At 74.6% G+C, this 56,479-nt stretch carries 45 protein-coding genes and 2 pseudogenes (2 of these 47 cut by a window edge); 20 read left to right on the top strand and 27 right to left on the bottom strand.

Going from position 1 to position 56,479, the window contains the following annotated elements; all coding sequences use genetic code 11:
* On the top strand, positions 1-695 hold the 3' portion of the coding sequence (locus ACRRSS_RS12030) for an RNA polymerase sigma factor (RefSeq protein WP_435971194.1). 76 nt of this gene lie to the left of the window's left edge; only the last 695 of its 771 coding nucleotides appear in the window; its start codon lies beyond the left edge, outside the window; its stop codon occupies positions 693-695.
* Positions 692-1,780 (top strand): CU044_5270 family protein, encoded by a 1,089-nt coding sequence (locus tag ACRRSS_RS12025; protein ID WP_435971193.1) that lies wholly within the window; start codon positions 692-694, stop codon positions 1,778-1,780. Before ACRRSS_RS12030 ends, ACRRSS_RS12025 begins: the two co-directional genes overlap by 4 nt.
* A gap of 58 nt (positions 1,781-1,838) precedes the next feature.
* Here the strand turns inward: ACRRSS_RS12025 and ACRRSS_RS12020 are convergent, their stop codons facing one another.
* Complete coding sequence (locus tag ACRRSS_RS12020; protein WP_435971192.1) at positions 1,839-3,809, bottom strand: acetoacetate--CoA ligase; 1,971 nt, start codon at positions 3,807-3,809, stop codon at positions 1,839-1,841.
* 216 nt (positions 3,810-4,025) lie between these two features.
* Here ACRRSS_RS12020 and ACRRSS_RS12015 point away from each other — a divergent pair, with 216 nt between their 5' ends.
* Positions 4,026-6,470, top strand: coding sequence for a glycoside hydrolase family 31 protein (locus ACRRSS_RS12015; RefSeq protein ID WP_435971191.1), 2,445 nt, complete (start codon positions 4,026-4,028; stop codon positions 6,468-6,470).
* A gap of 227 nt (positions 6,471-6,697) precedes the next feature.
* Here ACRRSS_RS12015 and ACRRSS_RS12010 read toward each other — a convergent pair whose 3' ends face one another.
* Positions 6,698-7,258 (bottom strand): NUDIX domain-containing protein, encoded by a 561-nt coding sequence (locus ACRRSS_RS12010; protein ID WP_435971190.1) that lies wholly within the window; start codon positions 7,256-7,258, stop codon positions 6,698-6,700.
* Between ACRRSS_RS12010 and ACRRSS_RS12005 the strand changes: the two genes are divergently transcribed.
* The 3 genes from ACRRSS_RS12005 to ACRRSS_RS11995 all read left to right on the top strand — a co-directional run bounded on the left by ACRRSS_RS12005 (position 7,257) and on the right by ACRRSS_RS11995 (position 9,900).
* A complete protein-coding gene (locus ACRRSS_RS12005; RefSeq protein ID WP_435971189.1) occupies positions 7,257-8,078 on the top strand; it encodes a M15 family metallopeptidase in 822 nt (273 codons plus the stop codon). The two genes, ACRRSS_RS12010 and ACRRSS_RS12005, sit on opposite strands and share 2 nt — an antisense overlap.
* A gap of 95 nt (positions 8,079-8,173) precedes the next feature.
* Positions 8,174-8,716: a Zn-ribbon domain-containing OB-fold protein gene (locus ACRRSS_RS12000; RefSeq protein WP_435971188.1), complete on the top strand. Its 543-nt coding sequence runs from the start codon at positions 8,174-8,176 to the stop codon at positions 8,714-8,716.
* Between the two features lie 26 nt (positions 8,717-8,742).
* On the top strand, positions 8,743-9,900 hold the full coding sequence (locus ACRRSS_RS11995; RefSeq protein WP_435975306.1) for a lipid-transfer protein: 1,158 nt from the start codon (positions 8,743-8,745) through the stop codon (positions 9,898-9,900).
* 51 nt (positions 9,901-9,951) lie between these two features.
* Here the strand turns inward: ACRRSS_RS11995 and ACRRSS_RS11990 are convergent, their stop codons facing one another.
* Genes ACRRSS_RS11990 through ACRRSS_RS11975 form a run of 4 tightly spaced genes read right to left on the bottom strand, consistent with a single transcriptional unit; the run spans position 9,952 to position 14,587 of the window.
* Positions 9,952-10,557: a GTP-binding protein gene (locus tag ACRRSS_RS11990; RefSeq protein WP_435971187.1), complete on the bottom strand. Its 606-nt coding sequence runs from the start codon at positions 10,555-10,557 to the stop codon at positions 9,952-9,954.
* A complete protein-coding gene (locus tag ACRRSS_RS11985; RefSeq protein ID WP_435971186.1) occupies positions 10,538-10,966 on the bottom strand; it encodes a DUF742 domain-containing protein in 429 nt (142 codons plus the stop codon). The genes ACRRSS_RS11990 and ACRRSS_RS11985 overlap by 20 nt, the downstream gene beginning before the upstream one ends.
* A 10-nt stretch (positions 10,967-10,976) precedes the next feature.
* On the bottom strand, positions 10,977-11,414 hold the full coding sequence (locus ACRRSS_RS11980; protein WP_351909582.1) for a roadblock/LC7 domain-containing protein: 438 nt from the start codon (positions 11,412-11,414) through the stop codon (positions 10,977-10,979).
* A complete protein-coding gene (locus tag ACRRSS_RS11975; RefSeq protein WP_435971185.1) occupies positions 11,411-14,587 on the bottom strand; it encodes a nitrate- and nitrite sensing domain-containing protein in 3,177 nt (1,058 codons plus the stop codon). Before ACRRSS_RS11975 ends, ACRRSS_RS11980 begins: the two co-directional genes overlap by 4 nt.
* Positions 14,588-14,993: 406 nt before the next feature.
* On the opposite strand from ACRRSS_RS11975, the gene ACRRSS_RS11970 reads away from it, so the two are divergent.
* Positions 14,994-15,362, top strand: coding sequence for a hypothetical protein (locus ACRRSS_RS11970; RefSeq protein WP_435971184.1), 369 nt, complete (start codon positions 14,994-14,996; stop codon positions 15,360-15,362).
* A gap of 93 nt (positions 15,363-15,455) precedes the next feature.
* On the opposite strand, the gene ACRRSS_RS11965 is transcribed toward ACRRSS_RS11970, so the two are convergent.
* From ACRRSS_RS11965 to ACRRSS_RS11945, 5 genes are all read right to left on the bottom strand, one after another.
* Positions 15,456-20,144, bottom strand: coding sequence for a hypothetical protein (locus tag ACRRSS_RS11965; RefSeq protein WP_435971183.1), 4,689 nt, complete (start codon positions 20,142-20,144; stop codon positions 15,456-15,458).
* A 73-nt stretch (positions 20,145-20,217) separates the two neighbouring features.
* Entirely contained in the window at positions 20,218-21,144 is a 927-nt protein-coding gene (locus ACRRSS_RS11960) for a hypothetical protein (RefSeq protein ID WP_435971182.1), read from the bottom strand.
* Complete coding sequence (locus ACRRSS_RS11955; protein ID WP_435971181.1) at positions 21,141-21,962, bottom strand: hypothetical protein; 822 nt, start codon at positions 21,960-21,962, stop codon at positions 21,141-21,143. The genes ACRRSS_RS11960 and ACRRSS_RS11955 overlap by 4 nt, the downstream gene beginning before the upstream one ends.
* Positions 21,959-23,503: a hypothetical protein gene (locus ACRRSS_RS11950; RefSeq protein ID WP_435971180.1), complete on the bottom strand. Its 1,545-nt coding sequence runs from the start codon at positions 23,501-23,503 to the stop codon at positions 21,959-21,961. The genes ACRRSS_RS11955 and ACRRSS_RS11950 overlap by 4 nt, the downstream gene beginning before the upstream one ends.
* 67 nt (positions 23,504-23,570) lie before the next feature.
* A complete protein-coding gene (locus ACRRSS_RS11945) occupies positions 23,571-24,275 on the bottom strand; it encodes a GntR family transcriptional regulator (protein WP_435971179.1) in 705 nt (234 codons plus the stop codon).
* 181 nt (positions 24,276-24,456) lie between these two features.
* Here ACRRSS_RS11945 and ACRRSS_RS11940 point away from each other — a divergent pair, with 181 nt between their 5' ends.
* From ACRRSS_RS11940 to ACRRSS_RS11930, 3 genes are read left to right on the top strand one after another with little or no spacing between them, the layout of a single operon-like run.
* Positions 24,457-25,227 (top strand): LamB/YcsF family protein, encoded by a 771-nt coding sequence (locus tag ACRRSS_RS11940; protein ID WP_435971178.1) that lies wholly within the window; start codon positions 24,457-24,459, stop codon positions 25,225-25,227.
* The gene (locus ACRRSS_RS11935; RefSeq protein ID WP_435971177.1) at positions 25,224-25,880 is read left to right on the top strand and encodes a 5-oxoprolinase subunit B family protein; all 657 of its coding nucleotides are present in this window, start codon (positions 25,224-25,226) and stop codon (positions 25,878-25,880) included. The genes ACRRSS_RS11940 and ACRRSS_RS11935 overlap by 4 nt, the downstream gene beginning before the upstream one ends.
* Complete coding sequence (locus ACRRSS_RS11930) at positions 25,877-26,746, top strand: biotin-dependent carboxyltransferase family protein (protein ID WP_435971176.1); 870 nt, start codon at positions 25,877-25,879, stop codon at positions 26,744-26,746. Before ACRRSS_RS11935 ends, ACRRSS_RS11930 begins: the two co-directional genes overlap by 4 nt.
* 63 nt (positions 26,747-26,809) lie before the next feature.
* On the opposite strand, the gene ACRRSS_RS11925 is transcribed toward ACRRSS_RS11930, so the two are convergent.
* The 6 genes from ACRRSS_RS11925 to ACRRSS_RS11900 all read right to left on the bottom strand — a co-directional run bounded on the left by ACRRSS_RS11925 (position 26,810) and on the right by ACRRSS_RS11900 (position 36,560).
* Positions 26,810-30,556: a hydantoinase B/oxoprolinase family protein gene (locus tag ACRRSS_RS11925; RefSeq protein WP_435971175.1), complete on the bottom strand. Its 3,747-nt coding sequence runs from the start codon at positions 30,554-30,556 to the stop codon at positions 26,810-26,812.
* Positions 30,553-31,575: an SGNH/GDSL hydrolase family protein gene (locus ACRRSS_RS11920; protein WP_435971174.1), complete on the bottom strand. Its 1,023-nt coding sequence runs from the start codon at positions 31,573-31,575 to the stop codon at positions 30,553-30,555. The genes ACRRSS_RS11925 and ACRRSS_RS11920 overlap by 4 nt, the downstream gene beginning before the upstream one ends.
* Entirely contained in the window at positions 31,572-32,714 is a 1,143-nt protein-coding gene (locus ACRRSS_RS11915) for a glycosyltransferase (protein WP_435971173.1), read from the bottom strand. Before ACRRSS_RS11915 ends, ACRRSS_RS11920 begins: the two co-directional genes overlap by 4 nt.
* A 77-nt stretch (positions 32,715-32,791) precedes the next feature.
* Complete coding sequence (locus tag ACRRSS_RS11910; RefSeq protein ID WP_435971172.1) at positions 32,792-33,913, bottom strand: glycosyltransferase family 4 protein; 1,122 nt, start codon at positions 33,911-33,913, stop codon at positions 32,792-32,794.
* Between the two features lie 582 nt (positions 33,914-34,495).
* Positions 34,496-35,911 (bottom strand): HEAT repeat domain-containing protein, encoded by a 1,416-nt coding sequence (locus ACRRSS_RS11905; protein ID WP_435971171.1) that lies wholly within the window; start codon positions 35,909-35,911, stop codon positions 34,496-34,498.
* 256 nt (positions 35,912-36,167) lie between these two features.
* Entirely contained in the window at positions 36,168-36,560 is a 393-nt protein-coding gene (locus ACRRSS_RS11900; RefSeq protein ID WP_435971170.1) for an ankyrin repeat domain-containing protein, read from the bottom strand.
* Positions 36,561-36,868: 308 nt separating this feature from the next.
* Here ACRRSS_RS11900 and ACRRSS_RS11895 point away from each other — a divergent pair, with 308 nt between their 5' ends.
* Both ACRRSS_RS11895 and ACRRSS_RS11890 read left to right on the top strand, forming a co-directional pair.
* Positions 36,869-37,063: a hypothetical protein gene (locus tag ACRRSS_RS11895; RefSeq protein ID WP_015032212.1), complete on the top strand. Its 195-nt coding sequence runs from the start codon at positions 36,869-36,871 to the stop codon at positions 37,061-37,063.
* A 37-nt stretch (positions 37,064-37,100) separates the two neighbouring features.
* Positions 37,101-38,738 carry a hypothetical protein gene (locus tag ACRRSS_RS11890; RefSeq protein ID WP_435971169.1) on the top strand — a complete coding sequence of 546 codons (1,638 nt, stop codon included), beginning with the start codon at positions 37,101-37,103 and terminating at the stop codon, positions 38,736-38,738.
* Between the two features lie 167 nt (positions 38,739-38,905).
* On the opposite strand, the gene ACRRSS_RS11885 is transcribed toward ACRRSS_RS11890, so the two are convergent.
* Complete coding sequence (locus ACRRSS_RS11885) at positions 38,906-40,405, bottom strand: PLP-dependent aminotransferase family protein (RefSeq protein ID WP_435971168.1); 1,500 nt, start codon at positions 40,403-40,405, stop codon at positions 38,906-38,908.
* 103 nt (positions 40,406-40,508) lie between these two features.
* Between ACRRSS_RS11885 and ACRRSS_RS11880 the strand changes: the two genes are divergently transcribed.
* The 4 genes from ACRRSS_RS11880 (at position 40,509) to ACRRSS_RS11865 (ending at position 44,006) form a co-directional block, all read left to right on the top strand.
* Positions 40,509-41,177 (top strand): YczE/YyaS/YitT family protein, encoded by a 669-nt coding sequence (locus tag ACRRSS_RS11880; RefSeq protein ID WP_435971167.1) that lies wholly within the window; start codon positions 40,509-40,511, stop codon positions 41,175-41,177.
* Positions 41,174-41,938 carry a glycerophosphodiester phosphodiesterase family protein gene (locus tag ACRRSS_RS11875; protein WP_435971166.1) on the top strand — a complete coding sequence of 255 codons (765 nt, stop codon included), beginning with the start codon at positions 41,174-41,176 and terminating at the stop codon, positions 41,936-41,938. The genes ACRRSS_RS11880 and ACRRSS_RS11875 overlap by 4 nt, the downstream gene beginning before the upstream one ends.
* A gap of 70 nt (positions 41,939-42,008) precedes the next feature.
* Positions 42,009-43,376 (top strand): MFS transporter, encoded by a 1,368-nt coding sequence (locus ACRRSS_RS11870; protein ID WP_435971165.1) that lies wholly within the window; start codon positions 42,009-42,011, stop codon positions 43,374-43,376.
* Between the two features lie 255 nt (positions 43,377-43,631).
* A complete protein-coding gene (locus ACRRSS_RS11865) occupies positions 43,632-44,006 on the top strand; it encodes an RNA polymerase-binding protein RbpA (protein ID WP_015032218.1) in 375 nt (124 codons plus the stop codon).
* 261 nt (positions 44,007-44,267) lie between these two features.
* Here ACRRSS_RS11865 and fxsA read toward each other — a convergent pair whose 3' ends face one another.
* The 4 genes from fxsA to ACRRSS_RS11845 form a co-directional block, all read right to left on the bottom strand.
* A complete protein-coding gene (gene fxsA / locus ACRRSS_RS11860; protein WP_435971164.1) occupies positions 44,268-44,861 on the bottom strand; it encodes an FxsA family membrane protein in 594 nt (197 codons plus the stop codon).
* 84 nt (positions 44,862-44,945) lie between these two features.
* On the bottom strand, positions 44,946-45,722 hold the full coding sequence (locus ACRRSS_RS11855) for a polyprenol monophosphomannose synthase (protein ID WP_435971163.1): 777 nt from the start codon (positions 45,720-45,722) through the stop codon (positions 44,946-44,948).
* A 556-nt stretch (positions 45,723-46,278) separates the two neighbouring features.
* The gene (locus tag ACRRSS_RS11850) at positions 46,279-47,922 is read right to left on the bottom strand and encodes an amidohydrolase (RefSeq protein ID WP_435971162.1); all 1,644 of its coding nucleotides are present in this window, start codon (positions 47,920-47,922) and stop codon (positions 46,279-46,281) included.
* Positions 47,923-48,001: 79 nt separating this feature from the next.
* Positions 48,002-48,442 (bottom strand): Lrp/AsnC family transcriptional regulator, encoded by a 441-nt coding sequence (locus ACRRSS_RS11845; RefSeq protein ID WP_024760806.1) that lies wholly within the window; start codon positions 48,440-48,442, stop codon positions 48,002-48,004.
* Between the two features lie 226 nt (positions 48,443-48,668).
* Here ACRRSS_RS11845 and ACRRSS_RS11840 point away from each other — a divergent pair, with 226 nt between their 5' ends.
* The gene (locus tag ACRRSS_RS11840) at positions 48,669-49,037 is read left to right on the top strand and encodes a hypothetical protein (RefSeq protein ID WP_435971161.1); all 369 of its coding nucleotides are present in this window, start codon (positions 48,669-48,671) and stop codon (positions 49,035-49,037) included.
* Between the two features lie 10 nt (positions 49,038-49,047).
* On the opposite strand, the pseudogene ACRRSS_RS11835 reads toward ACRRSS_RS11840, so the two are convergent.
* Positions 49,048-49,332: pseudogene (locus ACRRSS_RS11835) on the bottom strand (phosphotransferase family protein); the annotation flags it as partial.
* A 95-nt stretch (positions 49,333-49,427) separates the two neighbouring features.
* Positions 49,428-50,312: pseudogene (locus tag ACRRSS_RS11830) on the bottom strand (hypothetical protein); the annotation flags it as partial.
* A 231-nt stretch (positions 50,313-50,543) separates the two neighbouring features.
* Here ACRRSS_RS11830 and ACRRSS_RS11825 point away from each other — a divergent pair.
* Complete coding sequence (locus ACRRSS_RS11825; protein ID WP_435971160.1) at positions 50,544-50,945, top strand: hypothetical protein; 402 nt, start codon at positions 50,544-50,546, stop codon at positions 50,943-50,945.
* Here ACRRSS_RS11825 and ACRRSS_RS11820 read toward each other — a convergent pair.
* The 3 genes from ACRRSS_RS11820 to ACRRSS_RS11810 form a co-directional block, all read right to left on the bottom strand.
* Positions 50,908-52,086, bottom strand: a complete 1,179-nt coding sequence (locus ACRRSS_RS11820) for an acyl-CoA dehydrogenase family protein (protein WP_435971159.1) — start codon at positions 52,084-52,086, stop codon at positions 50,908-50,910. The genes ACRRSS_RS11825 and ACRRSS_RS11820 overlap by 38 nt on opposite strands.
* 178 nt (positions 52,087-52,264) lie before the next feature.
* Entirely contained in the window at positions 52,265-52,420 is a 156-nt protein-coding gene (locus tag ACRRSS_RS11815; protein ID WP_435971158.1) for an SCO1431 family membrane protein, read from the bottom strand.
* Between the two features lie 74 nt (positions 52,421-52,494).
* Positions 52,495-53,907 (bottom strand): peptidase C39 family protein, encoded by a 1,413-nt coding sequence (locus tag ACRRSS_RS11810; protein WP_435971157.1) that lies wholly within the window; start codon positions 53,905-53,907, stop codon positions 52,495-52,497.
* A 347-nt stretch (positions 53,908-54,254) separates the two neighbouring features.
* On the opposite strand from ACRRSS_RS11810, the gene ACRRSS_RS11805 reads away from it, so the two are divergent.
* A complete protein-coding gene (locus ACRRSS_RS11805; RefSeq protein WP_435971156.1) occupies positions 54,255-54,884 on the top strand; it encodes a uridine kinase family protein in 630 nt (209 codons plus the stop codon).
* Positions 54,885-55,192: 308 nt separating this feature from the next.
* Positions 55,193-56,479 carry the 5' portion of an AAA family ATPase gene (locus tag ACRRSS_RS11800; RefSeq protein ID WP_435971155.1) on the top strand. Its footprint extends 636 nt past the window's final position, so only the first 1,287 of its 1,923 coding nucleotides appear in the window; it begins with the start codon at positions 55,193-55,195; the stop codon falls past the right edge of the window.

Raw genomic sequence — 56,479 nt, 5'->3', positions numbered from 1 at the left:
ACTACGCCTTCCGGGTGTGCGGGGACCGGACGGCGGCCGAGGACGTCGTCTCGGCCACGTTCCTGGAGTCCTGGCGCTGTCGCGGGAAGGTGCACGCCGAGGGCGGGAGTCTGCGCCCCTGGCTGCTCGGCATCGCGACCAACATCATGCGCGGGTCCGTCCGCGAGGCACGGCGGCGGGACGCGGCGCTGGCCCGGATGCCCGAGCGGGGCGTCCTGCCGGACTTCGCCGACGACGTCCTCGCCCGGATGACGGACGGCGAGCAGGTACGGGCCGCCCGCGCCGCGCTCGGCAAGCTCCGGCGGCGTGAGCGGGAGGTCTTCACGCTCGTGGTCTGGGCCGGCCTCGACTACGCCGCCGCCGGAGAGGCCCTGGGCATTCCGGTGGGGACCGTCCGGTCCCGGCTCTCGCGGTCACGTGACCGGCTCCGGAAGCTCGCCGACGCCGAACTGCGCGCGGCCCGGCGGCAGGAGCGTTCCGCCGCCGCGACGGTCCGCTCGGGCGGGCGGGTGGCCGGCGCGGCCGCTGCTCACGGGCCCGGGCCCTCACCCGTTCCGGAGTCCGGACCCGCGCCTGTGCCCGAGCCCGCGCGTGGGCCCGCTCCCCCGCACGGGTCAGGCTCCGGTGCCGTCTCCGTCCGCTCGACCGTCCGCCCGGCCCTCTCGCCCCGACCGACCCCGGAGAAGCAGGCATGAACACCTCCGTCCCCCGCCCTCCGCACTCCGACACGGACGCGCTCCTGCGCGCCGAGCTCACCGCGCTGCTGCCCCCGCCGCCGGTGCCCGAGCCGACACCGGACCGGAACGTGGCCCTGCGCCACGCCGTCCTGCGGAACGCCCTGGCCGCCGGAGACGGGGAGGGTGCTCACCCGGCCCCCGCCCGCCGGACGCGCCCGGGGCTCCGGCTCGGCCTCCTCATCGCGCCGGTGGCCGCCTGCGCGGTCGTGGCCGGTGTCGCCGTCCTCGCTCCCCCGGCGCCGCCGGCCGGGCCCCCCGGCGGTATGCAGGCCGGGCAGCCCGCCTCCCCCGACGCCGTACGCCTGCTGTCCGACGCGGCGCTCGCCGCCGCCGCCGCCCCCGCGCCGACCGTCCGGCCGGACGGGTACGTGTACGTCAGGAGCCTTGTCGCGCACGCGGGACACGACGCGGCCGGCGGTTCGACGACGCTGCCGCCCGCCCATCAGCGCGAGGTGTGGCTGTCGGCCGACGGCAGCCGGGCCGGTCTGCTGCGCGAGCCCGGCGCCGCCGACACGACGCTGGGCGCCCGGCCGCCGGTGTACGAGCTGGACCACCGAGGGGCCACGCCCCGGAGGACCACGGCCGGGGTGGCGCCCCCGTCCGTCACCCACCCGACCCACACCTACGTGGCGGGCCTGCCCACCGACCCTGAGGCGCTGCTGCGGCTGGTCCGCGAGCAGACCGGCGGGACCGCGGGCGATCCCGAGCAGCGGGCGTTCACCGCGATCGGCACGCTGCTCGCCGAGACCTGGGCTCCGCCGGAGGTCACCGCCGCGCTGTACGGGGCGGCGGCCCGGATCCCCGGTGTCACCGTGCTGCCGTACGCGAAGGACGCGGCGGGCCGTGAGGGCGTCGCCGTCGCCCGTACCTCCCGCGGCGAGCAGACGCAGTGGATCTTCGACCGCACGACGTCGGCGTTCCTCGGTGAGCGCACCGTCCTGACCGAGGCGACGCCGGCCGGACCGGCCGGCACCGTCCTCGGACTGTCGGCGGTGCTCGCCAAGGCGGCGGCCTCCGCGCCCGGAGAGCTGCCGGAGGGCTGACCGGAATCGACCGTGGCCCCCGATCCGGACGGATCGGGGGCCACGGTCGTATCGCCGTCTATCCCCGGCGGGCGGCGGCGAGCCTCTCGTAGAAGTGCAGCAGGCCGAGGTCGTCGACCGAGCCGGCGTTGACGGCCTTGGCCAGGGGCGTGCCCTGGAGGAGGCGCTTGACCGGGACCTCGATGCGCTTGCCGGTGAGGGTGTGCGGGACGCCCGGGACCTCGATGATCTCGTCGGGGACGTGGCGCGGGGAGAGCTCGGCGCGGATCGTCCGCTTGATGCGGCCGATCAGCTCGTCGTCGAGGGTCGCGCCCTCGACGAGGTGCACGAAGAGCGGCATCCAGTAGCCGCCGTCCGGCTCCTCCAGACCGATCACGAGGGATTCGCGGATCTCCGGGAGGCGTTCGACGGCCTCATAGATATCGGCGCTCCCCATCCGCACGCCCTGACGGTTCAGGGTGGAGTCGGAGCGGCCGTGGATGACGACCGAGCCGTGGTCCGTGATCGTGATCCAGTCGCCGTGGCGCCAGACGCCCGGGAACATCTCGAAGTAGCTGTCGCGGTAGCGGCTGCCGTCGGGGTCGTTCCAGAAGTGGATCGGCATGGACGGCATCGGGTTGGTGACGACCAGCTCGCCGACCTCGCCGATCACGGGCTTGCCGGAGGGGTCCCAGGCCTGGAGGTCCGTGCCGAGGCCCGCCGCCTGGAGCTCGCCGATGTGGACCGGGAGGGTCGGGACGGCGCCCGCGAAGCAGGAGCACACGTCGGTGCCGCCGCTGACGGAGGCGATCCAGAGGTTCTCGCGGACCTCGTCGTGGAGCCAGCGGAAGCCGTCCGGGGGCAGCGGGGAGCCGGTGGTGGCGACGCACTTCACGGCCGAGAGGTCGAAGTCGCGGCCGGGGTGCACATCCGCCTTCGCGCAGGCCATGACGTACGCGGCGGAGGTGCCGTACAGGGTGGCGCGGGTGCGTTCGGCGACGCGCCACTGGGCGGCGGTGTCGGGGTAGCCGGGGCTGCCGTCGTACAGGACGACGGTCGTGCCCGTGAGGAGGCCGGAGACGAGGAAGTTCCACATCATCCAGCCGGTGGAGGTGTACCAGAAGAACACGTCCTCGGGGCCGAGATCGCAGTGCAGGCCCAGCTGCTTGACGTGCTCGACCAGGATGCCGCCCTGGGACTGGACGATCGCCTTCGGCAGGCCGGTCGTGCCGGAGGAGTACAGGACCCACAGCGGGTGCGAGAACGGGACCTGCTCGTAGACCGGCTCCACGTCGGCGGCGACGAGGTCGGCCCAGGCGAGGGCGCCCTCGGGGGCCGGGGTGCCGAGCAGCGGGATGTGCACGACCGCGCGGAGGGTCGGAAGCTCGGCGCGCAGCTCGGCGACGGTGTCGCGGCGGTCGTGCTCCTTTCCTCCGTAGCGGTAGCCGTCGACGGTGAAGAGGACGACGGGCTCGACCTGCTGGAAGCGGTCGAGGACGCTGCGGGCGCCGAAGTCGGGGGCGCAGGAGGTCCACACGCCGCCGACGGCCGCGGTGGCCAGGAGGGCGACGACGGACTGCGGCACGTTCGGCAGGTAGCCGCTGACCCGGTCGCCTGGCCGTACGCCCAGGGCGCGGAGCTCGGCGGCGAGGGAGCCGACCTGGCGGCGGAGCTCGGCCCAGGTGACCGGCGCGGGGTCATGTGTCTCGTCCACATGGAGCAGGGCCGTGTCATGGGGGCGCTCGGCCGCGGCGCGCAGGGCGTGCTCGGCGTAGTTGAGGGTGGCTCCGGGGAACCAGTCGGCGCCGGGCATCGAGCGGTCGCCGAGGACGCGCTCGTACGGGGTGGAGAAGCGGATGCCGAACCACTCGACGACCGCCGTCCAGAAGGCTTCGAGTTCGTCGACCGACCAGCGGTGGAGCGCCTGGTACCCGCCGGTGGCCGGGGCTCCGTGGTGTTCGGCGGCCCAGCTCTGGAAGCGGGTGACGGCGGCCGTGGCGATGCGTTCCTCGTCCGGCTGCCAGAGCGGCTCGGTCTGCGCTGATGTCATGGGGTGCGGCTCCCTGGCTGTACGCGGGGTCGGCGTGTGTCCCGCGCACGTGCTGGGGTGTGCGCGCGACGCGGCTGACAGGACGATGCCATGTGATCGTCTTTCGCACCAGGGCTGCCCGCCCATGGTCCGGCAGTTGAATATGTGCTCCCACCACGGGTGAACGGCAGTTGAACGGAGCTTGTTCCGCCCCTGGTGGGTGGCAGGGTGAGCCGCATGGACGGTCGTGAACTGCTGCGTTCGATGAAGGTGTTCGGTTCGGTACGGGGATGGCGGACGGTGCGGTCGGCGTGGCGGCAGCACCGTACGGACGCGTGGGGACTGCCGCCGAGGGGGGCGGAGCGGGCCCGCGTGCCGGGACCCGCGACCGGGGCGGAGGCCGCGCCGGGTGGGGGGACCATCCGGTTCGCGCGCTCCTCGCTGCGGATCTCCGTGTCGGCGGGCGGCACCGTGTTCTGGGGATGGGACGGGGCCGAGCCGCTGCCGTCGTACGCGCTGGCCGGCGAGGCACCCGACCCGGATCCGCGGGCCTCACTGGAGCCGGACACGGACGGCGGCTGGCGGATCGTGTCGGAGCGGGTGACGGTCGCGGTCTCCCGGCACGGGGCCGTGGAGGTCCGGACCCCGGGCGGGGTGATGCTGCGCCGGGACATGCCGCCGCGGTGGTGGGAGCCGGCCGGTGGTGGGGCGGGTGCCGGTGAGCAGGGTGCCGGTGCCGTTGGGGCGGGTGCCGGTGCCGGTGCCGGTGAGCAGGGTGCCGGTGGGGCGGCTGTCGGGGAGGCGCGGTGGGTGCAGCGCAGTGAGGTGCCGGCGGACGCGCGGTTCTTCGGGCTCGGCGGGCGGTCGGCGGGGCCGCGCCTCCGGGACGGCTCGTACCGGCTGTGGAACACCGACCCCAAGGGCAGTTTCGGCCCCGGGGACGATCCGCTCTACCTGACCATGCCCGTCCAGTTCGTCGTCTCGGACGCCGGCACGCACCTGGCCTTCCACGACAACTCCTGGGACGGCCGGGTCACCCTGGCCGAGGGCGAGGAGGGCGCGGGGTCCGGGCACGACCGGCCGGGGACCAGCGAGGTCCGGATGGGCGGCGGGCCGCTGCGCTGCTGGGTGGTGGTCGGCACCCCCGCGCGCGTCCTGCACGGGTGGGCCGCGCTGACGGGCGCTCCGGCGCTGCCGCCGGACTGGGCGCTCGGGCCGCAGCACGCGCGCTGGGGGTTCGGGAGCGCGCGGGAGGTGCGGCGGATCGTGGCCGGGTACCGGGAGCGGGGGCTGCCGCTGTCCGCCGTCCACCTGGACATCGACCACTACGACGGGCACCGGGTGTTCACCGTCGACCGGGAGCGGTTCCCCGATCTGCCGGGTCTCGCGGAGGAGCTGCGGGAGCAGGGGGTGCGGCTGGTGTCGATCGTGGACCCGGCGGTGAAGGCCGAGCCCGGGAACGCCGTGTACGACAGCGGGCGGGCGGCGGGGGCCTTCGTGCGGGACGCGCGGGGCGAGGAGGTGCGCGGCGTGGTGTGGCCGGGCGATTGCGCCTACCCGGACTTCACCGATCCGGCGGTACGGGAGTGGTGGGGCGACCTGTACGAGGAGCGGCTCCGGCAGGGCTTCGCCGGGGTGTGGCACGACATGAACGAACCGGTGTCCTTCGCCCCCTTCGGTGACATGACCCTGCCGCGCTCGGCGCGGCACGCCCTGGACGGGCGGGGCGGCGACCACCGCGAGGCGCACAACGTGTACGGCCTGACGATGGCGCGGGCGGGGTACGAGGGGCTGCGCCGGCTGCGGCCCGACGAACGGCCCTTCCTGTTCTCGCGTTCGGGCTGGGCGGGCCTTCAGCGGTACGGGGGCACCTGGTCGGGCGACGTCTCGACGGGGTGGCCGGGGCTGCGGGCCTCGCTCGCCCTGGTCCTGGGGCTCGGCCTGTGCGGGGTGCCCTACTCGGGGCCGGACGTGGGCGGTTTCGACGGCAGCCCGACGCCGGAGCTGTTCCTGCGCTGGTACCAGCTGGGGGCGTGGCTGCCGCTGTTCCGTACCCACGCGGCGATCGGCGCGGGGCGGCGGGAACCGTGGGAGTTCGGTCCCGAGGTCCTGGAGCACGCGCGCGTGGCGCTGGCCGAACGGGAGCGGCTGCGGCCGTACTTCACGACCCTGGCCCGGATGGCCCGGATGACGGGGGCCCCGTACGTACGCCCGCTGTGGTGGGGGGCGCCCGAGGACCGGGTACTGCGCGACTGCGAGGACGCGTTCCTGCTCGGCGACGCCCTGCTCGTGGCGCCGGTCCTGACCCGGGGCGCCGACCGGCGGGCGGTGCGGCTGCCGCGCGGACGCTGGTACGACACGGCGACGGGGCAGGCGTACGAGGGTCCCGGCCAGGTGCTGCTCGACGCGCCGCTCTCCCGCGTGCCGGTCCTCGCGCGGGCCGGGGCGGTGATCCCGGTACGGGACAAGGAGGGCGGTCTCGCCCTTGAGGTGTGGGCGCCCGCGGCGGGGCGGACGGGCGGCGGGCTCGTCGTACGGGACACGGGGGACGGCTGGGAGCCGGCCGAGATCGAGCGGTACCAGTCGCGCCTCGTGGACGGCCGGGTGGTCGTGGAGCGGGTGACGGACGAGGGGGTGGAGGAGGCGGGGCTCCCTGTGCGAGTGCGGGGCGCCGGGGGGTGAGGCCGTACGGGGCGGGGGTGGGGCGCCCGGGGCGTGAAGCCGTACCGGGCAGAGGGTGGGCGGCGAGGCTCTACGGGGCCGAGGGGACGGCGAGGCTCTACGGGGCGGGGGGCGAGGCTCTACGGCGCCGGGGGGCGAGACTCTACGGCGCCGGGGTGGTCGTGGCCGGTGTCGCCGGGTGCTTCGGCGGCGTGCGGTCCCGGGGTCCCGCCCCGCGGTCCGGGGTCTCAGCCGTAGGTCCCCGCGAACCACTTCCGCACCGCCTCCGTGTGGAGCGGGAAGGCGAGGTCCTCGGGCGCGTGGAGCACGTGGTGGCCGCTCGTCTCGTTGGTCGGGGCCGAGGCCGGGAGTGCGGCGGCCGGGCGCGGCGGCAGGAGGCCGAAGAGGAGGAGATGGCCGGCCGGGGAGCTCAGCGCGTCGGCGAGGCGGACGTCCTCGGCGGAGGCCACGATGCCGGTCTCCTCGCGCAGTTCGCGGGCGACGGCGGCGCGCCAGTCCTCCCCGTGGTCGATGAAGCCGCCGGGCAGGGCGACCCCGCCCCGCGCGGGCTCGATGGTGCGGGTGATGACGACGAGACCCGTTCCCGCTCCGTCCGTGACGGGGAGGAGGGCGACGGCGACGGGCAGCGGGTTGCGGTAGGCGGTGTGACCGCAGGCCGGGCAGGTGCGGGGCCAGCCGGCGCCGGCCGGGTGGGCGGCGCCGCAGGAGGTGCAGTGGGAGTCCTTCACGGCCCGACCGTATGCGATCGGCCTTTCCCGGCGCTGCCGGAACTGGTAGACGGTGCACATGACAGGACTTGCTTCCGCTTTCCGTACGCTCGCCGTCGGGGCCGCCGCCGGGCTGCTCACCGTCACGGGCGCCGTCGCCGCGCCCGCTCCCCCGGCCTCGGCCGCGCCGGAGCCCAAGGCCCCACGGGAGTTCGTGGCCCTGAGCTCGGTGGACCGGACGATCCTCCAGGAGATGCGCTACACGACGCCGCACAACTTCGTGGGCGAGCCGGTGGACGGCTACCGGCAGCCGCTGTGCGCCCTGACCCGGCCGGCCGCCGAGGCCCTGCACCGCGCGCAGGTGCGTCTCCTCGCCCGGGGCTACACGCTGAAGGTGTACGACTGCTACCGGCCGCAGCGGGCCGTCGACCACTTCGTGCGGTGGGCGAAGGATCTGGGGGACGAGCGGATGAAGGGGGAGTTCTATCCGCTCGTCGACAAGTCGAGACTGTTCGCCGACGGTTACATCGCGGAGAAGTCCGGGCACAGCCGGGGCTCGACGGTGGATCTGACGATCGTGCGGCTGCCGGCCCGGCCCACGCGCGCGTACGTGCCGGGCGAGCGGCTGGTGGAGTGCTTCGGGGCGCGGGCTGAGCGGTTCCCCGACAACTCCGTGGACATGGGGACCGGGTACGACTGCTTCGACACGCTGTCGCACACCGACGACCCCCGGATCCAGGGGGTCCAGCGGGCCAACCGGCAGCTGCTCAAGGGGGCGCTCGTCGAGCAGGGGTTCGTGAACCTGCCGGAGGAGTGGTGGCACTTCACGTTCAAGCCGGAGCCGTTCCCGGACACGTTCTTCGACTTCCCGGTGGCGCGGAGGTCGGTGGCCGGGCACTGAGCCTTCCGTGTCCGGGGCCTCCCGTGCCACACTCCTGACGGATCGTCAGATGGGTGGGACGACGGTGGTGGTGGTCGGTGGTACGGGAGGCCTCGATGGCACGGACGCGCAGACCTGTGGTGGCCGGGTGGTTCACCGACGAGACCGTGCCGGAGGCGGAGTTCCGGCTGCTCGGCACCCGGTGCACGGCCTGCTCGTCGGTGTTCTTCCCGCGTGAGGACGACTGGTGCCGGAACCCGGGCTGCCCCGGCGGCGGCACCCTCGCCGAGGTCCCGCTCTCCCCGCGCGGCCGGGTCTGGTCGTACACCGACGGGCGGTACCGTCCGCCCGCCCCGTACGTCTCCGATCCGGACGCGCCCTGGGAGCCGTACACCCTCGTCGCCGTCGAGCTGGCGGCCGAGGCGATGGTCGTACTCGGGCAGGCCGCGCCCGGCGTGACCACGGCCGATCTGGTGGTCGGTGCGGAGGTCGAGGTGGTGCCCGGGGTCCTCAACGAGGACGACGAGCACATCTGGACCACCTGGAACTGGCGGCCCGTCGCCGCCGGCCGGGCTCACACCCCGGCCGCCGGACCCGAGCGGTCCTCCGCGCGCCCGGCGCGGCCCGGGGCGCGGCGGGAACGGGAGGAGCGGTCGTGAACGACATCGCGGTACTCGGGGCGGGGATGCACCCGTGGGGCAAGTGGGGGCGGAGCTTCGTCGGCTACGGGACGGCCGCCGCGCGCGCCGCGCTCGCCGACGCCGGTCTGGAGTGGAGCGACGTCAGCTCGATCGTCGGCGCCGACACCATGCGCTGCGGCTATCCGGGATACGTGGCCGGTGCGACCTTCGCACGGGCTCTCGGATGGCAGGGGGCGCGGGTCACCAGCGTGTACGCCGCCTGTGCGTCGGGCGCCCAGGCGATCGGGGCCGCACGCGCCCAGATCCTGGCCGGGCTCGCCGACGTGGTCCTGGTCGTCGGCGCGGACTCGACGCCCAAGGGGTTCCTCGCCCCGGCCGGCGGCGAGCGTCCCGGCGATCCCGACTGGCTGCGGTTCCGGGTGCTCGGGGCCACCAACCCCGCGTACTTCGCGCTCGCCGCGCGCCGCAGGATGGCCCTGTACGGGGACACGCCCGAGGACTTCGCCCAGGTGAAGGTGAAGAACGCGGCGGCCGGCGCGCTCAACCCCCTGGCCCGCTACCGCGCCCGGGTGAGCGCCGAGGAGGTCGCGGCCTCCGCCGTCGTCGCCGATCCGCTGCGCCTCCTCGACATCTGCGCGACCTCGGACGGCGGCGCGGCGCTCGTGCTCTCCAGCATGGAGTTCGCGCGTCGCCACGGGCACGCCGATCCGGTGCGGGTCCGGGCGGTGTCGACGGTCTCCCCCACGTACCCCAGGGCGGTGCTCGACCTCCCGGACATCGCGACGGACTCGGCGGCGGTCGTCGCCCCGGCCCCGCACGCCTTCCGCGCCTCCATCGCCCGCGCCGCCTACGAGGAGGCCGGGATCGGGCCGGAGGACCTGTCCCTCGCGGAGGTGTACGACCTGTCCACCGCCCTGGAGCTGGAGTGGTACGAGGACATCGGGCTGTGCGCCGCGGGCGAGGGCGTCAAGCTGCTGCGGGACGGGGCCACGGCCCTCGGCGGGCGCCTGCCCGTCAACACCAGTGGGGGCCTCGCCTCCTTCGGGGAGGCGGTGCCCGCCCAGGCCATCGCCCAGGTCTGCGAGCTGACCTGGCAGCTGCGGGGGACGGCGGGCGACCGGCAGGTGCCCGGGGCGCGCGTCGGCATCACCGCGAACCAGGGCCTCTTCGGGCACGGGTCGGCGGTGGTGGCGGTGCGCTGAGGGCGCCCCCGTTCGGGAATCCGGTACAGGAATCCCGTAGAGGGGCGCCGGTCAGGTGGTGACGGCCGCGTGGGTCCGGTCGGCGAGGACGAGGGCGTGTTCGACGACGGCCACGAGGACGTTCTTCACGGACTCGCGGTCCCGGGCGTCGCACATCAGGAGCTCGACCTCGGGGTCCAGGTCGAGCGCCCCGCGCACGCTCTCGGCGGGGAACCGCTGAGCGCCCTCGAAGCAGTTGACCGCCACCGTGAACGGGATGCCACGCCGCTCGAAGTAGTCGATGGCCGCGAAGCTGTCCTCCAGACGACGGGTGTCCGCGAGGACGACCGCGCCGAGCGCGCCCTGCGCCAGCTCGTCCCACAGGAACCAGAAGCGGTCCTGGCCCGGGGTGCCGAACAGGTACAGGACGAGGTCCTCGCGGAGGGTGATCCGGCCGAAGTCCATGGCGACCGTGGTGGTCGTCTTGGCCTCCACGCCGTGCAGGTCGTCGACGGGCCGCCCCGCCTCGCTGAGGATCTCCTCCGTCCGCAAAGGACGGATCTCGCTGACCGCGCCCACCAACGTCGTCTTGCCGACCCCGAACCCGCCCGCGACGAGGATCTTCAGGGTCACCGGTTCGACGTACGGCTTCTTGCGGCTAGAGCGCCCGAAGGCCATTGATCACCTCGCGGAGAATGCTCACGTCCGGCAGCTCGGCCGGCGGAACGGGGCGGGTCACGTGGACGAGTTCGTCCTCGACGAGGTCACCGACGAGCACCCGGACCACCCCGACGGGGAGGTCGAGTCCTGCGGCGAGCTCGGCGATCGACTGGGGTTGCTCGGAGCAGCGTTCGACGATCTCCACGTGTTCTGGGGAGAGCGTCTGGTCCCGGCCGGGGTCGTCGGCGGCGGGCTCGGGCACGACCACCGCGATCAGGTCGAGCCGGTGGCGGGAGGCGGCGCTCGTCCGGCCGCGGGTCATCGCGTACGGACGGACGACCGGCCCGGCCTCGTCGTCGAACCAAGGGTGGTGGCCCGGGGATGCCGGGCCCTGGTTCAGCTGGTTCCGCTCGGCTGCGTCACTCATACCGTCCCACTCACCCTCCCGCGGGCAGACCGGTCCGGGGAGCCGTCGCGAGGTGGACCCCGACCCGCTTCACCATCAGCGTCATCTCGTAGGCCACCTGGCCGACGTCGGAGTCGGCGTCCGCGAGCACGGCCAGGCAGCTGCCGTCGCCCGCGGCCGTGACGAAGAGGAAGGCGTCCTCCAGTTCGACGACCGTCTGCCGGACCTTGCCCGCCTCGAAGTGGCGGCCGACGCCCTTGGCGAGGCTGTGGAACCCGGAGGCCACGGCGGCCAGGTGCTCGCCGTCCTCGCGGGTCAGGTCCTGGGAGGCACCGGTGGGGAGGCCGTCGCCGGAGAGCACCAGGGCCTTCCGGATGGAGCCCACGCGCTGGACCAGCTCGTCGAGGAGCCAGTTCAGTTCGCCGTTGCCGGAGGTGGTGCTGGGTGCTGCGGCGTTCGGTGCGGTCATCGACCGTCCCCCTCGGGTGTCGTTCCTGGTGCTGTTCCTGGTGCTGTCGGGTCGGCGGGGTCGGCCACGTCCTCGTTGTCCCGTCGGCCGCGCTGCCAGCCGCGCTGCATGGCGGCCATCCGCGTGCGTACCGCCTCGGCGTCGCGCTCGAAGGAGTCCGGGGCGGTGCCCGTGGCGCTGCCCCGGGCGCCGGCGCGGGCGCCCGTGCCGCGGTCGGCCTGGCGGTCGGTCGCGCGCAGCTGCGGCGCGAGGCTGGCCTGGCGGACGCGGCGGGGCAGTCCGCCGAACGGCTCGGGGTACTCCGGCGACACGGCGCTGTCCGGCCGGCCGGGGCCCTGCGGCGGAGCGGAACCCTCCGGCGGCACGGGGACGAGGGTCGGGCCGGTTCCCCGCGGGGGTGCCGGCGGACCGTCCTGCCCGGCACCGTGGGCGAGGTGGCCCGGGGCGCCGGGGCCTTCGGTCACCCGGCCGGGAGCGGGGTGCGCGCGGCCGGTGAGCGGCTGGTCGCGGTCGGGCAGGGGGCGCGGACGCTCCGGCACGGGGTACGAGCGGTCGGTGGCCTCGTACGCGCGGTCGGCGGCCTGGTGGGAGCGGTCGGACGTCTCGTACCCGCGGTCGGACGCCCGGCTCGGGCGGTCCGACGCCGGGTGGGCACGGTCCGACGCCGGGTACGGGCGGGCCGCGTGCGCGTCGTCCGGGTCCGGGACGGGGTGGTGCCGGTCGGGGACCGCGTGCTCGCGGTCCTGGGCGGAGTCGGCGCGGTCCGGGAGCCGGTGCGCGCGGCCCGGGAGGGAGCGGACGCGGTCCGGCTCGTCGACGCGGCGGCCGTGGTCCACGACGAGCGTCGGGGTGCGCCGGCGCGGGAGCGGTACGGGGCCGACGACTCCCCCGTCGGCGGGCTTCTCCTCCTCGGCGTCGCCGGCCGACCGGTCCGGTGTCTGCTGGTGCCGCTCGCCCGCCGGCGCGAGTCCGGGCCGGCGGCGGCCGCGGGGCCGGAAGAGGCCGCCGCGCTCGCTCTCGGTGTCCAGGAGGTCCGCCGACCGGTCGAGCAGGAGGCCGAAGTCCTCGCTGCCGACGGGGCCTTCGAGTTCGACGGGGCCGTCGACGGGAGCGGGGCCCTCGGTCACGTCCGGGACCCGGGCGAGCGCCGGGCGACGGGTGGGCAGCACGCCCTCGGCCGGCTCGCCGGCCGGTCCGGCGCGCTCGGTGGTCTCGCGGTCCAGGCGGAAACCGGCGCCCTGGGTCTCGGGGGCGTCGGTGAGCAGCGCGGCCGGGATGAAGACGACCGCGGTGGTCCCGCCGTACGGGGAGGTCTGGAGCGAGACGCGGACGTTCTGGCGCTGGGCGAGCCGGCTGACCACGAAGAGGCCGAGGCGGTCGGTGTCCGAGAGCTCGAACTCGGGGGTCTCTGCGAGCCGGAGGTTGGCGTCGAGCAGGGTGTCGGGGTTCATGCCGAGGCCGCGGTCGTGGATCTCCAGGGTGAAGCCGTTGGCGACCCGCTCGCCGAGGACCTGGACGGCGGTGTGCGGGGGCGAGAACACGGTGGCGTTCTCGAGGAGTTCGGCGATGAGGTGGGTGAGGTCCGCGACGGCGGGTCCGCCCACGCCGAGGCGGGGCAGTCGGCGCACCTCGATGCGCTCGTAGTCCTCGACCTCGGCGACGGCGGCGCGGACGACGTCCATGAGCTGGACGGGCTTGCGCCACTGGCGGGAGGGCGCGGCGCCGGAGAGGATCACGAGCCCCTCGGCGTGCCGCCGCATGCGGGTGGTGAGGTGGTCGAGCCGGAAGAGGTCGGCCAGTTCGTCGGTGTCCTCGGTCCGCCGTTCCATGGTGTCGAGGAGGGTGAGCTGGCGGTGGAGCAGGACCTGGTTGCGGCGGGCGAGGTTCACGAAGACCTCGGAGACCCCGCGTCGCAGCTCGGCCTGTTTGACGGCGGCCTCGACGGCGGCGCGCTGGAGGGTGTTGAGGGCCTGGCCGACCTGGCCGACCTCGTCCTGTCCGTAGCCGAGGTGGGGCACTTCGGTGGTGACGTCGACCTGTTCGCCGGCGGCGAGCCTCCGCATCACGCTGGGCAGGCGGACGCCGGAGACCTCCTGGGCCTCCTTCTGGAGGCGGCGCAGGTCGCGGACGAGGTGGCGGCCGATGCGGACGGAGATGACGATCGAGGCGAGCAGGGCGAGGAAGCCGAGGACGCCGGCGACGCCCGCCTTGAGGAGGACGCTGTACGCGGCGGGCTGGACGCGGTCCTGGTAGCGGTCGCCGGCCGCGGTGTTCTCGCGGGCCAGGTCGTCGAGGACGGGGCTCGCGTTGTCCTGCCAGTAGGCGGGGGTGACGGCGCGCGGGGTGTCGGTGGGGCCCGCCTCGATGATCGCGTTCTCCGCGGTGCGGAGGGGCTGGGTGCCGGGGCTGCGCCAGTACTTCTCGAAGCGCTCGCGCTCGGCGGCGGGCAGGAGTTCGAGGTTGACCTCGTAGAACTGCTCGCGGTTGGCCACCAGGTCGGATATCTCGCGGATCTCCTCGGCGGTGACGCGGTCGGCGACGAGCGTGGAGAGGACGAGGGCGTCCTCGCGGGAGAGCAGTTCGCGCGCGCGGGTGATGCCGACGAGGGCGCGGCCCTGCTTGTCCATCTCCACGTTCTCCAGGGCGTGGAGGGTGACGAGGAAGCTGTAGCAGGGGTCGACGAGCCGGTTGTAGAAGTCGAGGGCCTGCATGCGGCCGATGTCGCGCTTCTCCACGGAGCGGCGCAGCGAGGTGAGGCCTTCGAGCGCTTCGAGGAGTGAGGTGAGCCGCTGGGCGGTGACGGGCCGCATCTCCTCGCGGACGCCGGGGTCGGTGGCGTTCGCGCGGATGCGGGCGATCTGGCGGTCGGTGGCCCGGCGGGTCTCGCGCAGGGAGCCGAGGGTGTCGGAGCCCCGGGGGTCGGCGAGATAGAGCAGCGACTGGCGGCGTTCGAGCTGGATGACCCGGGCGGTGTCCTCCAGGGGGTAGCCGACCTTCTCGACGATGTAGCCGACGTCGAGGAGCTGGTCGGCCTCGCGGCCGGTGAGGATCGTGGCGAAGCCCCACAGGCCGGTGAGGGAGACGAGTGGGACGAGCAGCAACGCCACGATCTTCCGGCGGATGGACTTCCCGCGAAAGCGCATGGCCTCCCCCAGCTCGGCCTCCGCGGCCACGGAGGTCCTTCACGTTCGTGACGTCCGGCGTCAACACGCGGCGTCAACCTTGAGATTCAACAAACGGCGGCGTGAGCCTACTACTGCATCACGGCCGTCTCGAAGGCGCGTCCGGGCTATTTTCAGCCTGTCGAGTGAGTGTTGATCATGAGATGTCCTGGTATTCGGGGAGTTGGCATCGGCCACTGTGGCGCAGGACACCTGATGCCATGCCATTTCCCCTGCCAAAGGAGATGGCTGGAAGTATTCGTTCCGTTCCTTCCCCGCTCTCGTTCGTCCAGGGGCGGGCGAAACCTTTTCTCTCTCTCGTGCGTCAATGGGTACGGGGAGGGTTCTGTCCGCGTAAAGGCGCTCACAACGGGCAGCCGTTCCCTGAAGTCGTTCAGCGGTGGGGAGTGACAGGACAATGGAACACGAGGCACGGTCCGCACGGCAGTTGTGGATGGACGAGGAACGAGGCCGACGGCGCATGCCCGACCCGGTGCGTACCGCCGCCGTCAGGGCCGTGATGATCACGTCGGTGACGCTCATCCAAGCGGTGGTCGCCTTCTTCTGCTCCGTGGCGGGCTCCTGGCTGGCCTTCCCGGTGACCGTCGGCGCGGTGGTCTCCACCGTCGTGGCCACCTGGAGCGTCCTCGACGTGTGGATCACCCGTCAGGTGTGGCGTCAGCGCCACGGCGTCGTGTCGGAGCCGAGCAGCACGGCGCGTCCGCCGCTCCGGGCCAAGCGCGAAGAGGAGCGGGCGGAGACGGCGTCGCTGTCCGAGGCGGCCTGAAGTCCCCGACGGCGCGGAGACGGTGAGTGGCCCGGCCCTTTGAGGGGCCGGGCCACTCACCGTTCAGGGGGTGTCCGGGACGCCGACCGCGCGTCAGGCGTCCGACGGGGCGGTGTCGTCGGACTGGTGGCGGCGGAACATCCGCGTCGCCGTGATCTCGCCGTGGATCGACTCGCCGCCGTCCGCACCCGGCTGTGGCAGACCCGGCCGCAGGTGCTCCTCCACGCTGATGTACTTGAGCCCCGCCCGCAGGTCGGCGTCGTTGCGCAGCCGGATCACCAGCGGGAACTCCGCGAGCGCCGTCGTGTCGAACAGGCCCGTCGTGTAGAGGAGCTGGACGCCCAGCGCGTCCGACACGGCCCGCTGGAGCTCCAGGAGGTACGTGGCGTTGGCGCGGCCGATCGGGTTGTCCAGGAACAACGTGCCCGCGTGCCGGTGCTTGTCGCGTCCCCGGTCGTTGGAGCGGAGCGCCGCCATCGTGCAGTACAGGGCGATGGCCGCGGTGAGCAGCTGACCGCCGGAGAAGACGTCGCCCATCTGTCCGACCGGCACCCGCTCGGCGCGCAGCACCGCGTCCGGCTTGAGGATCTCGACGGAGACGCCCTTGGGTTCGAGGGCCGCCTGCACGCCCCGGAGCAGCAGGGACATGCCGTCGCGGCGCAGGTCGGAGTTCTTCTTGACGGCGGCGCGGGTGGCCTCGTCGACGACCTCGCCGAGCCGCTCCGCGAGGGTGGCCTGGTCCGGCTCCTCGAAGCGGATCCGGAGGAACTCCTGCCCCGACCACTCGCCGAGGCCCTCGGGGAGCCGGGAGAGCCGCTGCGCGGAGCGGAGCGTCGCGAGGGAGGACTCCACGAGGCCGCGCAGCCGGGCCACGATCGAGTCGCGGTTGCGCTCCAGCTGCTCCAGCTCGTCGGTGAGGACCCGCAGCCGGGGTGCGAAGGCCTCGGCCCACTTGGCGGCGTGCTCGGGGAGCGCGGAGGCGGGGAGTTCGCGGATCTGCTGGCGGGCCGGGGTGCGGACCTGCTCGTAGCGGGTGGAGTTGGCGTGCCGTACGAGGATGTCGCTCGCCTCGCGCACGGCCGCCTCGGCGGCGGACAGCTCCGCGGTGCAGCCGCGCAGGGAGCGGCGCGTTTCCGCCGCCGTCGCGCGGGCCTCCTCCAGGGTGCCGGGGTACGGCTCGGACTCCTCCCGCTCCTCGTCCGTGTGGTCGCGGAGCAGGTCCCGCAGCAGCGCGGCGGCCTCGTCGAAGCCGCCCGCCGCGTCCTCGGCGGCCCGGTGGTCCCGGAGCAGGCCGGTGTGGGCCGCGCGGGCGGCCTCCAGGGCGTCGGTGCGGGAGGCGAGTTCGGCGGTGGCGGTACGGAGCAGGGCCTGGGCCCGCTCGGCGTCGGCCGGCACCAGCTCCTCGGGCAGCTCGGTGTGCGCCTCGCCGTCCTCGGGGGCGAGCCGCTCGGATTCGCCGCGCAGGCGGCCGAGCTTCTCGCTCGCCTCCGACGCCCGGGTCTCCAGCATCTGCACGAGGGACTCGGCGCGGGCCGCCGCCGCCTGCCGGGACGGTCCGTCGGCGCCGTCGGTGGACTCCAGGAGCTGTTCGGCGCGGGTGCGGACCTTGTTGGTGAGGCGGTCCAGCTCGGCGACGGCCGCGGATTCGGCGCTCTCGGCGCGCGCCTGCTCGGCCCGGAGGTCGGCGCCGACGCCGACCTTCTCGTACAGCTGCGACGCGGCGCGGTACGCCTCGCGCAGGGTGGGGAGCGCGGCACGGGGCGCGGGCGCGCCCTCCTCCGGGAGGGTCTCGGGTGCGCCTGCGATCTCGGCGCGCTCGGCCCGCAGGGCCCGTGCGGTGCGGTGGGCGTCGTCGGCGGAGCGCTGGGCGGCGCGGCGGTCCTCGTCGGCGGCGCGGGCGCGTTCCAGACAGGTCTGGGCGCGGGCCTCGGCCTCGGCGGCGTCGTCGGCGAGTTCCCGGAGCTTGGCCTGCCAGGCGGACCGCTCGCGCAGCCGGAACGCCAGGCCGGCGAGGGCGTCGGCGACCCGGCGGGCCCGCTGGGCGGCCTCCTGGCGCTCGTCCCTGACCTGGGCCGCCTCGGCGGCGGTCTCGTCGGCCTCCGTACGGGCCCTGCGGGCCTCGTCGAGGGTCGCGGCGGCTGCCTCGGCGGTCTCGCGTGCGGTCGTGGCGACGGCCGAGAGTTCGGCGAGCATCCCGGGCGGGCAGTCGGCGCGCCAGGAGCCGATCCGGGCCGCGAGGGCGCGGTCGCCGGAGAGCCGGGTGGCGAGGGTGCGGATCTCCTCGTCGCGGGCGGCCGCGCGGGCGCGCAGGGCGTGGCGCTCCTCGTCGGCCGCGTGCTCGTCGTGCATGGCCGGGTTCGGCGGGACGAGGAATACGTTGTGGACGCCGGTGTCGTCCGTCGTGTCCCACGCCGGTACGGGGGCGAGCAGGGCGGCGGCGGTGCCGACCGCCACGGCGGAGCGGGGCAGCAGGGCGGCCGTGCCGAGGACCTCGCGGGCGCGTCCGTACGAGACGGGGTCGGTGATCACGACGCCGTCGACGAGCTCGGGGCGGGCGGCGAGGACGCGGGCGTGGTCGGCGGGGTCCACGGCCTGGGCGAGGTAGCGCCAGCCGGGGAGGGCGGGGATGCCGTGCTCGCCGAGGTACTCGACGGTGGCGAGGACGTCCGGTCCCGGCGGCAGCAGGCCGCCGTCGCCGAGGGCGCCGAGGATGCGGGAGTCGTCGGCCGCGGCGGTGCGCAGCTCGAAGAGCTGGCGCTCGGCGGAGGTGACGGCCTGGTCGAGCATGGAGCGCAGTTCGTCGGCGTACCGGTCGAACTCGGTGACGGTGAGCGGGCCCTGGGGTGCGGCGGGCGCCTCGGGGACGTCCTCGTCGCCGGTGGTGGCGGCGCGCTGGCCGGGCAGCGGCGAACCGCCGGCGGAGAGCTGCGGCCCGGTGGCGGGGAGGCTCAGGAGTTCGGCGAGGCGCTCCTCGGCGGCGAGGAGTTCGGCGGCCCGGCGCTCGGCGTCGTAGGCGTTCCCGGCGGCCTCGGCCGCGTCCGCGGCGCGGGCGGCGGCGAGTTCGGCGCGGGACTCCGCCCCGGCGGCCTCCCGCGCGCGGTCGGCGGCGGCACGGGCCGCCTCGCGTGCGGTGTCCCAGGCGGCGACCGTGGTCTTCTCGGCGTCGCTCGCGGCGAGGGCGGCGCGGGCGGGGTCCGCGTCGGGCGCGGTGTCGTCGAGCCAGCCGGCCCGTACGGCCTCGGCGGTCTCCTGCTCGACCTCCGCGAGCCGCTGGCGCAGGTGCCCGGCCTCGCTGCGGGCCCGCTGGGCCTCGGTCGCGGCGGAGGTGGCGTCGCGGTGGGCGGCCTCGCCGACGTCCTGGAGGGCGGTGGAGCGCTCCTCCTCCTCGGCCGCGTGCCGCTCGCCCTCCTCGGCGGCGGCGGCGAGCGCCCGCACCAGGTCGGCGGCGGCCTCGGCGCGGGCCGCGAGGGCCGGGGCGGCGTCCCGCTCGGCCTCGCGGATGGCGGCGGCCACGCGCGCGGAGCGGTCGCCCGCGGCACGGTGGCGGAGGACGACCTCGGCGGCCTGCCAGGCGGAGTGCATCGTCCGGGCGTCGGTGAGTTCGCGGCGCTGTGAGGCGGCGCCCTTCTCGGCCGCGGCCAGCGCCAGGGAGGCGTGCCGGTAGGCGAGTTCGGCGGCGATCAGGGCGGCGCGTCCGCGCGCGGTCTCGGCCTCGGCGACGGCGTGGCCCGCGGAGGTGACCTGCTGGGCGAGTTCGGCCCCGCGGCCGCGCTCCACGGCGCCTCGGGCGGAGAGCCTGCGGGCCAGGGTACGGGTGCGGCGCTCGGCCGCCAGGTGGATGTCGCGCGCCTGGGACCGGGTCCCGGCGGCCTCGACGATCCGGTTGAGGAGGTCCACGGAACCGGCCGTGAACTCGCGCTCGGCGGTGAGCTCGGCGCGGCGGCCGAGCTTGTTGCCGAACCCTCCGACGAGGTCGGCGAGGCCGTCGGTGTCCCGGGTGTCGGTGACCGCGCGCAGCAGCAGGTCGGTGAAGTCGGAGTCCTTCTTGACCGCGAAGAGGCCGGCGGCCTCGCCCTCGTCGGCGTTCATCTCCCGCTGGTAGCGGAAGAGTTCGGGGTCGAGGCCCAGCTCGCCGAGGTGCTCGTTCCAGCGGTCGTGGATCTCCTCCCAGGAGACCTCCAGGTGCGGGTACGCCTTGCCGGCCTCCGTGATCGCGTCGCGGAAGCCCTTCATGGTGCGGCGGCGGCCCCTCGCTCCGGAGGCGCCCTCGACGGCCGGACGGACGGAGGTCGCCTCGGCGACGGGGAGGTTGTCCAGGCTGAGCCCGGGGCCGGGGCGGAAGGAGTACCAGGCCTCGGCGAACTTCCGCGGGTCGGAGGAGACCTGACGGCCGCGCCACTCGCTGGCCTTGCCGACCACGACGAGCTCGCCGGTGAGGGTGTGCTGCCACTCCAGGGCGACGTGCCCGCAGTCGTCGGCGAGGAGGAACTTGCGCAGGACGCCGGAGCTCGCGCCGCCCAGGGTGTTGCGGTGGCCGGGGAGCATGACCGAGAAGATCAGCTTGAGGAGTACGGACTTGCCGCCGCCGTTCTCCAGGAAGAGCACGCCCGCGGGGGCGGGGCGGCGTGGCGGACCGACCGGCTCGTCCTCGAAGAACTCCGCCTGGGCGGGGGCGGGGTGGGGCACGGGCGCGCCGACCCCGCGCAGGTCCAGGACGGTGTCGGCGTAGCGCGCACCGGCGGGGCCGATGGAGTACAGGCGGACCCGGGACAGCTCGTACATGGCGAGGAACTCTCGTGCTCTGGTGCTCTGGACGGTCGGTTGCGCGGCGCGGTCGCGCGGATGGGCGGCGCTGTTACGCCGACGGTGACGCGTGGAAGGGCAGACCCGCGTCGGCCGCGAGCTCCAGGTCGTCGCCCTCGGGCGGCGGCAGGAGGGTCGCGGATCCGTCGCTGACGGGGACGACGCCGAGTTCGAGGAGCTCGGCCATGGCGGCGGAACCGGCCATGTCGCGGACCTGGAGCTGGTAGCGGGCGGTGGTGCGGTAGGAGCCGCCGCCCTCGTCGCCGGTGCGCTGCAGGAAGCCGGACTCGGTGAGGAAGGCGGCCGCCTTGCCGACGATGCCGGTGGTGGATCCGGCGAGGCGGCGGGCGTCCTTGGTGGCGCCGGTGGCGCTGCGCCGGGCGTAGATCCGCCAGGCGGCCTCCAGACCGGGTGCGTCGGAGGCCGGGTCGGTGTTCTCGCCCTGCTCCTCCGCCCGCTGTTCGAGACGCAGACACGCCTGGCGTACGAACGCGTCGACGCCGTTCACCGTGAGACGGCCGATGTACGCGTCGTCCGCGAGGTCCTCCGGGCGGGGGAAGGCCATGGCGGCGACGGCGAGGTGCGCGAGGCCGTGCAGGAACCGGTCGGCGGAGTCCGTGGAGGCGCGGCGCGCGTAGTCGCCCATGCGGACGGCGAAGACGGAGTCCTCACCGGCGGTGACGGCCATCCCCGCGCGCGGGGAGACCTCCAGGACGATCAGGCCGAGGCCGGTCGCGACAGCGTCGGCGAGGCGCGCGAAGGCGGGGTCCTCGCGGTAGCGCCGGAGCAGCTCCCCGTACTCGGCGTCACGGGCCGGGAGCAGCTTGGGCTGGAGCCCGAAGGAGACCAGCCGGGCCGCGTCGGAGGCGTCGGCGGGGGTGACGGCGGACGCGGCGGCGCCGCCGGTGGAGGCGGCCGGGGGCTGCGGGGGCTCCTGCTCGCCCCACGCGTCGGCGTACTCGGCGTGGGTTTCGCTCACGGCTGGGGCTCCTCGGTACGGCTCTCGGTACGGCTCTCGGCCGGTGTCGGTGCGGCGGGGGTGACGGGATCGGCGGGATCGGCGGGGGTGACGGGGTCGGTGGGATCGGCGGGGGTGACGGGATCGGCCGAGCTGACCGAGGCGGCCGCCGCTCCGGCGGCTGGTACGGCGTCGGCCGGACGGACGGGGTCGGTCGCTTCGGCCGGTCGGACGGTGCCGGTCGCTTCGGCCAGGTCGACCGGTCGTGCGGCATCGGCCACGTCGGCCGGGCGGGGTGCGGGGAGGGGGAGTGGCAGCGGGACCGGGGTGACGGTCGCCGGGGCGGCGGGGCGGTCTCCCGGTCGGTCCGTCGGGCGGTCCGCGCGCGTGGCCGGTTCGTCCGTGAGCCGTACGGCGCGCACGGACGGGACGCCGCGCCTCCTGGCGGTCGCCGCACGGGACGGCTCGGGTACCGCCACGACCCCGAACCGGGGACGGGTGCCGGAGGCCTGCGCGGACGGGTCCTCGTCCTCACCCCTCACCCCGGCCGGCGGGCCGACGAGGACGGGGCGCACCAGGGGGCCGGGGGTGGGGTCGGGGCGATGGGCGACGGGAACGGGGGCCGTCCGCTCCTCCTGGTCGACCCGGCTCGGAGAGTCGGCCTGGTTCCCGGTTCCGGGCTGGTCCGTGGCGTCGGGCTGACCCGGACAGGCGGCCTCGGCCGGGACGTCGGGCATGGTCGCCCCGTCGGCATCGGCCGGGACGTCGGGCGCCGGAACGTTCGGTACGAGAGCGACCGGTTCGGCCGTCGGTGCGGCGGTGGGCGGGACGAGGGTCACGTCGTCTCCGATCGGTCGGCGGCCATGCCCACCGCGTCGAGCAGGGCCGTACCGACGATGAGGTCGGCGCCGCCGAACTCCGGGTCGTCGAGCGGGGTGCCGTCGTCGACGGCGAAGAGGAGGCGCTCCTCGCCCTGGCGGTAGGCCGTGCCGACCGGGGGGCTCGCCGCGTGGACGGCGAGCAGGGCCACCAGGTACGGCAGGTCGTCGTCGAGCTCGCGGGCCTCGGCGAGCAGACCGGAGAGGCGGCGCGGGGCGTCGTGCTCCAGGTCCAGCAGGCGCAGGGCGCTCGCGAGCTGCTCCTCGCTGAAGCGGGAGTCGTCGGGGGTGGCGATGAGGTCCGGCTCGGGCATCTCCGCGCCGAGGTGCTCGCGCTCCACGGGCGGGGTGAGCAGCAGGTCGACGAGGTCGCCGAGGCGGACGGAGGCGGGGGTGCGCAGTCCGGTGCCCCGGGCGAAGAAGGCGTCGGTGACCCTGGCGGCCTGTTCGACGGGGAGCGGCAGGGTGGGGGCGACCAGCTGCCCGTACAGGTCGAGCCCCGTGTACGCGGTGGGCGCGGCGAAGGCCTGACGGTCCTGTTCGGCGCGGAACAGCGGTCCGGCGTCCAGGAGGCGGGACTGGAGCTGGGTGTGCCGCCGGATGCAGTCCTTCACTATGTCGACGAGCTCGGCGGCGCGTCGCTTGTGCTCGGCCGTCTTCGCGTCGGACGCGGCCTCGGCCTCGTCGCGGGCCCTGCGGATGTTGGTGAGGATCGCGTTCTCGTGGCGGTAGCGGTCGGCGACGTGGTCGAGCGCCTCCGCGATCATGTCGGGGACGGCCTGGAGCCAGTCCACGGCGCGGACGTTGCGCCGGGTGGCCTCCAGGGTCTTGCGGAGGGTCTCGGCGTACTGGACGGTCCGGTACCGGGCCTGCTCGGCGGCGAGCTGGGCGTCGGCGAGACGGCCCCGGTTGATCAGGACCTCCAGCTTCACCTCGGCGGCGATCTGGGCACTGGTGACGTCGGTGTCGAGCGCGCCGACGAGGACGTTGACCGCTTCGTCGGTGGTCCGGAGGTAGACACCGCCGCCGTACCCCGGGACCTCCTCGATGAGCTTGAAGTCGTAGTCCCGGCGGACGTAGACACCGTCGGTCCCGAAGGTGCCGTAGACGGCGCGGAAGCCGCGGTCGACGCTGCCGACGTTGATCAGGTTCTCCAGGACCCAGCGGGCCACGCGCTCGTGCTCGGCGGCGGGGCGGGCGGGGGCCTGGGCGGCGACGCGGGGCAGCAGACGGGCGACGATCTGCTCGTGGTCGGCGCCGGTGTCGAAGTCCATGTTCAGTGTGATGAGGTCGATCGCGGAGAGGGCCACCTCGGCCATCGCGTAGACCGTGTACTCACCGGCCAGGTTGGCCTTGCGCGCGTCGAGGTCGTGCAGTGGGGCGGTGCACGCGAGCGCGCGGAGGCGCCGCGCGAGCCCTTCGTCGGCGGCCGGACCCTGCGCGGGGCGCGGCCCCGCGCTGAGCTGGGGCGGAGCGAGGTCCGTCGAGGCAGGCGAAGTCACGGTGCACAGATTAGGTCCTCGAACTGACAACGGTCGAAACGGTGCGGATGCGACCGGGCTCCCGGCATCAGCCGCGGGCGTCCGAGGGGGCGTCGACGGCCCGGGCGTAGACGGCCGCGACGCGGGTGCGGGAGTCGTCGAGGTAGCGGGCGAGGAGGCGCTCGGCCGTGCCGCGCTCACCGGCGCGCAGCGCGTCCAGGATCTCCCGGTTCCGCACGAGGAAGGGTTCGTGGAGAGCGTGGGGGTCGTCGACGACGTGGAAGGCGAGGCGGAGCTCGGCGAGAACGCCGCGCATCAGTTCGTCGGTGCGGGCGCTGCCCGCGAGTGCGACGAGTTCGCGGTGGAAGTGGATGTTGGCCGTGGAGGCGCCGTGCCAGTCGCCGGCGCGGGCGGCGGTCTCGCCGGCCACGACGGCGGCGGCGAGGCCGTCGAGGGCGTACGGCGGCTGCCCCAGGCCCCGTACGACGGCGCATTCGACCAGTCGGCGGGTGCGGTAGATGTCGGCCACGTCGTCGACGGCCAGGACCCGGACGAAGACCCCCCGGTTCAGCTCGTGGACCAGGAGGCGCTCCCGGGTGAGGAGGCGGAACGCCTCGCGCAGGGTGTTGCGGGACACACCGAGCGCGCCGCCGATGCCCTCCTCGGAGAGCCGGGTGCCGGGCGGGAAGTAGCCCTCCGCGACCCGGGTGCGCAGGATGTCCGCGACCCGTTCCGCCGTGCTGGTGCGCCCGAGCAGCACCCGGTCGCCGGTCAGGTCCCCGGTGTCGCCCACGCCCACTCCCTCGCTCCGGCCACTGTGGCTCCTTCGGTCTCTTCCGTCTCCGTCGCCGAGTCAAGCGCATGCGGGGCGGAACGGCAGCATCTTGTCGGATCGTTCAACGATCCTCTACCTTGACGGCACCTTACGGTCCCGCCGTGCCCCTTCCGGCACGCTCTCCCCCTGCGAGGCGCAGATGAGCACGAACCGGGCGTCGATCGACCTCAACGCCGATCTCGGCGAAGGCTTCGGACGCTGGACGCTCACCGACGACGAGCGGCTCCTGTCGGTCGTGACCAGCGCCAACGTGGCCTGTGGCTTCCACGCCGGGGACGCGGCGACCATGCGGCGGGTCTGCGCGCTCGCGGCCGAGCGGGGGGTACGGATCGGGGCCCAGGTCTCCTACCGCGACCTGGCCGGATTCGGGCGGCGCGCGATGGACGTCCCGGCGGCGGAGCTGGCCGCCGAGGTGGCGTACCAGATCGGCGCCCTGGAGGTCTTCGCCCGGGCGGCGGGCGCGCGCGTGGCGTACGTGAAGCCGCACGGAGCGCTCTACAACCGGGTGGTCCGGGACGAGGAGCAGGCCGCCGCGGTCGTCGAGGGCGTCCTGCTCGCGGACCCCGCCCTGCCGGTCCTGGGGCTTTCGGGGTCGCGGCTGCACGAGGCCGCTTCGGCGGCCGGGCTGCCGGTCGTCGCCGAGGCGTTCGGCGACCGGGCCTACCGGGCGGACGGCTCCCTGCTTCCGCGCGGCGAGGCCGGGGCGGTCGTCAGCGATCCCGCCGCGGTGGTGGAGCGCTCGGTGACGATGGCCCGGTTCGGGGTGGTCACGGCACACTGCGGGAGCTCCGTCGCCGTACGGCCCCGGTCGCTCTGCCTGCACGGCGACACTCCGGGCGCGGTGGAGCTCGCCCGACGGGTCCGGGACCGGCTTGAGGCCTCCGGTGTGCGGGTGGAGGCCTTCGCGTGACCGTGCGGGCGCTCCGCGTCGGCGAACGGGCGGTCCTCGTGGAGCTGGACGACGGCCCTGAGACGGAGGCGTTCCACGCCGAGCTGCTGCGACGGCGGGCGGCCGGCACCCTGCCCGCCGTACGGGAGATCGTCCCGGCGGCGCGGACCGTGCTGCTCGACGGGGTGGGGGACCCGGACCGGCTGGCGGCCGAGGTGACCTGCTGGGAGGTGCGGCCGCTCCCCGCGCGCGTGGGCGGGGCGATCTCGATACCGGTCCGCTACGACGGGCCGGACCTGGCGGAGGTCGCCGGGCTGTGGGGGGTGTCGGTCGAGGCGGCGGTACGGATCCACACGACGACCGAGTTCCGCGTCGCGTTCTGCGGGTTCGCGCCCGGCTTCGGCTATCTGACGGGGCTCGACGAGCGGTACGGGGTCCCGCGCCGGGCCACACCGCGCACCGCCGTCCCCGCAGGCGCGGTCGCCCTGGCGGGGCCGTACACCGGCGTGTACCCGCGCTCCTCCCCCGGCGGCTGGCAGCTGATCGGCACGACGGACGTGGTGCTCTGGGACACCGGCCGGGAACCGGCCGCGCTGCTGACGCCCGGCACCCGGGTCCGGTTCACGGCGGAGGTCTCCGCGACGGCGGGCCGGGCGGCAGGGGGCGCGCGATGACCGACCGGGCTCTCGCCGTGGTCCGGGCCGGAGCGCTGACCACTGTTCAGGACCTGGGCCGTACCGGGTACGCGCATCTCGGCGTGCCCCGCTCGGGCGCCCTCGACCCGGCGGCCCTGCGGCTCGTCAACCGGCTCGTCGGCAACCCCGAGACGGCGGCCGTCCTGGAGACCACCGTCGACGGCTGCGCCCTGCGGCCCCGGTGCGCGGTCTCCGTGGCGGTGGGCGGGGCGCCCTGCCCGGTCCGGGTGGACGGGCGTCCGGCCGCGTGGGGAGCCACGCTCCGGCTGGCGGCCGGTTCCGTCCTGGAGGTCGGCGCGGCCGTGCGCGGCCTGCGTTCGTACGTCGCGTGGGGTGGCGGGATCGACGTCGAGCCGGTGCTCGGCAGCCGCTCCACCGATCTGCTGTCCGGTCTCGGCCCGGCGCCGCTGGCGGACGAGGCGGTCCTGCCGCTCGGACCGACCACGGGCACGACCGCGCGGGGTCCGGTCGACGCTCCGCCGTGGCCCGGCCCGCCGGACGAACTCGTGCTGCGGATCCGGCTCGGCCCGCGCGACGACTGGTTCACCCCGGCGGCCCTCCGCACCCTCGCCACGCGCGCGTACCGGGTGGCCCCGGCGAGCAACCGCATCGGGCTGCGCCTCGAAGGCCCGGCCCTCGACCGGGCCCTGCCGGGAGAGCCGGCGAGCGAGGGCATGGTCCTGGGGGCGGTCCAGGTGCCGCCGGACGGGCGGCCCGTGGTGTTCCTCGCCGACCATCCGACGACCGGGGGCTACCCGGTGGTCGGGGTGGTGCGGGAGGCCGACCTGGGCGCGGTGGCGCAGGCGGTGCCGGGGACGCCGGTGCGGTTCACACCGGTGCGCTGAGGGGGCCGGGAGGGCTCTGCGCGCGGGTGCTCGTCGGGTCGGAGCTCGTCGGACGGGAGCTCGTCAGGCGGCGGGCTCGCCAGGCGGAGGCTCCTGGGTCGGCGGATCCCCGGGCGCCGGGTCCTCGCGCGGAGGCTCCTCGGGTGGCGGGCCGTAGCCCCCGCCGCCGGGGGTGCGCAGGACGAGGACGTCGTCGGGGCCCACCTCCGTGGTGGCGGCGCCGCCGAGGCGCTCGACGGTGCCGTCGGCGCGCTCCACGAGGTTCTCGCCGAGCGCGCCCGGCTCCCCGCCCGCCATGCCGTACGGGGGGACCCTGCGGTGCCCGGTGAGGAGGGCCACCGTCATCGGCTCCAGGAAGCGGATACGACGCTCCACCCCGCGCCCGCCCCGCCAGTGGCCGCGCCCGCCGCCGTCCTCCCGTACCGCGAAGGCGTCGATCCGGACCGGGTGGCGCCACTCGAGGACCTCGGGATCGGTGAGCCGGGAGTTGGTCATGTGGGTCTGGACGGCGTCGGCGCCGTCGAAACCGTCTCCCGCTCCCGAGCCGCTGGCGACCGTCTCGTAGTACTGCACGCGCGCGTTGCCGAAGGTGACGTTGTTCATCGTGCCGGAGCCCTCGGCCTGGACTCCGAGGGCGGCGTACAGGGCGCCGGTGACGGCCTGGGAGGTCTCGACGTTCCCGGCGACGGTGGCGGCCGGGTGGACGGGCGCGAGCATGGAGCCGGGCGGGACGCGGATCTCCAGGGGTTCCAGGCAGCCGCTGTTGAGGGGGATGTCCTCGTCGACGAGGGTGCGGAAGACGTACAGGACGGCGGCGGTGACGACGGCCGTGGGGGCGTTGGCGTTCCCGGGCAGTTGCGGAGAGGTGCCGGTGAAGTCGATGACGGCTGAGCGGCGTTCGCGGTCGACGCGGACGGCGACCCGGACGACCGCGCCGTCGTCGGTCTCGTAGCGGTACGCGCCGTCGTTCAGTCGCGCGACGAGCCGGCGCACGGACTCCTCGGCGTTGGCGCGGACGTGGCGCATGTAGGCCCGGACGACGTCGAGACCGAACTCGTCGACGGTCCTGCGCAGTTCCTCGATGCCCTTCTCGTTCGCCGCGATCTGGGCGCGCAGGTCGGCGAGGTTGGTGTCCGGGTCGCGGGAGGGGTGGCGGGCTCCGGTGAGCAGGGCCCGCGTCTCGGCCTCGCGCAGGCGCCCCTCCCGTACGAGAAGCCAGTTGTCGAGGAGGACGCCCTCCTCCTCGATGGTCCGGCTGAAGGCGGGCATGGAGCCGGGGGTGATGCCGCCGATCTCGGCGTGGTGGCCGCGGGAGGCGACGAGGAAGCGGAGTTCGTGTCCCTCGTCGCCGAACACCGGGGTCACGACGGTGACATCGGGGAGGTGGGTGCCGCCGTGGTACGGGTCGTTGATCGCGTACACGTCGCCGGGGCGCAGGTCGTCGCCGCGCCGCCGCAGGACCTCCTTGATGGATTCGCCCATGGACCCGAGGTGGACGGGGATGTGGGGCGCGTTGGCGATGAGGTTGCCCTCGGCGTCGAAGAGGGCGCAGGAGAAGTCGAGGCGTTCCTTGATGTTGACGGACTGGGCCGTGTTCTCCAGGCGGACGCCCATCTGCTCGGCGATGGCCATGAAGAGGTTGTTGAAGACCTCCAGGAGGACGGGGTCCACCTCCGTGCCGGGCGCCACGCGCGCGGGGCGGGGGGAGACGCGATGCAGGAGGAGGTGTCCGGTGTCGGTCGCGGTGGCCCGCCAGCCGCTGTCGACGACGGTCGTGGCGTCGGCCTCCGCGAGCATCGCGGGGCCGTCCACGGTGTCCCCGGGGCGCAGGTCCGCGCGCCGGTGGAGGGGAGCGTCGTGGGACGTGCCGGCGCTGTGCATCCGGACGGTGGTGAGGGGCTCGGCAGGTCCGGGGCGTCCGTCCGGGCCGAGAGGAGGGGTGGGGACGGGGGCGGACTCGTCCGTGGGGACGGCGTCGGACGCGCGGGTCTGGACGGGGGCGGACTCGTCTGTTTGGACGGGCACGTGCGGGTCGGCCCGGCCGACGGCCTCCACGGAGACGGCCTCGACGACGAGCGGCCGATCCATCGTGAAGGCGTACCGCGCGCGGTGATCCGCTGTGAACGCGGCTTTCAGCTCTTCGGCGGGTGCCAGGTCGACCGGGAGACTCGCGTCCGTGCCCGCGTACCGCAGGAGCACGCGCGCGTGCGTGGTGATCGCCGCGTCGGGCAGGCCGTCGGCGCGCAGGTCCGCGCGGGTGAGGTCGGCGAGCTCCGTGCAGAGGGCCGTCACGCGCGCGGGGGTGCCGGGGGCGTCGAGTTCGGCCTCGACGGACCGCTCCCGCATGGCGGTGGCGTCGGCGAGCCCGATGCCGTACGCGGAGAGCACCCCGGCGAGCGGGGGGACGAGGACGGTGTCGACGCCCAGGGCGTCGGCGACGGCGCAGGCGTGCTGGCCGCCGGCGCCGCCGAAGCTGGTGAGGGCGTACCGGGTGACGTCGTGGCCGCGCTGGACGGAGATCTTCTTGACGGCGTTGGCCATGTTGAGGACGGCGATCTCCAGGAAGCCCGCGGCGACGTCCTCGGGGGTGCGGCCGCCCCCGACCTCCTCCGCGAGCGCCGCGAACCGCTCCCGCACGACCTCGGCGTCCAGGGGCAGGTCGCCGGTCCCGCCGAACACGGCGGGGAAGTGGGCGGGCTGGACGCGGCCGAGCATGACGTTGGCGTCGGTGACCGTGAGCGGCCCGCCGCGGCGGTAGCAGGCGGGGCCGGGGACGGCGCCCGCCGAGTCGGGGCCCACCCGGTAGCGGCGCCCGTCGAAGTGGAGGACGGAGCCGCCGCCCGCGGCGACGGTGTGGATGCTCATCATCGGTGCCCGCATCCGTACCCCGGCGACCTGTGTACCGAGTTCACGCTCGAAGACTCCGGCGTAGTGCGACACATCGGTGGAGGTGCCGCCCATGTCGAAGCCGATGACCCGGTCGTGCCCGGCCTGTGCGGAGGTGCGGGCCATGCCGACGACGCCGCCGGCCGGCCCCGACAGGACGGCGTCCTTGCCCCGGAAGTGGGCCGCCTCGCGCAGCCCTCCGTTGGACTGCATGAACATGAGGCGGATGCCGGCGAGTTCGTGGGCGACCTCGTCGACGTACCGGCGCAGGATCGGCGAGAGGTAGGCGTCCACGACGGTGGTGTCCCCGCGCGGGATCAGCTTGATCAGCGGACTGACCTCGTGCGAGCAGCTGACCTGCGTGAAGCCCGCGTCACGGGCGATCTGGGCGACCCGCTCCTCGTGCGCCGGGTGGCGGTAGCCGTGCAGGAGGACGACGGCGGCGGAGCGCAGTCCGTCGCGGTGGGCGGCGGCGAGAGCCCGGGCGACGGCGGGCTCGTCCGGTGGCCGGACGAGGCGGCCGCGGGCGTCGACCCGCTCGGGGACCTCGATCACGCGCGCGTAGACCGCCTCGGGGAGCACGATGTGGCGGTCGAAGAGCCGGGGCCGGTTCTGGTAGGCGATGCGGAGCGCGTCGCGGAAGCCCTCGGTGATCAGGAGGACGGTCGGTTCTCCGCGCCGCTCCAAGAGGGCGTTGGTGGCGACGGTGGTGCCCATCTTCACCACGGCCACCCGGTCGGCGGGGACGGATTCGCCGGGTCCGAGGCCGAGAAGGAGACGGATTCCGGCGACGGCGGCGTCCTGGCCGCGGTCGGGGTCGTGCGAGAGCAGCTTGCGGGTGACGAGCCGCCCGTCCGGCCGTCTGCCCACGACGTCGGTGAAGGTGCCGCCCCGGTCGACCCAGAACTCCCAGCGCCCGTTCATCTCCCCATTGTGGCCGCGAGCGCGGCGGCGAGGGCGTCGTCCGCGCGCGCGTCGAGGGGAGCGGGGCCGGTGCCGTCGGCCCAGTGGCGCAGTTCGGCACCGGCGAGGAGCAGCAGCTGCGGGAGCAGGTCGTGGCTGCGGCGGAGGAGCCAGCCGGTCCCGGCGGTGGCGAGCCAGAGCGCGGCTTCGGCGCGGGTCGGCGGCGGCTGGGAGGGCTCCCGCGCGGGCGCTGTGCCGTGGGCGAGCCCCCGGTCGGCGAGGAGCCGGTGGAAGCCCTCGGCGACGGCCCGGTGGCCCCGCTCGCCGGGGTGGAGACGGTCGGCGCTCCACAGGGTGCGGTCGTCGGTCCAGACGTCGTCGGCGAGATGCAGGTGGACGGCCCCGTACCGGGCGGAGAGGGCGTGGACGACGGCGTTGACGGACCGCTGCCGGCGGGCGAGCGGGCGTGCCAGGGGTGGCGGCAGGCCGAGCATCCGGCCGGGGTCGGGCAGGCAGGCGGTCAGGAGTACGGCTCCGAGGGCGTCGAGGTCGGCGCAGACCCGGTCCAGGTGGCGGGCGAGGAGCGCGATGTCGAAGGTGCGGCGCAGGGTGTCGTTGACCCCGACGACGACGGAGGCGAGGTGCGGGCGGAAGGCGAGCGCGCGGGGCGCCTGCCGACCGGCGACGTCTCCGCTGAGGGCCCCGCTGACGGCGAGGTTGAGGAGCGACGTCCGCCCTCCCTCGGCCGTGAGCCCGTGGGCGAGCAGGGGCGCCCACCCGCGCCAGGCCCCGTCCACCCGGTCCCCCACGCCCTCGCTGAGCGAGTCACCGAGGACGGCGAACCGGACGGTGCCGGCGGCGCCGTGGGCGGAGCTGGGCCGGGGGACGCACGCCGGGGGCGGAAGCAGTGAGGCCGGAACGACCGGAGCGGGCGCGACCACGGCCGAGGCGGAAGCCACCGCGACCGGAAGCACCGGGGCCGGAACGGCCGGAGCAGCGGCGACCGCGACCGGCCCGGACGACGTCCGGTCGCCGGTCATCGCCGTACCTCCTCGGGGAGGGCCGCCTCCGAGGCGGGGAGGGCGTCGTGGGCACGGAGGAAGGCGGTGACGGAACGGTCCCAGGTGAAGCGCTCCGCACGCGCGCGTGCGGCCTCGCGCCGGATGGTCTCCGGGGTCGCGAGCAGGCCCCGGACGGCGGAGGCGAAGGCTCCCGGGGTGTCCTGCGCGCAGGCCCCGGCCGTGCCGACGACCTCCGGGAGGGCGGAGGCGGCGCTGACGACGACCGGGGTCCCCGAGGCGAGGGCCTCCAGGGCGGAGAGGCCGAACGTCTCCGCGGGCCCCGGTGCCAGGCACACGTCCGCCGCCGCCTGGAGGTCCGCCAGGGCCTCCCGGTCGGCGACGTGCCCGAGGAACCGCACCGGGAGCCGCCGCTCCCGCGCCCGCCGCTCCAGGGCCCCCCGCAGGGGCCCGTCCCCCGCGACCACGAGCGCCGCCGCGACACCCGCGTCCCGCAGCTCGGCGAGGGCGTCCAGGGCGGTGCCGGGCCGCTTCTCGACGGAGAGGCGCGAGCAGAGCAGGAGCAGCACCCGCTCCCCGTCGGCGTACCGGGCGCGGAGCACGGCGCTGCGGCGGCCGGGACGGCAGTGGTCCAGATCCACGCCGAGGGGGGCGCGTACGACGTTGCGTGCCCCGATCCGTACGAACTCGCGCTCCGCCCACTCCGTCGTGCAGACGATCCGCGCGAACGCCCACGACGTGCGGCGGTTGAGCCGGTCCGCCGCGCGGGCCGCGAGGGCGGGCGGGACGCCCCAGGTGCGCAGCACACCGTCAGCGGTCTCGTGGGAGACCATCACCGAGGGCACGCGCGCGCGTCGCGCCCACTCCCCCGTCCACCGCAGGGTCGTGCGGTCGGAGACCTCGATCCGGTCGGGGGCGAGGGCGTCGAGGGCGTCGCGCACCCGGCTCCGGTCGGCGAGGACCCGGTAGCCGCCGGTGCCGGGCAGCACCGGGCCGGGGAGGGTGACGACCCTGCCCTGGTCGGTGCGGACGTCGCTCGCGGCCTCGCCGGGGACGACGAGCACCGGTTCGTGCCCGGCCGCGAGGTAGCCGCGGCCGAGCCGGTCGAGGGCCGTGCGCAGTCCGCCGGAGGTGGGGGTCACGAAATTGGCGAGCCGCACGATCCGGAGCCCGCCCCGGTGCGTCGGTCCCTCACGATCACCGCTGTGAACCCGGTCGACACGCCGTGCGCCGCCGTTCACGCCGCCACCGCCGTCCGCTCGCGCAGGACCTCCAGGTAGTGGCCGATCAGCTCGTCGCCGAGAGCCTCCCAGGTCCGGCCCTCGACGGCCGCCCTCCCCGCCCGGCCGTACGCCGTACGCAGCTCGGGTGCGGCGGCGAGCGCGGCGACCGCCTCGCGCAGCGCACGCGGGTCTCCCGGGGCGACGAGGAGCCCGGTGCGCCCGTGGTCGACGAGGTCCAGGGGCCCTCCGGCGGCCGGGGCGATCACCGGGACACCGCTCGCCATGGCCTCCTGGACGGTCTGGCAGAAGGTCTCGAAGGGGCCGGTGTGGGCGAACACGTCGAGCGAGGCGAAGATCCGGGCCAGGTCGGCGCCGGTGCGGCGGCCCAGGAACAGGGCGCCCGGCAGCGCGGTGCGCAGCGCGGGCCCGCTCGGCCCGTCCCCGACGACCACCACCCGTACGCCGGGGAGTTCGCCCGCTGCCGCGAGGAGGTCCACCCGCTTCTCGGGGGCGAGGCGGCCCACGTAGCCGACGAGGAGTTCGCCGCCGGGGGCGAGTTCGGCGCGCAGGGCGTCGTCCCGGAGGCCTGGGCGGAAGCGGGTGGTGTCCACCCCGCGGCCCCAGAGCCGGACGCGGCCGATGCCGTGGGCCTCCAGGTCGCGGACGGCGGCGGAGGACGGGGCGAGGGTGCGGTCGGCGGCTCCGTGGACGGTACGGAGGCGGCGCCAGGCGGCGTGCTCGCCGGTTCCCACGTAGGTGCGGGCGTAGCCGGCGAGGTCGGTCTGGTAGACGGCGACGGCGGGGATGCCGAGCCGGGCGGCGGCCGTCATCCCGCGTACCCCGAGGACGAACGGTCCGGCGAGGTGGACGAGGTCGGCGCGGTGGGCGGCGATGGCCGCGGCGACACGGCGGCTGGGCAGGGCGACGCGGACCTGCGGATAGCCGGGCAGGGGGAGGGAGGGGACCCGGACGACGGCGCAGGGGGCGTCGGCGTCCGCGGCCGGGTCGGCGACGGCGGGGGCGATGACGAGCGGGGTGTGGCCCCGCCGGACGAGGTGGCGCGCGGTCTGCAGGGCGCAGTGCGCCACACCGTTGACGTCGGGAGGAAAGGATTCGGTGACGATGACGACACGCATACGGGTGTTGTCGTCACGCTCGGCGTGTACACGCCGACGTCGATCTGGACGGGGAGGGAACGTCCCATGAGCGTTTCGCGCGGGCGACCGCCCGCGGCCGGACCGGAGCCGACCCACGATTCCGGCCGTCGTCGTCCGGGGCCCGGTCCCGGCTCGGGGTCCAGTCCCGGCTCGGGGCCCGGTCCCGGCTCGGGGCCCGGTCCCGGCTCGGGGCCCGGTCCCGGCTCGGGGCCCGGTCCCGGCTCGGGGCCCGGTCCCGGCTCGGGGCCCGGTCCCGGCTCGGGGCCCGGTCCCGGCTCGGAGTCTGTCCCGGCTCGGAGTCTGTCCCGGCTCGGAGTCTGTAAGCCCTTGGGGGCTGTCCCGGCCTGGTGCCTGTCGCCGCCCTGGGCACGTCGTGGCTCGGGGGCCTGTCGCCGCCCTGGGCCCGGTCCCGCGCACCCCGCCCCCCGCGGCTCCGGGGCGGGGCCTCTCCCGGCGGGTTCTCCACCGTGGGCCGCGCCGCCCCGGAGCCGGCCGCGGGGGCGGGGGTGACCGGTCCGGCCCGTGGGCCGGACCCGAGCGGGGCCGGGGTCCGGCCCGGACTCAGACCTGGAGGTCCGGTCCTATCCGGTTGCGCACCGCGGTCTGGACCTCGACCTCCTCGGCCGGGTCGGCGGCCAGGCGGCGCAATCGGTCGGCGACCCGTACGTCTCCGGTCTCGGCGTGCTGGGCCGCGACCTCGCGGGTGGTCTCCTCGCAGTCCCAGAGGCATTCGACGGCGAAGCCGGTCGCGAAGGTGGGGTCGGTGACGGCGAGGGAGCGGGCCACGCGCCCGCGGAGCTGGGACGAGGCCGTCTCGCGGTAGACGTGGCGCAGCACGGGGGCCGCGCAGGCGATGCCGAGGCGTCCCACGCCGTCGACGAGCCCGGCGAGGGCGGGCGCGTCCGGGCCCTGGGAGCGGATGGTGTCGCGGAGCGCGCCGAGGACGGAGGGGGAGTCCTGGGCGGTACCGCGGCAGGCGAGGACGTCGGCGGCGGCGGCGCCGAGGGCGTCGCTCCGGCGGATCCACGCGCGGGCGCGGGCGACGGCGTCGTCGCCGCACATGCGCCGGTAGGCGGCGACGGCGGCCTCGGCGACCTCGTCGGAGTCGCCGTCGGCGGCGGCCTCGACGAGGTCCAGGACGGCGGGGTCGCGTGACTCGGCGAGGTGGTGCAGGGCGGCGCCCCGGGCTCCCACCGAGCCGTGCCGGGCGGCGGCGAGGAGCTCGGGCCGGTCCTCGGGGCCCGCGACCGCGGTGAGGCAGCGGGCGGCGGGGGCGTAGAGGACGGCGCCGCGCTCGTATCCCTCCTGCGCCCAGTCGAGGACGGCGCGCACGCTCCAGCCGGGGCGGGGCCCGGCGGGGCGCATCTGGCGCTGCCAGCGGTCGAAGGAGCCCTGTTCCTGGGCGGCCCTGACCCGGGCGCCGATGGCGTCGCGCTGGTCCTCCGCCCACAGGCGCCAGGGCCGGGGCTCGAAGGCGTCGCGGACGACGCCTGCCAGCTCGGCGTCGCCCTCGGCGTCGGCCGGGAAGCGGGCCAGCACGGGGGCGGCGAGCGCGCGGAGTCCGGCGTCGTCGTCGCGGAGCGCCAGCTCGTCCAGGGCCCAGGCCCAGTTCGTGCCGGTCGCCGCGTAGCGACGGAGCAGCAGCAGGGCGTCCTGGCGCCCGTAGGAGGCGAGGTGGCCGAGGACGGCGAGCGCGAGCCCGGTCCGGGACTCCTCGGTGTCGAGGTGGTCCTCGGCTCCGAGCAGGTGCGCCTCGATCTCGTCGAGGCCGCCGTGGAGGTCCAGGTAGAGACGGGCGTAGTAGAGGGAGCGGTTCTCGACCCGCCAGTCGTGGCGGGGGTCGTTGAGAACGCAGTGGTTGAGGGCCGCGAGGGCCTCGGCGCGTGGCGCGGCGAGCGCGTGCAGGGTGCCGTCGCCACGGCCCCGCTGCAGCAGGCCGAGCAGGGTGCCGCTCGGCGCTATGACTGGTTCGAACATGGGGAGACGCCTCACATCAAGCTGTCGACACGACCGGGGGATACCGGGATGACCCGGGTCGGGCGGTACATCGCCCGTACGCCTAGGCCGCGCGGCAACATGTCGGGCTGCTCGTCGTGCTTCGCCTGCCAGTGACCATCTTCCTCAGCCTCTCGTCGGTGGCCCGTTTTGCCGGGCCCGACGTCATGATGACCCACCCATTTCGCCACCGCGACCACATTTACGACGCTGCTCTCACCTGGGGTTCAGCGCTCGTTCACCGGGATCCGAAGAGCTCGACGAGTTCGGTCCTGCCGAACATCCGGGCGGTGTCGACGGCGGACGGAGTCCCGGCTTCCGGATTCGCGCCACCGGCGAGGAGGGCGCGGACCACCTCGTCCTCGCCCTTGAAGACGGCGCCGGCGAGAGGGGTCTGGCCGCGGTCGTTGGCGCGGTCGACGTCGGCACCACGCGCGAGGAGGGCGGAGACCGCGGCGGCGTGGCCGTGGTAGGCGGCGAGCATGACGAGGGTGTGGCCCTGTTCGTTGGTGAGGTTCACGGGGACACCCGCGTCGACGTAGGCGGCCAGCGCGTCGGCGTCCCCGGTGCGCGCGAGGTCGTAGACCTTCGACGCCAGCTCGATGACCTCGGGGTCCGGAGTCTCGCTCATCGGGTGGGACCGCCTCTCTCCTGCGTTGTCGGCCTGCGCACGGCAAGCGCGGCCGTACGAGTGAATCGACAGGGTACTGCCCGTTCGGTGACATGACCTCGCCCGCCCGAGGCAAAGATCACGGCAGCCCGGCTCCGGGTCCCCCTCTAACGGACGCCGGACATTTCGCCACTCGGCAGTCCGTTCGATGTCGGCCGGTCAAGTGAAATCGCCTGCTTTTCACTCTATTGCACCTTTAGTCACATAGATACTTGCTGTGAACTTGGAAGGACTCATGGTGACTGTCCCCTCAACCAGGAGAAGAACCAATGATCCTGTCCATCTCAGGCGTGGTCCTGCTCGGCATCATCTGCTTCCTGTTCTTCAAGAAGGACGGGATGAAGGCCTCCCACGCCCTCGTCAGCGCGCTGTTCGGCTTCTACCTCGCGGGTACCGCCATCGCCCCGAGCATCACGGCGGGCGGGCAGAGCCTCGCCGGCCTCCTGGGCGGGATCAAGTTCTGACGCCCTTCAGTCCCTTCCACCACCTCAGGAGTACTTCGTGGCCCGGCGACCACTCCCCCGCATTCTGAGCAGCGGCAGCGCACAGATCGCTCGTAGTCGAGAGATCGCGCGCACGGCCGCCGACAGCGCCACCGACGTGCTCCATCCATTGATCACGGTCACCCGTGGTCTGCGGAAGCTGGCCGCGTCAGCGCGCGCCAAGTGGGCCGCGACCCCCAAGGAGCGGCGTGGTCCCACGCTGCTCCTGGTCGCGGCCTGCGTCCTGGTCATCGCCCTCATGCCCTACGGTCCGCTCCTCGCCCTCGTCACGCTCATGGCGACGGCCGCGTGGAAGGGGCGTGTCCGCCCGGTCGTCAGGACCGGGCCCGACGACGCGGAGCTCGCGCGGCTGAAGGGCCTGTACGAGGCCCTCGTGCCGTACTTCTCCGTGCCCGAGGACCCCGCACCGCTCTTCTCCCACGGCGGCGACTGGAGCGGCGCCTTCGCGGAGTACGCCTTCGACGGGGACGGACGGCTCACCCGGCTGAGGATCACGTACCCCCCCTACTTCACGGACGGCGAGCCCGCCGCACGCGCGCGCATCGAGCAGCTGCTGCACGCCAAGTCGGGTCGCGGCCGCGAGTACCTCTTCGACTGGGACGAGGAGGGCAACCGGCTCGTCATGAGCGTGCTGCCCGCCCTGCCCACCACCATCGCCGCCCAGCGCTTCGTCACCGTGCCGGGCGAGACCGTCCTGGGCTTCACCGACGCGGACGCCGTGCAGCGGACCGTGCCCGTGGTCGCGGCGGACGGGACCGAGGACGCGCCGGCCGTGATCTGGCGCACCGGTCCCCGCTCCACCGAGCCGCACCTGCTGGTCGTGGGCCAGCCGGGCAGCGGCACCACCTCGCTGCTGCGCTCGATCGCGCTCCAGGCCCTCCCCCACGGCGACGTGCTGATCGTCGAGGGCGGTGGCACCGGCGAGTACGCCTGCCTCACCGGCCGCGACGGCGTCCTCGCCGTCGAGTGCGGGCTCTCCGGCTCCCTCGCCAGCCTGGAGTGGGCGGCGCACGAGACGGAGCGACGGCTCATCGCCGCCAACCGGGCCCGGCAGGCCGGCCGCCCTGCGCCCGAGGACACCCGGCGCCCGCTGTGGATCCTCCTCGACCGGCCGAGCATCCTCGGCCACCTGGCCGCCGCCGACGGCCGCCCCGACCCGCAGGAGCTGCTCCAGGTGCCGCTGCGGCACGGGCGGGCGGCCCAGGTCACGGTGGTGGTCGCCGAGCAGTTCGACAGCACGGACACGCTGAGCGAGGCGGTACGGACCCACACGAGGGCCCGGATCGTCCTCGGCCCCGCCGCACCGGACCAGATCGCGGCCGTGCTCGGCGCCGAACCGCACACCACCCCGACGCCCCAGGTCCCGGCGGGCCGTGGCTACGCGCGCCTGGGCACCGGCCCGGTCCTGCGCCTCCAGGTTCCGGCGACGCCCGACCCGTACGACGAGGCCACCAGCGAGGCACACCGTCAGGCGGTCCTGGAGCTCCTCCCGGAGCGCCGGACGGCGGCCGAGGCCGAGACGACCGCCACGCTCGAGACCGTGGTCGTCCCGAGCCCCGAGCCGACGCCGGCCCCGCGCGCCGAGGCGGACCCGGGCCCCGCCCCCCGCCACGCCCCGGTGGCCGCCGAGGGCTGAGCACGCGCACGCGTGAGAGGCCGGTACGGATGCCTGATCCGTACCGGCCTCTCCACGCGTGCGCGTACCGACCGGGCCGCCCGTGCCCCGAGCGGGGCCGGCCTCGCCACCTGCGTGTGCCGACCGGGCCGCCTACGTCCTGAACCGCGCCTGCCTCGCCGTGACGGCTACGCCACGAACGACCGCGGCGGTTCGGCGCCGCCGCCCGCGCCCGACTCGACGAGCCGGGCCGCCGCGGCCAGCCGGGCCGCGGCCTCGTCGGCGACGGCGCCGCTGACCGTGAAGGGCAGCCGGACGAAGCCCTCGAAGGCCCCGTCGACGCCGAACCGGGGGCCGGAGGGGACGCGGACACCGACCCGCTCGCCCACCTCGGCCAGCCGGGAGCCGGAGAGGCCGCCGGTGCGCACCCACAGGGTCAGGCCGCCGCGCGGCACCGAGAACTCCCACTCCGGGAGTTCCCTGCGGACCGCGGTGACGAGAGCGTCCCGGTTCTGCCGGGCCTGGTCGCGGCGGAGGGTCACGGCCTCCTCCCAGCCGCCCGTCCGCATGAGCCAGTTCACGCCGAGCTGTTCCAGGACGGGCGTGCCGAGGTCGGCGTACGCCCGCGCGGCGACCAGGGAGCGGATGACGTCGGGCGCCGCCCGGACCCAGCCGATCCGCATGCCCGCCCAGAAGGCCTTGCTCGCCGAGCCGACGGTGAGGACGGTGGAGCCCGCCGGGTCGAAGGCGCAGACCGGCCGGGGCATCTCCAGGTCGTCGTCCAGGTGCAGCTCGGCCATGGTCTCGTCGACGACGAGGACCGTGCCGGCCGAGCGGGCCGCGTCCACGAGCTGTCGCCGCTGGTCCTCGTCGGCCAGCGCGCCGGTCGGGTTGTGGAAGTCGGCCACCACGTACGCGAGGCGGGGCGCCGCGTCACGCAGCACCTGGCGCCAGCGGCCCAGGTCCCAGCTCCCGAGCCCCTCGGACATGGCGACGGGCACGAGCCGGGCGCCGGCCTCCCGCATGAGCTGGAGGATGTTGGCGTAGGACGGGGATTCGACGGCGATGCGTTCGCCGCGTCCCGCGAAGAGGTGGCAGATGGCGTCGATGGCACCCATGGCACCGGTCGTGACCATGATCTGCTCGGGCATGGTGGGGATGCCGCGCGCGGTGTAGCGGTCGGCGAGCATCTGCCGCAGCGTGGGCAGCCCCGCCGGGTAGTCCCCGTGCGTGTGGGCGTAGGGGGGCAGTTCCTCCAGGGCGCCCTGGACGCCCCGGGTGAGCCAGGGCTCGGGGGCGGGCAGCGCCGCGCAGCCGAGGTCGATCATCGAGCCGAGGGACTCGGGGGGCAGCGGTTCGAGGCCGCGCGCGGGCAGCGGGTTGCCGGCCGGGACGGCGGTCCAGCTGCCGGCGCCCCGCCGCGACTCCAGGAAGCCCTCGGCGCGGAGCGCCTCGTAGGCCGCGGCCACCGTCGTACGGCTGACGGTGAGAGCGAGGGCGAGTTCCCGCTCGGCGGGCAGCCGGGCGGCGACCGGGACGCGGCCCTCGAGAACGAGCAGGCGGATGCCGTCGGCCAGGGCGCGGTAGGCGGGCGGCTTGCGGGCGCCGGGTCCGGCGGGCCGTGGCTGCTGCGCCTGGAGCTGTCGCGCGAGCTGAGCCGGTCCTACCGCCGAAGTCCACTGGGCCATCGAAATCAGTCCACCTTCCCCGAATTGGCCATGGTTGGCACCCGTTCCCCCGCCACAGAGTGTCATGAGCCAGTCCACTACCACCACCCTGGGGGGAAGTCCCTTGTCCATCGCCTCCGGCCTCCACGGCCGGCACCTCACCCGTCGGCTCGTCCAGCTCTACGTGGGGCTGACGCTGTACGGGGTCAGTTCGGCACTGCTCGTGCGCAGCGGTCTGGGCCTGGAGCCCTGGGGCGTCCTCCACCAGGGCCTCGCCGAGAAGTCGGGGCTGACCATCGGCGTGGTGTCGATCATCGTCGGGGCCGCGGTGCTGCTGCTGTGGATCCCGATCCGGCAGCGGCCCGGGCTCGGCACGGTCTCCAACGTGTTCGCGATCGGCATCGCCATGGACGGCACCCTCGCGCTCGTACCGGACGTGCACGGGCTGGCCGGGCGGATCCCGCTGCTCGCGGCCGGCATCGTCCTGAACGGGGTGGCGACCGGCCTGTACATCGCGGCGCGCTTCGGGCCCGGCCCGCGCGACGGTCTGATGACCGGTCTGCACCGGCTCACCGGCCGGTCGATCCGGCTGGTGCGGACGGCGATCGAGGTGGCCGTCGTCGCCACCGGCTTCCTGCTCGGCGGCTCGGTCGGCATCGGCACGGTCCTGTACGCGCTGGCGATCGGACCGCTCGCCCAGTTCTTCCTGCGCCGGTTCGCCGTTCCCGAGCCGGCCCCCGTCAGCACCGCGGTCTCCCCGCGGACACCGGAACAGGCCATACTGCGGCGGTGACTCGCGTACGCCACCCCTATCTCGACCATCCCTCGCCCCTCCCGTTCGCCCATCGCGGCGGCACGGCGAACGGCCTGGAGAACACCGCGGCCGCCTTCCGCCGGGCCACCGCGGCGGGCTACCGGTACTTCGAGACCGATGTGCACACGACGGCGGACGGGGTCCTCGTCGCCTTCCACGACTCGACCCTCGACAGGGTCACGGACGCGTCGGGCCGGATCCGCGACCTGCCGTGGGACGCGGTCCGCGAGGCCCGGGTGGCGGGAAAGGAGCCGCTGCCGCTCTTCGCCGACCTCCTGGACGAGTTCCCCGAGGCCCGCTGGAACGTGGACCTCAAGGCCGAGTCGGCCCTGCTTCCCCTCCTCGACCTGATCCGCGCGAAGAACGCCTGGGACCGGGTCTGCGTGGGCTCCTTCACCGAGGCCCGGGTGGCGCGGGCGCAGCGCCTGGCCGGCCCCCGGCTCGCCACCTCGTACGGGGTGCGCGGGGTGATCGGGCTGCGGCTGCGCTCGTTCGGCGTTCCGGCGGCGCTGCGGGCCGGGGCGGTGGCCGCGCAGGTCCCCGAGCGGCAGGCCGGGATCCCGGTGGTGGACCGCCGCTTCGTCCGCGAGGCGCACGCGCGCGGGCTCCAGGTCCACGTGTGGACCGTGAACGATCCGGACCGGATGAACGCTCTCCTCGACCTGGGGGTCGATGGCATCATGACCGATCAACTGGAGACGCTGCGCTCGGTGCTGACCGAGCGGGGCGTGTGGGTCTGAGCGCGCGTCCCGGGGACACCGCGCCCGGATCACCGGGAGCGGTCACGGGGACGAACGAGGGGGCGCGGCCTTGACCGCTGACACCACCGAACCGGAGGAGTACGCCACCGATCCCGCCGAACGGCGGCGGGAACAGCGGGGCTGGTACTTCTACGACTTCGCGTGCTCGGTGTACTCGACGAGCGTGATCACCGTCTTCCTCGGCCCGTACCTGACCTCGGTGGCGCGGGCGGCGGCCGACGCCGAGGGCTTCGTGCACCCGCTCGGTATACCCGTGCGGGCCGGCTCGCTCTTCGCGTACGCCGTGTCCGCCTCGCTCGTGGTCGCGATCCTGGTGATGCCGCTGGCCGGCGCGGTCGCGGACCGTACGGGCCGCAAGAAGCCCCTGCTCGCCGCGGCGGCCTACCTGGGGTCGACGGCGACGGCCGGCATGTTCTTCCTGGCGGGCGACCGGTATCTGCTCGGCACGTTCCTGCTGATCGTGGCCAACGCCTCGCTCTCGGTCTCGATGGTGCTCTACAACGCCTATCTGCCGCAGATCGCGGAGCCCGACGAACGGGACGCGGTCTCGTCGCGCGGCTGGGCCTTCGGCTACACGTCCGGCGCGCTGGTGCTCGTCCTGAACCTGGTGCTCTACTCGGGCCACGACTCCTTCGGCCTCACGGAGGGCGAGGCGGTCCGGATCTGCCTGGCCTCGGCCGGTGTGTGGTGGGGCGCCTTCACGCTCATACCGCTGCGGCGGCTGCGGGACCGGCGGATCGGACCGGCGGTCCGGGCCGGGGCGGGCGGCGCGGTCGGCAGCGGCTGGCGACAGCTGCGGGAGACCCTCAAGGACATGCGGCGGCACCCGCTGACGCTCTCCTTCCTCCTCGCCTACCTGGTCTACAACGACGGCGTGCAGACGGTGATCTCGCAGGCCTCCGTGTACGGCTCGGAGGAGCTGGGCCTCGACCAGACGACGCTCATCACCGCGGTCCTCCTCGTCCAGGTGCTCGCGGTGGCGGGCGCGCTCGGCATGGGGCGACTCGCCCGGTCGTACGGAGCCAAGCGGACGATTCTGGGCTCACTCGGGGTCTGGACGCTGATCCTCGTGGCGGGGTATTTCCTGCCGGCCGACGCGCCGGTGTTCTTCTACTGCCTGGCGGCCGCGATCGGCCTGGTACTGGGCGGAAGCCAGGCTCTGTCGCGCTCGCTCTTCTCCCATCTGGTGCCGCGCGGGAAGGAGGCGGAGTACTTCTCGGCCTACGAGATGAGCGACCGCGGACTCAGTTGGCTCGGTCCGCTCGTGTTCGGTCTCGCGTACCAGCTGACCGGGAGCTACCGGGATGCCATCATCTCCCTGGTGATCTTCTTCGTGGTCGGCTTCGCCCTGCTCGCCCGGGTCCCCGTGCGACGTGCGGTGGAGGCCGCGGGGAACCCGATACCGGATCGAATTTAGACGTGGCCGTGAAAGGGCGGTAGTGTACGCGTTTGGCCTGCCAGGCGGACCGTTACTGCGTGCTGCTTGTGTGAAAACACTGGGTCACATCTGCCGTCAGATGTGACAAAACGGGCACTGGTGGGTACAACAAGGGGCGGCACGACGGGCGACGCATGACCCGGCACGGGAATCTTTACCGCCGACCGGACGTTGACCGGATAACGACGACAGCGACACCTGTCCTGTGGGCGACAAGCCCGGGAGGCACGATTCATGAGTGAGCGAGCTCTTCGCGGCACGCGCCTCGTGGTGACGAGCTACGAGACCGACCGCGGCATCGATCTGGCCCCGCGCCAGGCCGTGGAGTACGCATGCGAGAAGGGCCATCGTTTTGAGATGCCCTTCTCGGTGGAAGCGGAAATTCCGCCGGAGTGGGAGTGCAAGGTCTGCGGAATCCAGGCACTCCTGGTGGACGGGGACGGACCTGAGGAGAAGAAGGGCAAGCCTGCGCGTACGCACTGGGACATGCTCATGGAGCGACGCACCCGCGAGGAGCTGGAGGAGGTCCTCGCCGAAAGGCTGGCCGTCCTGCGTTCCGGCGCCATGAACATCGCCGTGCATCCGCGCGACAGCCGCAAGTCCGCCTAGCGGACCCATCGGACGCACAACGCCGCGGGGCCCGGTACACGAACTGTGTACCGGGCCCCGCGGCGTTCTCCGTCGCCCGGAGCGAGGCCGTCGCCCGGCCTCGGGACCTGCGACCTCCCGCCCTCCAGCCGGCGGGTGGCCCTGGCCGGCTCCGGAGTCCCGGTTCGGGGAGCCCGGTGGTGGGTGGTTCGTCGCGCCCGGGGCCGGGACACCCCTGTGCCCCGGCCCCGAGGTCCTCGGGGCCGGGGCACAGGCACAGCATCAGGGCGTCAGGGGCGGGCGGGGCCCCTCGGCCCGGCGCGGGTCGTGGGCGGCGTCCTCGCGGATGACCTCGCCCTGCACGACCTTGCCGTCAGGGCGGTGGATACGGGCCTGCTGGAAGGCGTCCTGGAGGCTGCCGGGAGGCGCGGCGGCCATCCGGCGCTCGGCGGCCCGGTCCGCGTACCGCCCGAGGAGGGAGCGGACCGGTGGGATCAGCAGGAGGAGGCCGAGAACGTCCGAGAGCAGGCCCGGGATCATCAGGAGCAGACCGCCGAGCATCAGGAAGCCGTTGCGGTCCTCCGAACCGGTCCGGTCGGGCGCCGAGGGCATCGTGCCCGCCTGCGCCGCGGCCTGGGCCTGCTGGAAGGTCGAGCTGAGGTTGCGGAAGGCGCGGCGGCCCGCCCGCTTGACGACGACGGCGCCGAGCACGGCGCCGCCGACGAGCAGGGCGAACACGGTCAGGCCGCCCGCCACGTCCGCCACCGTGATGAGCAGCCAGATCTCCAGGACCAGCCAGGCGGCGACGCCGAGCGGAAGGAACGTACGCGCGCGTGAGCGCTTGGGGGCGAGGGGAGGCGTTGCGCCGGTCGTCATGGTCCCCAGTGTGCCTGGAGCCCCATCGGAACGTCGTAAAGGAGATGTCAGGACGCCGGGCGGACGTCCCGGGGGGGAAACGGGTCAGGAGGACCTGCGGCCGAGTAGCTTGCCGACCTTCTCCGCGCGCGCCGACACACCCCAGCCGGTGACCCGCCAGAGCGCCTCGACGACGATGTTGCGGCTCATCTTGGAGTCGCCGATCTCGCGCTCCACGAAGGTGATCGGGACCTCGACGACGTTGAAGCCGGCGGCGACCGCGCGGCGGGCCAGGTCGACCTGGAAGCAGTAGCCCGCGGAGGCCACGTCCTCCAGACCCAGGCCCTCCAGGGTCTCCTTGCGGAAGGCCCGGTAACCGCCGGTGACGTCACGGATCGGCACGTCGAGCATCACGCGGGAGTAGAGGCTGCCGCCCCGGGAGATGAACTCGCGGGACTTGGGCCAGTTCACGATGCGGCCGCCCGGCACCCAGCGCGAGCCGAGGACCAGGTCCGCCCCCTTGAGGGCGGTGAGCAGGCGGGGAAGCTCCTCGGGCTGGTGGGAGCCGTCGGCGTCCATCTCGACGAGGACCCCGTAGCCGTGCTCGATGCCCCACCGGAAGCCGGCGAGGTAGGCGGCGCCGAGCCCCTCCTTGCCCTTGCGGTGCAGGACGTGCACATGGTCGTCGTCGGACGCGATCTCGTCCGCGAACTTGCCCGTGCCGTCAGGGCTGTTGTCGTCGGCGACGAGAACGTGCGCCTCGGGTACGGCTTCCCGCACCCGCGCGACGATCGGCTTGATGTTCTCCGCCTCGTTGTAGGTCGGAATGATCACCAAGGCCTTGCCGAGCGGGCCGTAACGCCTCTGGCCACCGTCGTTCACTACTGCCCCTTCGGATACAAACGCAGGCTCCCACCATAGCGAGGTCCCCGGAGTGTTCCGGCGTGGCGGGTCGACGGGAGGAGTGACGTGCGCCTCCCGGGAACGGGCGACCGGCGGCTCCGGCGGGGGCGCGGTACGGGTGACCCGGGACTCCGGCAGGGGTGCGGCGCCGGTGACCTGCGGGTCTCCTGGCGAGGGTGGTGCGGGTGGGGTGCGGTGCGGGGCCCGTCGTCCTTCGGTCCGACCTGGGATCCGCTGGCTGCGGGTCGACCGAGAGCCGTTGTCTACTGAACGTCGGGCCCCACCCGGGTCGCACCTTCCGCCGGAGAGACCTTCCCGCGCGACCGAGGCGCGGGCGGCGTTCGGCGCAGTGCGTGGGGATGGGGTCCGGTCGGACGTCCTGTGGTGGACGCGGAGAACCTACCCGCCCCTGACGGTTGGCTGTCAACACCCGCTTGACCTGCGAAGACTTCCCGAAAGCCCAGGCCGGAGGGGAAGATCCGCAGGTCGGGGACAAGCGTACGTAAGGCGTGCCCCCGGGGGACACATCCCTACATCACTCGTTCGGCCGTACGAACACCGTCTGTCCGTGCACGACCGTCCGCAGACAGACGGGCAGATCGGCACCGGGGGAGAGATCGGGCAGACCGGGCGTACCGGAGCGCGGATCGGTGGACCAGCGGGCCACCCGGTCGTCGGGCGCCTGGACGACCAGTTCCTCGATGCGCCAGACCGCGTAGTCGGCGGGTGCGCCGGGGACGAGCGTCCCGGCGTCGTCCCGGCCCACGGCCCGCCAGCCGCCGCGGGTGTGGGCGGTGAAGGCGGCCCGGGCGGAGATCCGGTGCCCGGGGGTGCGGTGGAAGGCCGCGGCCCGGACGGTGCCCCAGGGGTCGAGCGGGGTGACCGGGCTGTCGGAACCGAAGGCCAGCGGCACACCGGCGCGCAGCAGCGCCGCGTACGGGTTGAGGGTGCGGGCCCGCTCGACGCCGAGACGGTCGGCGTACATGCCCTCGTCGCCGCCCCAGAACGCGTCGAAGGCGGGTTGCACCGAGGCGGTGAGGCCCAGCTCGGCGAAGGCGGCGATCGTCTCGGGGGTGAGCATCTCGACGTGCTCGACGCGGTGCCGGGCGGCCCGGATCCGGGCCAGGCCGAGCTTCTCGGCCGCGACCCGGACGCCCTCGACGACCGCGGTCACGGCGGCGTCCCCGATGGCGTGGAAGCCGGCCTGGAGGCCCGCCTCGGTGCAGGCCGCGACATGGAGGGCGACGGTCGTCGCGTCCAGGTGCGCCGCCCCGGTGTGGGTGGCGTCGGCGTGGTCGGCGTAGGGCTCGTGGAGGCAGGCCGTGTGGGAGCCGAGGGAGCCGTCGGCGAACAGGTCTCCGGCCGCGCCGAGCGCGCCGAGCGCGCGCGCCCGATCGACGTCGAGGTCGGCCCAGTAGCCGACGACACGGGGGCCCGCCTCGTCACGGGCCAGATCCAGGAGGCCGGTGAAGTCCTCCTCGGAGGAGATCCGCGGGCCCCCGCACTCGTGCAGGGTGCCGATGCCGAGGGAGGCGGCGCGGCTGCGGGCGGCGCGCTGCGCGTCGGCCCGCTGGCGCGCCGAGACGGCGCCGAAGGCGGCGGCGCGCACGGCGTGGTGGGCGTCGCCGGTCAGCGGCCGCTGTCCGTCGTGGAAGCCGTCCAGGTCGCGCACGCCGGGGACGAGGTCGAGGAGGGCGGTGGTGACGACGGCCGAGTGGACGTCGATCCGGGTGAGGTAGAGCGGGCGGCCGCCGGTCAGCCCGTCGAGTTCGGCGCGGGTGAGCGGGCGGCGCTCGGGCCAGCGGGCCGCGTCCCAGCCGTGACCGATGAGGATGCGGTCCTCGGGGTGGGCGGCGGCGTGGGCGCGGATCAGCTCCGCCGCCTCCGCGAGCGAGGCGGCGGAGGAGAGGTCGAGACCGGTGAGGGCGAACCCGGTGGCGGTGGTGTGCACATGCGCGTCGACGAACGCCGGCGTGACGAGCGCGCCCGCCAGGTCGACCACCTCGTCCACGCCGGTGGCGAAGGCGTCGGCCGCGCCCTCCGAGCCCACCCAGGCGACATGCCCGCGCTCCACCACCATGGCGGTGGCGAAGGGGTCGGCGGGGCTGTGGACTTCTCCACCGCGCAGCAGCACGGTGCGGTGTTCGGCGGCAGACGCGGCAGGCATGGACTCACTCATGCGACCAGGCTAGGACCTGGCCGGACCCGGTTTGTCCGGCAGGTCCCCCTCGGCGGACCCGGCCGGGTCGCCGGCCGCGTCAGATGCGCGGCGGCCTGGCCTCGTACGGGGTGGAGAGGACGACCGTGGTGCGGCTGGAGACACCGGCCTGGGAGCGGATGCGGCTGAGCAGGTGCTCCAGCTCCAGGGGCGTGGCGACGCGGACCTTGAGGATGTAGTTCTCCTCACCGGCGACGCTGTGGCAGGCCTCGATCTCCGGGATGTCGGCGAGCCGGTCGGGGGTGTCGTCGGGGGCGCTGGGGTCGAAGGGTTTGACCGAGATGAAGGCGGTCAGCGGCAGGCCCACGGCCTCCGGGTCGACGACGGCGGCATAGCCGCGGATGACTCCGCGCTGCTCCAGACGGCGGACGCGCTGATGCACCGCCGACGTGGACAGGCCGGTGGCCTTGCCCAGGTCGGTGTAGCTCATGCGTCCGTCCTTGACGAGCAACTCGACAATCTGACGATCCAGCTCCTCCATGCGGTGACCCTATTGCTCCCGGGCGGAGCGGGCAGCGCCGGGGTCGGCCGCTATCGGGCGGTATGGGGCATCGCGGGTCACCTGCGGCGGGCGTGTGACGAACGCCACAGGTTTGCGTCCGGCCTTCGGGTACTGCCACACGATTATGCGGACGGCCGTATGGGAAGTGCTTGCTGTGGTCGAGGCCGCACAGATCCGGCCGACCCAGCCGAGGGGGAGATTCTCCATGCAGGAGCCTGTTGATTCGGTCGAGACGTCCGACGAGCTCGACGCGTACGACACCTTTGAGATGTTCCGGGTCGTCTGCCCGGAGTGCGTGCAGCCCATCGCGCTGCTCGCGGACGAGGACGCGCTGCCGGAGCACGCGCTGTGCCCCACGCCGTGGAACCCCTTCGTCCTGACGGTCTGCCCGGGTACGGGCCTGGCGGCGACCGCGGCGCGTCCGGCCGACGACACCATGGAGGTCCAGGAGCAGGACACCGCCCTGCTCCTGACGCTCCCCCAGGGTCTCGACTGGCGTACGCAGCCCTTCTCGCACGTCGGCGGTCCGGGCTCGCGCCCGATCCGGGTGCCGCAGATGCGGCGCGCGGCCTGAGGCCTCGGCCCTACCAGTAGCTTCCCCGCACCATCGCCGCGAGCGTGGCGTGGTGCAGGATGCGGGAGTCCGGGTCGCCGGGCACCTCGGCCTCGCCGAGGTGGGCCTGCCGGTACGCGATCCCGAGCATGACGATCGCGTGCCGCAGCGCCGCGCAGAGGGTGGGGAACTCCATGGCGCGCGGGACGCGGGCCGCCATCTCCCAGTCGAGGACGGCGACGGGGGCGAATCCGTCGTAGACGATGTTCCCGATGCGCGCGCCCCAGCCGAGGACGGCCGGGCCCTCGTCGGCCGGGCAGCGTCTCGCCGTTCCTGCCGTTGGAGCCGGACACGGCGAGACCGCTGAAGCGGCCCCGGGCAGGTGCCGGTCCAGCCAGGCGATGAGGCGGCGCCCGAGCTCCTCCAGGTGCCGGGCTGCCAGTCGATGGCGGGCTCGTAGCCGGCGCCGACCGCGAACGGGGAGGAGGCGAGGAACTCGACGCCGATCTCCAGGGGCTTCCCGGTCGGGTGGGTCAGGTGGGCGGTGGCCCGTTCGGGGTGGCGGGTGCCCGAGCGGTACGTGATCTCGGTGCGGGGCCAGCCGAGTTGGGTGTCACGGTGGCCGTCGCGCGCGAGCAGGCCTCGTCGAGGGTGCGGTAGCCGTCGGCGTCCTCCTGCGCGAGACCATGAGGAAGCGGTCCTCGAAGCGCATCGGTATCCAGAGCCGGTGGAAGCCCTCCGGACGGAACTCGGCGGCGCGTCCGGGCTCCTCGCCGGGGATCGGGCGGACTCCCCAGCTGCGGCCGCGGGTACCGGTCCACTCCCCCGCGTGACCGTGAACTCCACGCCACCGGCCCTGATCGTGCCCGCGCGGTGTCCGGGCTGGACGAAGCGGCGGCCTTCGAGGGTGAGACGCCCGCCGTGGCGCTGGGTGTGGCGCGGTTGGGTGTGGCGCGGTTCCCGGACGGCCGGGAAGTCGCCGGTCCAGCCGATGTCGTACGAGAGCCCTCCGGGGGCGTCGGGGTCGGCCGCGCAGTGCGGGGAGAGGCGTTTGAGGGGCTCGTCGACGGTGACGGTGAACGGGCCGACGGAGAGGTTCGTCCGGTCGTCGCCGAGGGCGTCGGAGGCCCGGACGGCGTGCAGCCGGTCGCCGATCCGGAGGATGGCGTAGGCCTCGACCCCCGCGTTGGGGTAGACCCCGAGGCCGGCGATGAGCAGGGCGCGGCCGGTGTGGTCGGAGACGTGGAAGATGCACCGGTCGTAGGCGTTCCGGTCCCCGCTGAGGTGGTGCTTCATCGAGAGCGGGGCCTGGTGCGCGGGGTATGCGTCGAGCGCGACGGGGCGGTCGTCGACGTTCCGGTGCCCGGACCTGGCTGACCTCCTGGTCGGCGAGCGCTTCCGCGACACGAACTGACGGTACGTCAGGCCTGCTCCGGGGGGGCCAGAGCCGTGCACCGGGTACCGGACGAACTGCCGCACTAATCCGCTCGGCGGTGACCACGGCCGCCGGAGCGCGTTGGTCCGGGCATGACCACGCTGTACACCACGCCCAGCGGTATCGGTCGGCACCGGCAGGCCGAGCCGCGCCTTGAAGAATCGGTTCGGCGCCCGGCGCCGACGCCCACCGTGGCATCCCTGTCCGCGCCCGCACCCGGGTCCGCGCCGACACCCCTGAACACCCCGTCGACCGTCTCCGCGCCCGCGCCGGTGCCCGCCCCCGTGCCCGTACCGGCGCAGGCGGCCACCCCGACCACCATCCCCTCCGACCCGCCCATCTACAAGGCCGTGCTCTCCCTCTGGGCGAGCCAGGGCCGCGCCCTGCCGGGCCACCGCGACCAGGAGTGGGCCCGCCTGGCCGCCGGTCCCGTCTGGGCGGACCGCACCGTACGCGTCAGCGGGACTCTGGTCCGACCAGGTGACGGGCGATGACCACCCGCTGGATCTGATTGGTCCCCTCGACGATCTGCAGCATCTTCGCCTCGCGCAGATACCGCTCCGCGGGGAAGTCCGCCGTGTAGCCGTACCCGCCGAGCACCTGCACCGCGTCCGTCGTCACCCGCATGGCCGCGTCCGTGCAGAAGAGCTTGGCCATCGCCGCGCACCGGCCGAAGGGCCGCCCCTCGTCCCTGAGCCGCGCCGCCTCCAGGTACAGCGCCCGGCCCGCCTCGACCCGGGTCGCCATGTCGGCGAGGAGGAAACGGAGCCCCTGGAAGTCGGCGATCGGCCGGCCGAACTGCCGGCGCTCCCTGGCGTACCCGACGGCCACGTCCAGGGCCGCCTGGCCGAGCCCCACCGCGCAGGCGGCGATGCCGAGCCGCCCCGAGTCCAGGGCGTCGAGCGCGATCGCGAAGCCCTGCCCCTCCGCCCCGAGGCGACGCCCGTCCGGGACCCGCACCCCGTCGAAGTGGAGCTGCGCGGTGGGCGAGCCCTTCATGCCCATCTTCCGCTCGGGAGGGGCAGCGCTCAGCCCCGGCGCGTCCCCCGGCACCAGGAAGGCGGTGATGCCCCGGGCTCCCGCGTCGCCGGTACGGGCCATCACCGTGCAGAAGTCCGCGATCCCGCCGTGGGTGATCCACGCCTTGGTTCCGTCGATCACCCAGTCGCCCTCCGGGTCCTCCCGAACGGCCCGGGTCCGCAGCGCCGCCGCGTCCGACCCGGCGGAGGGCTCGGAGAGGCAGTACGCGCCGAGGAGGCCGCCGCCCAGCATCGCGGGCAGGTGGGCGGCGCGCTGCTCCTCGGTGCCGAAGCGGGCGAGCGCGTGACAGGAGAGGGTGTGGACGCTGACCCCGAGCCCCACGGTGAGCCGGGCCGCGGCGAGTTCCTCCAGGACCTGGAGGTAGACCTCGTAGGGCTGGCCTCCCCCGCCGTACGCGGGGTCGTAGGGGAGCCCGAGCAGCCCGGAGCGGGAGAGCAGGGTGAACAGCTGACGGGGGAAGTGTCCGGCGTCCTCCTCCTCGGCGGCGCGGGGGGCGATCTCCCGCCGGGCGATGTCACGCGTCAGGGTGAGGAGCTCGCGGGCCTCGTCGGTGGGCAGCCGGCGCTCCACGCCGTCCGGGGTGCTGTCGGCCATGGCCGGGCGCTCCTCCCTGCCGGGCGCGGGCGCGGTCGTGCCGCGCGCGGGGTCGCGGGGAGTATGCCCGTTCGAAGCGCCGGGATCACGCGGCCGCCACCGGATCACACGGACGCCGCGCCTGCGCGGGCGCCGGGGGGGGATCACTCGGAGGGCGCCCGCCCCGGCTCCCCCGTCGTCACATGAGGCCCGCCCGTGTGACGAGCACGGCCAGCAGGACGACCAGCGTCCAGCCGAGGACGTGCTCCAGGAGCTTGGGTCCCTGGTCGTCCTTCGGGCCGCCCGTCCGGGCGCGCGGGCGGAGTCGGGTCGCGGTGGTGGAGGCGGAGGTCATGGCGACCACCTTGCGGCACGGGCGCGGCCCCGGAGTAGGACGTCGGTCACGTCCGCCGGGACCGCGCCCCCGTGTCAGACGACGCCGAGGGCGGCGAGGGCCTTGCGCTGCGCGGCGGAGAGGCGTTCGGGGAAGTACAGGTAGCAGACCCCACCTGTGCCGGACACCACTTTGCCGCTCGCGCTGTAGCGCTTCGTCCGCAGCCAGATGTTCTCCCACTCGCGCCGCCGGTAGACCCGGCGGACCGCCTCGTTGCTGGGTGAGGCGGGGTCGTTGGCGATGACGTCGCCGGCCGCCGTGAAGCCGATGACGGTCATGAGGTGGCCCGAGGTGCCGTACCCGGCGCCGGTCAGTTCCTCCTTGAGGAAGGACTGGGACGTTATGGCCGGGATGCCGGCCCGGATCAGGCTCTCCAGCTCGGTGAGCGAGCGCAGCCGGGTGACCACGGCGTTCATGTCGGGGTACGTGGCCGCGTAGGCGGCGTTGAAGGGCCAGTTGCCGCAGCCCTGGTACTGGTGGTCGTAGGTGAAGCGGGCCGCGTGGCAGACCTGGGGGTCGTCGAAGGCCGGGTTCACCCAGGCCAGCTCGGCCGGGGACGGACGGCGGCCCCAGTACTCGACGATCATCTGGGAGGAGGTCGGGCTGCACCAGGCCTCCCCGCCGTTGTCGTACTCGGGGTACTGCCCGACATGGGTGTTCTGCGAGTAGCGCGGCACGGTCAGCTCGCGGGCGAGGCCCGGTGCGGAGGCCGGGACCGTGAAGCGGTCGGGGACGTCGGAGGCCATCGCGCCGAGGCGCCACACCGTGGGTGTGAGACGGCTCCCCGGGGTGCGGTACAGCGTGAGGCGCAGCCGGTACGAGGTCAGCCGCAGCCCGCTCGCCACGTCGTCGATCGCGAGGGTGTCGGTCCAGACGGTGCTCCTGCCGTCGGTCTGGTCGTCGACCGAGGTGCGGTGGATGTCGCCGTCGCCGGAGGCCCAGCGGCCGAGGACGTACCAGGGGGTGGCGGTGGCGTCGCTGTAGCGGCCGGACAGTTCGACCTGGAGCCAGGTGCCGGGCGGGGTGTGGGCGTTCCAGGAGGCGATGACCTCGGTGGCGGGCACGGCCGGGGTGTGGGCCGGTGACGTCCAGCTCGCGTACTCCCAGGCGGAGGTGCGCCCGGTGTGCGGGTCGGCGTACTCGGTGCGTCCGGCGGGGGTGGCGAGGACCAGGCCGGGGCGGAGGCCGGCGACCGCCTTCGTACCGGCCGCCGTGCCGCACCTCCAGTCCGTGTACGAGGACCAGAAGCGGTTGTCGACGAGTCCGGGCGCGGGTGCGTGGCCGCGCTCCGCGCCGTCGGCCAGCGCCCCGGCAGGGGCGGTGGAGGGGGCGCAGTCGGCGGCGCGTCCGGATGGTGCGGCCGCTGCGGGAGCGGCGGTGGCGGCCGTTCCGGCGGCGGCGAGGGCTGCGGCGAGGAGGGTTCTGCGCGGGGTGGAGGAGCTGGTCATGGGCGGTGACCCCCAGTGGAGAACGGTGGGCGTACGGACCTGAGGACGAGCGGGCGGCACGCGCGTTCCGGCGTGCGGAGAGCCGGACGGGATCGGGCCGTACTACGGTGGGCGGCACGCGCGTACACCGGCGGCCCCGCGAACGGGAGACGTCCGGGCAGCCGGATATCCGGGCCGCCGCACCGCCCGGCCGCCGAGCCGTACGGCCCGCGCCGACCCACTATCGCGGCTCCCGACGGGCCTCCGCCAGCACTTCGCCCCGCGTCGCCCGACCAATATTGGTCTCAACCACTGACGGCGCTACCTCCCTGACCTGCGACGGTCCCCCACTCCCCTACGCTGGCCCCATGAACGACCTCGACCGCGCGGCCCACGCGCTGCTCCGGCTGCCGCCCTCCTGCGGGCCGGTCCGGCTCGTCGCGGTCGACGGACACGCGGGCTCCGGCAAGTCCACCCTCGCGGCCCGGCTCGCGACGGCACTCGGCGACGCCCCCGTCCTCCGTCTCGACGACCTCGCCACGCACGAGGAGCTCTTCGAGTGGACCGGCCGGCTGAGGGAGCAGGTCCTCGATCCCCTCGCGCGCGGCGAGGAGGCGTCGTACCGCCCGTACGACTGGCGGCTGCGGCGCTTCGGCGAGGCGCGGACGCTCCCCCCGTCCCCGGTCGTCCTCGTCGAGGGCGTCGGCGCCGGCCGGGCGATGGTGCGGCCGTTCCTCGCGTGGTCGCTGTGGATGGAGCGTGGAGCGGAGTGGTCCTGGGAGCGGGGCCGCCGTCGGGACGGTCCGGACCAGGCCGCTTTCTGGGACGGCTGGACCGTGGCGGAGACTCGCCATTTCGCCGGGGACCCTTCGCGGCCCTTCGCGGACACCCTGGTACGGGAGTGCGAAGAGGGGTACGAATGGCTCCCGGGGCCGGGTGTGACAGCGGGCGCGGACCAGATCATCACGCACCGTGATGGCTTCATGTCCGTGAACTGAGGGGCCGAAAGTCCGCTTTCGCAAGTACCTCAACTCCGCTTGACCCAAGGGGCGTACAGGTCTTACGTTCTGAATGTGCGGCTTTTCGGAGCTGCCGTGGACGCGAAGCCCCCGGTTGTTCCCCCGTGATCGGGGGCTTCGTTCTGCCCCTGACGGTCCCCTCGGGGCCCTTCGCGGCCCCTGTCGCTCACCCAGGGTGACCGCTTCCGGATCATGCGCTTCTCCTTAAGCGCGCACCCCCTGCGCAGGTACGATGCCCCCAGGTGCGGTCAAATCCCGTCCATGCGAAGACGGTTGTGGGGGACCCGATGGACATCGGCACGCAGGGCGCGCAGTCCCCGGCCGAACTCGCCTGGCTGCGCGGAGTCGACGCCTACACGATGGGCGCCTATCCGCAGGCGGAGGACGAGTTCCGGACGGCGGTACGGATCGACCCCGGGATGGCGGACGCCTGGCTCGGGCTGCACGCGCTCCGGGTCGACACCACGACCGCGCTGCTGCGCATGTACCGCAACCGCGACCGCTTCGGCGAACAGCGCGCCCGGTACCGGCGCACCCTCAACTCCTGGTACTGGCTGGGCTGGTGGGTGCAGCCGGTCCTGGAGAGCTCGCGCGACCTGCTGCTCGCGCACGCCTCGCACTGGCTCGACGGCCGACACGTACCCGAGCTCGACCGGGCGCTCGCGGGGCTCCCCCCGGTCGACACCGATCCCCAGGTGCGCTTCCTGCACGCCTGCCGCGCCTATCTGGTCAAGGACTGGGACCAGCTGGTCCGGCACACCGAGACCCTCGTCGACGACCCGCTGCTCGGCATCGAGGCAGGGCTCTTCGGCGGGATGGCCCGGGTCCGTCTGGAGATGTACGGGCAGGCGGAGCCGCTGCTCTCGGCCTCGCTGATGCGCTGTCGCAGCGAGCAGCCCCAGCGCAAGGAGCTGCGCTACTGGCTCGCCCGCGCCCACGAGGGCACCGGGCGCAGCGCGGCCGCCCTCCCCCTCTACCGGGCCGTGCACCGGATCGACCCCACCTTCATGGACACGGCGGCGCGGCTCGCGGCGATCGCCGAGTACGACGGTTTCGAGGGGTACGACGGCGTGGACGACCCGGCCGGGCTCGCGACGGTCGCCCTGGGCACGCTCGGCGGCGGTCTCGGCCAGGACGCGGTGGACTCCGTGCCGGGCGCCGACCCCGACCCCGGCGGCCCGCTGGGCGACGGGCTGCGGCTCGCGCCCGAACCCGTACCGCCGGTGGCCCCGGCCGCACCGCCCGAGACCGTCCGGCAGAAGGCTCCGCTGCCCTCCCAGCCGGTGCCGCCGCGTTTCCCCGAGGGCCCCAGCGATCCGGTGCTGCTCGCGGAGGCGCTCGCCGAACTGGAGGGCATGGTCGGCCTGGAGCCGGTGAAACGGCAGGTCAAGGCGTTGTCGGCGCAGCTGGAGATGGCGCGCCTGCGGGCCGGGCAGGGCCTTCCGGTCCAGCCGCCCAAACGCCACTTCGTCTTCTCCGGGCCCTCGGGCACCGGGAAGACCACCGTCGCCCGCATCCTCGGCCGGGTCTTCTACGCCCTCGGGCTGCTCGGGGGCGACCACCTCGTGGAGGCC

This window comes from Streptomyces sp. Qhu_M48 (assembly GCF_051305195.1).
GTDB lineage: Bacteria > Actinomycetota > Actinomycetes > Streptomycetales > Streptomycetaceae > Streptomyces.
Note: the sequence above shows the minus strand (reverse complement) of the source record. Positions and strands in the feature narration are given on the sequence as shown.

Bases quoted from the DNA above. Each gene is read 5' to 3' on its own strand.
- ACRRSS_RS11910 (WP_435971172.1), bottom strand. From the start codon at position 33,913: ATGCGTGTCGTCATCGTCACCGAATCCTTTCCTCCCGACGTCAACGGT.
- ACRRSS_RS12005 (WP_435971189.1), top strand. From the start codon at position 7,257: ATGACAGGACTTGCTTCCGCTTTCCGTACGCTCGCCGTCGGGGCCGCC.
- ACRRSS_RS11810 (WP_435971157.1), bottom strand. From the start codon at position 53,907: ATGACCAGCTCCTCCACCCCGCGCAGAACCCTCCTCGCCGCAGCCCTC.
- ACRRSS_RS11805 (WP_435971156.1), top strand. From the start codon at position 54,255: ATGAACGACCTCGACCGCGCGGCCCACGCGCTGCTCCGGCTGCCGCCC.
- ACRRSS_RS11825 (WP_435971160.1), top strand. From the start codon at position 50,544: ATGACCACGCTGTACACCACGCCCAGCGGTATCGGTCGGCACCGGCAG.
- ACRRSS_RS11840 (WP_435971161.1), top strand. From the start codon at position 48,669: ATGCAGGAGCCTGTTGATTCGGTCGAGACGTCCGACGAGCTCGACGCG.
- ACRRSS_RS11920 (WP_435971174.1), bottom strand. From the start codon at position 31,575: ATGACCGGCGACCGGACGTCGTCCGGGCCGGTCGCGGTCGCCGCTGCT.
- ACRRSS_RS11980 (WP_351909582.1), bottom strand. From the start codon at position 11,414: ATGACCGCACCGAACGCCGCAGCACCCAGCACCACCTCCGGCAACGGC.
- fxsA (WP_435971164.1), bottom strand. From the start codon at position 44,861: ATGACGACCGGCGCAACGCCTCCCCTCGCCCCCAAGCGCTCACGCGCG.
- ACRRSS_RS12020 (WP_435971192.1), bottom strand. From the start codon at position 3,809: ATGACATCAGCGCAGACCGAGCCGCTCTGGCAGCCGGACGAGGAACGC.
- ACRRSS_RS12015 (WP_435971191.1), top strand. From the start codon at position 4,026: ATGGACGGTCGTGAACTGCTGCGTTCGATGAAGGTGTTCGGTTCGGTA.
- ACRRSS_RS11885 (WP_435971168.1), bottom strand. From the start codon at position 40,405: ATGGCCCAGTGGACTTCGGCGGTAGGACCGGCTCAGCTCGCGCGACAG.
- ACRRSS_RS11970 (WP_435971184.1), top strand. From the start codon at position 14,994: ATGGAACACGAGGCACGGTCCGCACGGCAGTTGTGGATGGACGAGGAA.
- ACRRSS_RS11995 (WP_435975306.1), top strand. From the start codon at position 8,743: ATGCACCCGTGGGGCAAGTGGGGGCGGAGCTTCGTCGGCTACGGGACG.
- ACRRSS_RS11865 (WP_015032218.1), top strand. From the start codon at position 43,632: ATGAGTGAGCGAGCTCTTCGCGGCACGCGCCTCGTGGTGACGAGCTAC.
- ACRRSS_RS11940 (WP_435971178.1), top strand. From the start codon at position 24,457: ATGAGCACGAACCGGGCGTCGATCGACCTCAACGCCGATCTCGGCGAA.
- ACRRSS_RS11985 (WP_435971186.1), bottom strand. From the start codon at position 10,966: ATGAGTGACGCAGCCGAGCGGAACCAGCTGAACCAGGGCCCGGCATCC.
- ACRRSS_RS12010 (WP_435971190.1), bottom strand. From the start codon at position 7,258: ATGTGCACCGTCTACCAGTTCCGGCAGCGCCGGGAAAGGCCGATCGCA.
- ACRRSS_RS11815 (WP_435971158.1), bottom strand. From the start codon at position 52,420: ATGACCTCCGCCTCCACCACCGCGACCCGACTCCGCCCGCGCGCCCGG.
- ACRRSS_RS12000 (WP_435971188.1), top strand. From the start codon at position 8,174: ATGGCACGGACGCGCAGACCTGTGGTGGCCGGGTGGTTCACCGACGAG.
- ACRRSS_RS11930 (WP_435971176.1), top strand. From the start codon at position 25,877: ATGACCGACCGGGCTCTCGCCGTGGTCCGGGCCGGAGCGCTGACCACT.
- ACRRSS_RS11895 (WP_015032212.1), top strand. From the start codon at position 36,869: ATGATCCTGTCCATCTCAGGCGTGGTCCTGCTCGGCATCATCTGCTTC.
- ACRRSS_RS11850 (WP_435971162.1), bottom strand. From the start codon at position 47,922: ATGAGTGAGTCCATGCCTGCCGCGTCTGCCGCCGAACACCGCACCGTG.
- ACRRSS_RS11845 (WP_024760806.1), bottom strand. From the start codon at position 48,442: ATGGAGGAGCTGGATCGTCAGATTGTCGAGTTGCTCGTCAAGGACGGA.
- ACRRSS_RS11900 (WP_435971170.1), bottom strand. From the start codon at position 36,560: ATGAGCGAGACTCCGGACCCCGAGGTCATCGAGCTGGCGTCGAAGGTC.
- ACRRSS_RS11925 (WP_435971175.1), bottom strand. From the start codon at position 30,556: ATGAACGGGCGCTGGGAGTTCTGGGTCGACCGGGGCGGCACCTTCACC.
- ACRRSS_RS11905 (WP_435971171.1), bottom strand. From the start codon at position 35,911: ATGTTCGAACCAGTCATAGCGCCGAGCGGCACCCTGCTCGGCCTGCTG.
- ACRRSS_RS12025 (WP_435971193.1), top strand. From the start codon at position 692: ATGAACACCTCCGTCCCCCGCCCTCCGCACTCCGACACGGACGCGCTC.
- ACRRSS_RS11820 (WP_435971159.1), bottom strand. From the start codon at position 52,086: ATGGCCGACAGCACCCCGGACGGCGTGGAGCGCCGGCTGCCCACCGAC.
- ACRRSS_RS11990 (WP_435971187.1), bottom strand. From the start codon at position 10,557: ATGGCCTTCGGGCGCTCTAGCCGCAAGAAGCCGTACGTCGAACCGGTG.
- ACRRSS_RS11965 (WP_435971183.1), bottom strand. From the start codon at position 20,144: ATGTACGAGCTGTCCCGGGTCCGCCTGTACTCCATCGGCCCCGCCGGT.